The organism is Homoserinimonas flava (assembly GCF_054969005.1).
Genome location: NZ_JBUEQS010000001.1, coordinates 284,520 through 340,335 on the forward strand (window position 1 = coordinate 284,520; position 55,816 = coordinate 340,335).

Annotated in this window: 60 protein-coding genes and 3 tRNA genes (2 of these 63 only partly in view); 42 read left to right on the plus strand and 21 right to left on the minus strand. The window is 66.2% G+C overall.

Translation table 11 applies throughout. The features are described 5' to 3' along the window. On the plus strand, positions 1-217 hold the 3' end of the coding sequence (locus ACY48M_RS01310) for an AAA family ATPase (RefSeq protein ID WP_462818437.1). Its footprint begins 1,049 nt before the window's first position; only the last 217 of its 1,266 coding nucleotides appear in the window; its start codon lies beyond the left edge, outside the window; it ends in the stop codon at positions 215-217. Positions 218-244: 27 nt separating this feature from the next. Here ACY48M_RS01310 and ACY48M_RS01315 read toward each other — a convergent pair whose 3' ends face one another. Then, on the minus strand, positions 245-1,879 hold the full coding sequence (locus ACY48M_RS01315) for a DUF5671 domain-containing protein (protein WP_462818438.1): 1,635 nt from the start codon (positions 1,877-1,879) through the stop codon (positions 245-247). Further along, the gene (locus ACY48M_RS01320) at positions 1,876-2,340 is read right to left on the minus strand and encodes a hypothetical protein (RefSeq protein ID WP_462818439.1); all 465 of its coding nucleotides are present in this window, start codon (positions 2,338-2,340) and stop codon (positions 1,876-1,878) included. The genes ACY48M_RS01315 and ACY48M_RS01320 overlap by 4 nt, the downstream gene beginning before the upstream one ends. Positions 2,341-2,466: 126 nt before the next feature. Between ACY48M_RS01320 and ACY48M_RS01325 the strand changes: the two genes are divergently transcribed. From ACY48M_RS01325 to ACY48M_RS01340, 4 genes are read left to right on the plus strand one after another with little or no spacing between them, the layout of a single operon-like run. After that, positions 2,467-3,681, plus strand: a complete 1,215-nt coding sequence (locus ACY48M_RS01325; protein WP_462818440.1) for a cytidylyltransferase domain-containing protein — start codon at positions 2,467-2,469, stop codon at positions 3,679-3,681. Continuing rightward, complete coding sequence (locus ACY48M_RS01330) at positions 3,678-4,574, plus strand: N-acetylneuraminate synthase family protein (RefSeq protein WP_462818441.1); 897 nt, start codon at positions 3,678-3,680, stop codon at positions 4,572-4,574. The genes ACY48M_RS01325 and ACY48M_RS01330 overlap by 4 nt, the downstream gene beginning before the upstream one ends. Before the next feature lie 11 nt (positions 4,575-4,585). Further along, positions 4,586-5,878, plus strand: coding sequence for a DUF6716 putative glycosyltransferase (locus tag ACY48M_RS01335; protein WP_462819233.1), 1,293 nt, complete (start codon positions 4,586-4,588; stop codon positions 5,876-5,878). Between the two features lie 4 nt (positions 5,879-5,882). Next, positions 5,883-7,376: a sensor histidine kinase gene (locus ACY48M_RS01340; protein WP_462818442.1), complete on the plus strand. Its 1,494-nt coding sequence runs from the start codon at positions 5,883-5,885 to the stop codon at positions 7,374-7,376. Between the two features lie 79 nt (positions 7,377-7,455). Here the strand turns inward: ACY48M_RS01340 and ACY48M_RS01345 are convergent, their stop codons facing one another. Then, a complete protein-coding gene (locus ACY48M_RS01345) occupies positions 7,456-7,704 on the minus strand; it encodes a WhiB family transcriptional regulator (RefSeq protein ID WP_462818443.1) in 249 nt (82 codons plus the stop codon). A gap of 188 nt (positions 7,705-7,892) precedes the next feature. Between ACY48M_RS01345 and ACY48M_RS01350 the strand changes: the two genes are divergently transcribed. Further along, a complete protein-coding gene (locus ACY48M_RS01350) occupies positions 7,893-8,330 on the plus strand; it encodes a hypothetical protein (RefSeq protein ID WP_462818444.1) in 438 nt (145 codons plus the stop codon). A 19-nt stretch (positions 8,331-8,349) separates the two neighbouring features. Here the strand turns inward: ACY48M_RS01350 and bcp are convergent, their stop codons facing one another. Further along, complete coding sequence (bcp, locus tag ACY48M_RS01355) at positions 8,350-8,808, minus strand: thioredoxin-dependent thiol peroxidase (RefSeq protein WP_462819234.1); 459 nt, start codon at positions 8,806-8,808, stop codon at positions 8,350-8,352. A 115-nt stretch (positions 8,809-8,923) separates the two neighbouring features. Between bcp and ACY48M_RS01360 the strand changes: the two genes are divergently transcribed. Then, positions 8,924-8,999: transfer RNA gene (locus ACY48M_RS01360), tRNA-Lys, on the plus strand. A gap of 207 nt (positions 9,000-9,206) precedes the next feature. Beyond that, the gene (locus ACY48M_RS01365; protein WP_462818445.1) at positions 9,207-9,578 is read left to right on the plus strand and encodes a hypothetical protein; all 372 of its coding nucleotides are present in this window, start codon (positions 9,207-9,209) and stop codon (positions 9,576-9,578) included. A gap of 28 nt (positions 9,579-9,606) precedes the next feature. Here the strand turns inward: ACY48M_RS01365 and ACY48M_RS01370 are convergent, their stop codons facing one another. From ACY48M_RS01370 to ACY48M_RS01390, 5 genes are all read right to left on the minus strand, one after another. Then, the gene (locus ACY48M_RS01370; protein ID WP_462818446.1) at positions 9,607-10,509 is read right to left on the minus strand and encodes a TerC family protein; all 903 of its coding nucleotides are present in this window, start codon (positions 10,507-10,509) and stop codon (positions 9,607-9,609) included. A 39-nt stretch (positions 10,510-10,548) separates the two neighbouring features. Next, the gene (locus ACY48M_RS01375; protein ID WP_462818447.1) at positions 10,549-11,130 is read right to left on the minus strand and encodes a flavin reductase family protein; all 582 of its coding nucleotides are present in this window, start codon (positions 11,128-11,130) and stop codon (positions 10,549-10,551) included. 94 nt (positions 11,131-11,224) lie between these two features. After that, positions 11,225-12,214 carry an aldo/keto reductase gene (locus ACY48M_RS01380; protein WP_462818448.1) on the minus strand — a complete coding sequence of 330 codons (990 nt, stop codon included), beginning with the start codon at positions 12,212-12,214 and terminating at the stop codon, positions 11,225-11,227. After that, the gene (locus ACY48M_RS01385; protein WP_462818449.1) at positions 12,211-12,600 is read right to left on the minus strand and encodes a hypothetical protein; all 390 of its coding nucleotides are present in this window, start codon (positions 12,598-12,600) and stop codon (positions 12,211-12,213) included. The genes ACY48M_RS01380 and ACY48M_RS01385 overlap by 4 nt, the downstream gene beginning before the upstream one ends. 2 nt (positions 12,601-12,602) lie before the next feature. Beyond that, the gene (locus ACY48M_RS01390) at positions 12,603-12,791 is read right to left on the minus strand and encodes a hypothetical protein (protein WP_462818450.1); all 189 of its coding nucleotides are present in this window, start codon (positions 12,789-12,791) and stop codon (positions 12,603-12,605) included. Positions 12,792-12,987: 196 nt separating this feature from the next. Here ACY48M_RS01390 and ACY48M_RS01395 point away from each other — a divergent pair, with 196 nt between their 5' ends. The 15 genes from ACY48M_RS01395 (at position 12,988) to ACY48M_RS01465 (ending at position 32,242) form a co-directional block, all read left to right on the plus strand. Beyond that, positions 12,988-14,490, plus strand: a complete 1,503-nt coding sequence (locus ACY48M_RS01395) for an alpha,alpha-trehalose-phosphate synthase (UDP-forming) (protein WP_462818451.1) — start codon at positions 12,988-12,990, stop codon at positions 14,488-14,490. Beyond that, positions 14,487-15,278, plus strand: coding sequence for a trehalose-phosphatase (gene otsB / locus ACY48M_RS01400; protein ID WP_462818452.1), 792 nt, complete (start codon positions 14,487-14,489; stop codon positions 15,276-15,278). Before ACY48M_RS01395 ends, otsB begins: the two co-directional genes overlap by 4 nt. A 103-nt stretch (positions 15,279-15,381) precedes the next feature. After that, entirely contained in the window at positions 15,382-18,309 is a 2,928-nt protein-coding gene (locus ACY48M_RS01405; protein WP_462818453.1) for a Na+/H+ antiporter subunit A, read from the plus strand. Next, positions 18,306-18,776, plus strand: coding sequence for a Na(+)/H(+) antiporter subunit C (locus ACY48M_RS01410; protein ID WP_462818454.1), 471 nt, complete (start codon positions 18,306-18,308; stop codon positions 18,774-18,776). Before ACY48M_RS01405 ends, ACY48M_RS01410 begins: the two co-directional genes overlap by 4 nt. Further along, a complete protein-coding gene (locus ACY48M_RS01415) occupies positions 18,773-20,371 on the plus strand; it encodes a Na+/H+ antiporter subunit D (protein ID WP_462818455.1) in 1,599 nt (532 codons plus the stop codon). Before ACY48M_RS01410 ends, ACY48M_RS01415 begins: the two co-directional genes overlap by 4 nt. Beyond that, complete coding sequence (locus ACY48M_RS01420; RefSeq protein WP_462818456.1) at positions 20,371-20,937, plus strand: Na+/H+ antiporter subunit E; 567 nt, start codon at positions 20,371-20,373, stop codon at positions 20,935-20,937. Before ACY48M_RS01415 ends, ACY48M_RS01420 begins: the two co-directional genes overlap by 1 nt. Then, the gene (locus ACY48M_RS01425; RefSeq protein WP_462818457.1) at positions 20,934-21,245 is read left to right on the plus strand and encodes a monovalent cation/H+ antiporter complex subunit F; all 312 of its coding nucleotides are present in this window, start codon (positions 20,934-20,936) and stop codon (positions 21,243-21,245) included. The genes ACY48M_RS01420 and ACY48M_RS01425 overlap by 4 nt, the downstream gene beginning before the upstream one ends. Further along, positions 21,242-21,625: a monovalent cation/H(+) antiporter subunit G gene (gene mnhG / locus ACY48M_RS01430; protein ID WP_462818458.1), complete on the plus strand. Its 384-nt coding sequence runs from the start codon at positions 21,242-21,244 to the stop codon at positions 21,623-21,625. The genes ACY48M_RS01425 and mnhG overlap by 4 nt, the downstream gene beginning before the upstream one ends. A 23-nt stretch (positions 21,626-21,648) precedes the next feature. After that, positions 21,649-23,343, plus strand: coding sequence for a dihydroxy-acid dehydratase (gene ilvD / locus ACY48M_RS01435; RefSeq protein WP_462818459.1), 1,695 nt, complete (start codon positions 21,649-21,651; stop codon positions 23,341-23,343). Positions 23,344-23,411: 68 nt separating this feature from the next. Then, the gene (locus tag ACY48M_RS01440) at positions 23,412-25,202 is read left to right on the plus strand and encodes an acetolactate synthase large subunit (protein ID WP_462818460.1); all 1,791 of its coding nucleotides are present in this window, start codon (positions 23,412-23,414) and stop codon (positions 25,200-25,202) included. A 4-nt stretch (positions 25,203-25,206) separates the two neighbouring features. Beyond that, positions 25,207-25,713 (plus strand): acetolactate synthase small subunit, encoded by a 507-nt coding sequence (ilvN, locus tag ACY48M_RS01445; RefSeq protein WP_462818461.1) that lies wholly within the window; start codon positions 25,207-25,209, stop codon positions 25,711-25,713. 25 nt (positions 25,714-25,738) lie between these two features. Next, positions 25,739-26,764, plus strand: coding sequence for a ketol-acid reductoisomerase (gene ilvC / locus ACY48M_RS01450; protein WP_462818462.1), 1,026 nt, complete (start codon positions 25,739-25,741; stop codon positions 26,762-26,764). Between the two features lie 259 nt (positions 26,765-27,023). After that, the gene (locus tag ACY48M_RS01455) at positions 27,024-28,445 is read left to right on the plus strand and encodes an MFS transporter (protein ID WP_462818463.1); all 1,422 of its coding nucleotides are present in this window, start codon (positions 27,024-27,026) and stop codon (positions 28,443-28,445) included. A 37-nt stretch (positions 28,446-28,482) separates the two neighbouring features. Continuing rightward, entirely contained in the window at positions 28,483-30,594 is a 2,112-nt protein-coding gene (locus ACY48M_RS01460) for a molybdopterin oxidoreductase family protein (protein ID WP_462818464.1), read from the plus strand. Then, positions 30,587-32,242 (plus strand): FAD-dependent oxidoreductase, encoded by a 1,656-nt coding sequence (locus ACY48M_RS01465; RefSeq protein WP_462818465.1) that lies wholly within the window; start codon positions 30,587-30,589, stop codon positions 32,240-32,242. The genes ACY48M_RS01460 and ACY48M_RS01465 overlap by 8 nt, the downstream gene beginning before the upstream one ends. Here ACY48M_RS01465 and ACY48M_RS01470 read toward each other — a convergent pair. The 3 genes from ACY48M_RS01470 to mobA form a co-directional block, all read right to left on the minus strand. Next, the gene (locus ACY48M_RS01470; protein ID WP_462818466.1) at positions 32,239-33,366 is read right to left on the minus strand and encodes a molybdopterin molybdotransferase MoeA; all 1,128 of its coding nucleotides are present in this window, start codon (positions 33,364-33,366) and stop codon (positions 32,239-32,241) included. The two genes, ACY48M_RS01465 and ACY48M_RS01470, sit on opposite strands and share 4 nt — an antisense overlap. 77 nt (positions 33,367-33,443) lie before the next feature. Then, positions 33,444-33,761, minus strand: a complete 318-nt coding sequence (locus ACY48M_RS01475; RefSeq protein ID WP_462818467.1) for a DUF6457 domain-containing protein — start codon at positions 33,759-33,761, stop codon at positions 33,444-33,446. Between the two features lie 65 nt (positions 33,762-33,826). Further along, positions 33,827-34,462 (minus strand): molybdenum cofactor guanylyltransferase, encoded by a 636-nt coding sequence (mobA, locus tag ACY48M_RS01480; RefSeq protein WP_462818468.1) that lies wholly within the window; start codon positions 34,460-34,462, stop codon positions 33,827-33,829. A gap of 134 nt (positions 34,463-34,596) precedes the next feature. Between mobA and moaA the strand changes: the two genes are divergently transcribed. Together moaA and ACY48M_RS01490 are read left to right on the plus strand one after the other, a co-directional pair. Continuing rightward, the gene (moaA, locus tag ACY48M_RS01485; RefSeq protein WP_462818469.1) at positions 34,597-35,664 is read left to right on the plus strand and encodes a GTP 3',8-cyclase MoaA; all 1,068 of its coding nucleotides are present in this window, start codon (positions 34,597-34,599) and stop codon (positions 35,662-35,664) included. Then, positions 35,657-35,899: a MoaD/ThiS family protein gene (locus tag ACY48M_RS01490; protein WP_462818470.1), complete on the plus strand. Its 243-nt coding sequence runs from the start codon at positions 35,657-35,659 to the stop codon at positions 35,897-35,899. The genes moaA and ACY48M_RS01490 overlap by 8 nt, the downstream gene beginning before the upstream one ends. A gap of 38 nt (positions 35,900-35,937) precedes the next feature. Here the strand turns inward: ACY48M_RS01490 and ACY48M_RS01495 are convergent, their stop codons facing one another. Genes ACY48M_RS01495 through ACY48M_RS01510 form a run of 4 tightly spaced genes read right to left on the minus strand, consistent with a single transcriptional unit; the run spans position 35,938 to position 39,727 of the window. Continuing rightward, complete coding sequence (locus tag ACY48M_RS01495; RefSeq protein WP_462818471.1) at positions 35,938-36,351, minus strand: molybdenum cofactor biosynthesis protein MoaE; 414 nt, start codon at positions 36,349-36,351, stop codon at positions 35,938-35,940. After that, entirely contained in the window at positions 36,344-37,363 is a 1,020-nt protein-coding gene (gene moaCB, locus ACY48M_RS01500; RefSeq protein ID WP_462818472.1) for a bifunctional molybdenum cofactor biosynthesis protein MoaC/MoaB, read from the minus strand. Before moaCB ends, ACY48M_RS01495 begins: the two co-directional genes overlap by 8 nt. After that, a complete protein-coding gene (locus ACY48M_RS01505; RefSeq protein WP_462818473.1) occupies positions 37,351-38,622 on the minus strand; it encodes a molybdopterin molybdotransferase MoeA in 1,272 nt (423 codons plus the stop codon). Before ACY48M_RS01505 ends, moaCB begins: the two co-directional genes overlap by 13 nt. Next, positions 38,579-39,727: a ThiF family adenylyltransferase gene (locus ACY48M_RS01510; RefSeq protein WP_462818474.1), complete on the minus strand. Its 1,149-nt coding sequence runs from the start codon at positions 39,725-39,727 to the stop codon at positions 38,579-38,581. Before ACY48M_RS01510 ends, ACY48M_RS01505 begins: the two co-directional genes overlap by 44 nt. 122 nt (positions 39,728-39,849) lie before the next feature. Here ACY48M_RS01510 and modA point away from each other — a divergent pair, with 122 nt between their 5' ends. From modA to ACY48M_RS01525, 3 genes are read left to right on the plus strand one after another with little or no spacing between them, the layout of a single operon-like run. Next, positions 39,850-40,608, plus strand: coding sequence for a molybdate ABC transporter substrate-binding protein (modA, locus tag ACY48M_RS01515; RefSeq protein ID WP_462818475.1), 759 nt, complete (start codon positions 39,850-39,852; stop codon positions 40,606-40,608). Further along, positions 40,598-41,434, plus strand: a complete 837-nt coding sequence (gene modB, locus ACY48M_RS01520; protein ID WP_462818476.1) for a molybdate ABC transporter permease subunit — start codon at positions 40,598-40,600, stop codon at positions 41,432-41,434. Before modA ends, modB begins: the two co-directional genes overlap by 11 nt. Next, positions 41,434-42,177: an ABC transporter ATP-binding protein gene (locus ACY48M_RS01525; protein WP_462818477.1), complete on the plus strand. Its 744-nt coding sequence runs from the start codon at positions 41,434-41,436 to the stop codon at positions 42,175-42,177. Before modB ends, ACY48M_RS01525 begins: the two co-directional genes overlap by 1 nt. 31 nt (positions 42,178-42,208) lie before the next feature. Here the strand turns inward: ACY48M_RS01525 and ACY48M_RS01530 are convergent, their stop codons facing one another. Next, positions 42,209-42,703 (minus strand): nucleoside deaminase, encoded by a 495-nt coding sequence (locus ACY48M_RS01530; protein WP_462818478.1) that lies wholly within the window; start codon positions 42,701-42,703, stop codon positions 42,209-42,211. 59 nt (positions 42,704-42,762) lie between these two features. Between ACY48M_RS01530 and ACY48M_RS01535 the strand changes: the two genes are divergently transcribed. The 3 genes from ACY48M_RS01535 to serA all read left to right on the plus strand — a co-directional run bounded on the left by ACY48M_RS01535 (position 42,763) and on the right by serA (position 45,269). Further along, the gene (locus ACY48M_RS01535) at positions 42,763-43,167 is read left to right on the plus strand and encodes a hypothetical protein (protein WP_462818479.1); all 405 of its coding nucleotides are present in this window, start codon (positions 42,763-42,765) and stop codon (positions 43,165-43,167) included. After that, positions 43,164-43,535, plus strand: coding sequence for a hypothetical protein (locus ACY48M_RS01540; protein WP_462818480.1), 372 nt, complete (start codon positions 43,164-43,166; stop codon positions 43,533-43,535). The genes ACY48M_RS01535 and ACY48M_RS01540 overlap by 4 nt, the downstream gene beginning before the upstream one ends. A gap of 141 nt (positions 43,536-43,676) precedes the next feature. Continuing rightward, positions 43,677-45,269, plus strand: coding sequence for a phosphoglycerate dehydrogenase (gene serA / locus ACY48M_RS01545; RefSeq protein WP_462818481.1), 1,593 nt, complete (start codon positions 43,677-43,679; stop codon positions 45,267-45,269). Between the two features lie 127 nt (positions 45,270-45,396). On the opposite strand, the gene ACY48M_RS01550 is transcribed toward serA, so the two are convergent. Both ACY48M_RS01550 and ACY48M_RS01555 read right to left on the minus strand, forming a co-directional pair. Next, entirely contained in the window at positions 45,397-45,759 is a 363-nt protein-coding gene (locus ACY48M_RS01550) for a hypothetical protein (protein ID WP_462818482.1), read from the minus strand. Positions 45,760-45,833: 74 nt separating this feature from the next. Then, positions 45,834-46,094, minus strand: coding sequence for a DUF6458 family protein (locus tag ACY48M_RS01555; protein WP_462818483.1), 261 nt, complete (start codon positions 46,092-46,094; stop codon positions 45,834-45,836). Between the two features lie 186 nt (positions 46,095-46,280). Between ACY48M_RS01555 and ACY48M_RS01560 the strand changes: the two genes are divergently transcribed. From ACY48M_RS01560 to ACY48M_RS01600, 9 genes are all read left to right on the plus strand, one after another. Further along, positions 46,281-47,333: a 3-isopropylmalate dehydrogenase gene (locus tag ACY48M_RS01560; protein ID WP_462818484.1), complete on the plus strand. Its 1,053-nt coding sequence runs from the start codon at positions 46,281-46,283 to the stop codon at positions 47,331-47,333. A 23-nt stretch (positions 47,334-47,356) separates the two neighbouring features. Next, positions 47,357-48,463: a branched-chain amino acid aminotransferase gene (locus ACY48M_RS01565; protein ID WP_462818485.1), complete on the plus strand. Its 1,107-nt coding sequence runs from the start codon at positions 47,357-47,359 to the stop codon at positions 48,461-48,463. 61 nt (positions 48,464-48,524) lie between these two features. Further along, on the plus strand, positions 48,525-49,301 hold the full coding sequence (locus ACY48M_RS01570) for a fumarylacetoacetate hydrolase family protein (RefSeq protein WP_462818486.1): 777 nt from the start codon (positions 48,525-48,527) through the stop codon (positions 49,299-49,301). 127 nt (positions 49,302-49,428) lie between these two features. Continuing rightward, positions 49,429-49,761: a PadR family transcriptional regulator gene (locus ACY48M_RS01575; RefSeq protein WP_462818487.1), complete on the plus strand. Its 333-nt coding sequence runs from the start codon at positions 49,429-49,431 to the stop codon at positions 49,759-49,761. After that, positions 49,758-50,297, plus strand: coding sequence for a hypothetical protein (locus ACY48M_RS01580; RefSeq protein WP_462818488.1), 540 nt, complete (start codon positions 49,758-49,760; stop codon positions 50,295-50,297). The genes ACY48M_RS01575 and ACY48M_RS01580 overlap by 4 nt, the downstream gene beginning before the upstream one ends. Positions 50,298-50,373: 76 nt before the next feature. Further along, positions 50,374-51,849 (plus strand): glutamate--tRNA ligase, encoded by a 1,476-nt coding sequence (gltX, locus tag ACY48M_RS01585; protein ID WP_462818489.1) that lies wholly within the window; start codon positions 50,374-50,376, stop codon positions 51,847-51,849. Beyond that, complete coding sequence (locus ACY48M_RS01590; RefSeq protein ID WP_462818490.1) at positions 51,846-52,850, plus strand: NAD(P)/FAD-dependent oxidoreductase; 1,005 nt, start codon at positions 51,846-51,848, stop codon at positions 52,848-52,850. Before gltX ends, ACY48M_RS01590 begins: the two co-directional genes overlap by 4 nt. A 104-nt stretch (positions 52,851-52,954) precedes the next feature. Beyond that, a tRNA-Gln gene (locus ACY48M_RS01595) sits at positions 52,955-53,026 on the plus strand. A gap of 182 nt (positions 53,027-53,208) precedes the next feature. Beyond that, positions 53,209-53,439: a DUF2795 domain-containing protein gene (locus ACY48M_RS01600; protein ID WP_462818491.1), complete on the plus strand. Its 231-nt coding sequence runs from the start codon at positions 53,209-53,211 to the stop codon at positions 53,437-53,439. Positions 53,440-53,468: 29 nt separating this feature from the next. On the opposite strand, the gene ACY48M_RS01605 is transcribed toward ACY48M_RS01600, so the two are convergent. Further along, positions 53,469-54,104 carry an MBL fold metallo-hydrolase gene (locus tag ACY48M_RS01605; protein ID WP_462818492.1) on the minus strand — a complete coding sequence of 212 codons (636 nt, stop codon included), beginning with the start codon at positions 54,102-54,104 and terminating at the stop codon, positions 53,469-53,471. A 107-nt stretch (positions 54,105-54,211) separates the two neighbouring features. Here ACY48M_RS01605 and ACY48M_RS01610 point away from each other — a divergent pair, with 107 nt between their 5' ends. Continuing rightward, positions 54,212-55,129, plus strand: coding sequence for a diacylglycerol kinase family protein (locus tag ACY48M_RS01610; RefSeq protein WP_462818493.1), 918 nt, complete (start codon positions 54,212-54,214; stop codon positions 55,127-55,129). Positions 55,130-55,214: 85 nt separating this feature from the next. Then, positions 55,215-55,290: transfer RNA gene (locus ACY48M_RS01615), tRNA-Glu, on the plus strand. A gap of 66 nt (positions 55,291-55,356) precedes the next feature. On the opposite strand, the gene ACY48M_RS01620 is transcribed toward ACY48M_RS01615, so the two are convergent. Next, positions 55,357-55,816 carry the 3' portion of a TIGR00645 family protein gene (locus ACY48M_RS01620; protein ID WP_462818494.1) on the minus strand. The gene runs 236 nt beyond the window's last position, so the window shows 460 of its 696 coding nt (coding positions 237-696); the start codon falls outside the window, past its right edge; its stop codon occupies positions 55,357-55,359.

Sequence of the window (55,816 nt, forward strand, 5' to 3'; positions counted from 1 at the left end):
GGTTCCGCACGACCAGGCAGCGTTCGATGCCGCCCTCCTTGAGGGGGCCACCCTGTGCGACGCCGCGCCGAAGTCGCCCGCCCGCCTTGCCATCAGCGCACTGGTGCGCGATCGCATCTTGCCGCCGACCCCGAAGCGGCGCACCCAGCGACGTGCGCGGCGCGAGCGCGGCGGGCTGCTTCGACGCGTCGCCGGCCTAAGGTCAGATCCGGCCTGAGGTCGAATCCGGCCGGGCTGGGTCCCGTCAGTCAGAGTGCGCCGCGAGCGGGATCACCTCAATCGCGGCCCCGCGCGCGATGACGAGCACGTGAGCGCCAGCAACGGGGGCGAGACGTTCGACGACGGCTGCGGCATCCGGTGCCGCCTGGGACTCGCCAGAAGGCTCGGTGTTCCACACCGTGACCCGAGCCCCGGTCGCGTCGCGCACGGCGGCTGCGAGCACCTCGTTGGCTGCACTTGTGACGAGCGTGATGCGGCCGATGCGGGGAGCCGCCGGTGCGACGGGGCGATCGCGGCGCCAGACGGCGAAGTGATACACGGCGACGAGCACCGTCGCGGTGAGGAGCCCCAAGGGCGCCCGCACCGCCTCGATGAATGATCCGCCGCCCTCGCCGATGGCGAATTCGACGACGCTGAACGTGACGATGAGGAGCGTGACAAGAGCCACGAGGGCGCTCACCCCGAACACCACTACGAGGTACACGCGCCGGCCGCTGAAGGTCGACCAGGCGGCATCCGTTTCACCGAGTGGGCGCCACAGGAGCCACCAGGCCACACCCCCGACGAGGAGGGCCGAGAGACCGCCGAAGAGGAGCGACCTCGCCCCCGACTCGACGATGGGGTCATTGAGCGCTGCGAGGAGGGCATTGACGACAACCCCGAAGCCGGAGGCTCCCGTGATGAGGGCGACTCCGGATGCCACGAGTCGGGTGGAGCGCCGCACGATCTCACTCGAGCCGGCAACGACGCCGCGGTGGTACGCCCAGAGGGCGCCGCCGACGAGCCCCATGGCGGTGCCGTCGCCGAGACGTTCGATGCGATCCGCGACCACGTCGCCCGCCCAGTCGGGCGCCGGTACGTCGAAGGCGAATCCGAATGCGACATACAGCACGACAGCCGCGCCACCGAGCGTGAGCCCGACCGACGCGAACCCTGTCACCGCGACGAGCACGAAGTGGGCGAACCCGGCGGCCGAACGGCGGATGCCACCACGCGTCCAATGCCACCACCAGATGAGGGCGCCACCGGCCGTCCAGATGAGGCTCCGCAGCACGGGCTCCCACCACGCGCCGCCGAGGATGGGGTCGTCGACGGCAGCATCGAACAGCTCAGTGAGGGTCGCGATGCCTCCCGTGATGCCGATGGTGAGCCCCACGACGACACTGAGTGCGGGAGCGACGTCGGGCAGGCGGCTGGGCCGGTGGCTTGGCGACACCCACATCCACCGGTGCCACGCCCAAACAACGAGCCACACGCCGCCGGTCGTGAGGCCGTCGGTGTCGACGTCACCGCGGGGGAGACCGGAGAGCATGCCGAGCAGCGCGCTCGCGCCGACCGTGAGGGCGATGGTCGTCATAATCGCGAGGTAGATGGGCCACAGCACCGAGTGGCGGTCGCCGAAGGTCGTAAGCCAGCGCCGGACGAGCCAGTAGACGAGACCCCCGAACGGTGCCGCGATGAGCGTGAACGAGAGGGCCTGCGCGAGCCCGTTCGACCCGAAGGTGAGGTCTCGCTCGCGGTCGAGCGCAAGCGAGAGAAGGCCGGAGACACCGATCGCGGTGATCGTGACGAGCACGGAGAGCAAGAAGAGCAGGATGACTCGGCGCAGCGTGTGTACCGCCCCGGTCTCGAGCGTTCCGTGCGCCGCCATGCCGCTCATCGCAGCCCCTCGAGGGTGCAGACGTCGAACTGCCATGGCGCCTGCATGACGCGCCACCCGTCGCCCTCGGCGGCGAGCCGGAAGGATTCGTCGCTCGAATACCCGGAGCTGCCGAACGGGCCGGAGTCGTAGCTCGTATGCATCGTGACTCTGACGACCGCGATGGTGTCGTTCACTGTCGTTGACTCGAGGGTGATGCGGATGTCGCCGTCGATGTCGGAGACATACGATCCGGTGCAGTCGTCCAGGGTAGCCTCATCGACGAGTTCACGGGCGGCCTCGAGGTCACCCTCGATGAGCGCGGTCGTGTATGCCTGCACAGTCCCCTCGGGTGTCGAGGGGTCGAGCGACTCCGGCTCACCCCGGGTGAGCACGACGACGAGTGATACGACGACGAGCAGTGCGATCACTCCAAGGATTGTGAGGAGCACAGGATCGCGGCGCCGCGGATTCGATTCCATGGGCTCATCATGGCGCACAGTAGGGCATCCTGTCTGCCTCCCGTTGGTCGGCTCCCGTTCACATGTCGTCAACCGTCGCGTCGCCAACGCTGCATACCGTGCACACATGATGCAAGGAGTCGAGCCGTGAGCGTGGTCGTGGTGATTCCGGCACGCGGCGGCTCGAAGGGGATTCCGGGCAAGAATCTGCGCAAGGTCGGCGGTGTGCCCCTCGTCGCCCGCGCCGTGCTTGCCGCGAGGGCCGCCGAACGCGTCGACCGTGTCATCGTCACGACCGACGATGACGAGATTGACCGGGTTGCCTGCGCCGCGGGTGCCGAAGTCATCGACCGACCAGCCGCCATCGCCGGCGACACGGCGAGCTCCGAATCGGCCCTACTGCACGTCATCGATGGGCTCGATGAGGTCCCCGACATTGTCGTGATGATTCAGGCCACCTCGCCCTTCATCGACCCGTCCGACCTTGATGCTGCGATCGCCGAAGTGCAGGGCGGTGTGCGGGATTCCGTGTTTTCGGCGGTCGAGTCGCACGCCTTCATGTGGCGGCTCGACAACGGCATCGCCGCTGGCGTCAACCACGAGGCATCCGCTCGCCTGCGTCGGCAGGATCGGGCACCCGAGTTCCGCGAGACCGGCGCGTTCTACGTCATGCGCGGCGAAGGCTTCGTGGCGGCGCGCCATCGCTTCTTCGGTCGCATTGGACTGCTGCCGGTCGACCAGCGCGGCGCCATCGAAATCGATACGCCCGAAGACCTCGAGCTCGCCTGCGCCATCGCGCCGGTGTGGGAGGCCCACCCACAGCTCCCCGTCGATGTCGACGCCGTTGTGACCGACTTCGACGGTGTGCACACCGACGACAGCGTCACCATTTCAGCCGATGGCACCGAGCGGGTCACCGTCACGCGCACCGACGGCATGGGGGTCGAGCTGCTGCGTCGCGCCGGGGTTCCCGTGCTCATCCTTTCGACCGAACGCAACCCCGTCGTCACGGCGCGGGCCAACAAGCTTCGGGTTGACGTCGTGCAGGGCTCCGACGACAAAGCCGTCGCCCTCTACGCCTGGCTCGCCGAGCGGGGCATCGACCCCGCGCGCGTCGCCTACCTGGGCAACGACGTCAACGACCTCGGATGCCTCGTCTCGGTCGGGTGGCCCATCGCCGTCGCCGACGCTCACCCCGACGTGCTTGCCGCAGCACGGCTCGTGCTCACCGCGCGCGGTGGCCACGGTGCCGTGCGTGAGCTCGCCGACCTCGTTGTGCTCGCGGCGGAGCGCCGTGAGACTCGCCTGCCGCCGGGCACCGTTCGCTCCGCGGCATCTGTTGCACTACTGGAGGCACCATGACCGTCACGATCGCCGAAGCATCCATCGGGGGCGGCGCTCCCGTCTACGTCATCGCAGAGATCGGGTTGAACCACAACGGCGATGTCGAGCTCGCGAAGCGGCTCATCGATGTGGCGGCAGATGCTGGCGCGCAGGCCGTGAAGTTTCAGAAGCGCACGCCCGAGATTTCGACCCCGGAGCACATGAAGTCGATGCCGAGGGAGACGCCATGGGGCACCATGACCTACCTCGAATATCGCTACCGGGTCGAGTTTGACCGTGAGCAGTATGTCGAGCTCGGCGACTATGCGACGATGCGTGGACTGCACTGGTTCGCTTCGCCGTGGGATGTTCCCTCGGTCGCCTTTCTCGAAGACCTCGGGGTCGTCGCACACAAGGTTGCGTCGGCGTCGGTGACCGACCACGAACTCCTCGCTGCACTTGCCGTGACCGGCAAGCCGATCATCCTCTCGACCGGCATGTCGACGATCGACGAGATCGACGACGCCGTCTCGCACTTCGATCGTGAGCGACTCATCATGCTGCACGCGACGTCGACCTACCCGCTGCCGCCCGAGGAGGCGAATCTCCGCACCATCGAGACGCTCCGTGGCCGCTACCCCGGCGTGCCGATCGGCTACTCGGGTCATGAGCGCGGACTCCAGATTTCGCTCGCGGCCGTGGCGCTCGGTGCGACCGTCGTCGAACGCCACATCACGCTTGACCGCACGATGTGGGGGAGCGACCACGCAGCCTCGCTTGAACCGCAGGGCTTTGAGCACCTTGTTCGGGACATCCGTGTCATCGAGCAGGCAATGGGTGACGGCGTGAAGCGGGTCTTTGCTGGCGAGCTCGCGCCGCTCGCCAAGCTTCGCCGCGTCGGGGCACCGGCTGCTCCCGTCGCGATCGGATAACCCGCGTGCGGATGCTGGTCGTCGGCGACTCCGATTCATACGTGAAGTGGGGTGCCGCGCTGGCGACACAATTGCCGGAGGCGTGGGAGCGCGACCTCGTGGTGCTCCGTTCGCCCGTGCGTCCGAGTGAACACCAGCTCGCGTCGGCCCTTGCCGGCACAGCATTCAGCCCCGCGGAGACGCTCGTTGCAGCGCTCGAAGATCTCCCCGAGCTGATTGCCGAGCGTCGCCCAGATGTCGTGCTGGCGGCCGTGCGCGGGCCCGTCGTGCGGGTCGTCGCAAGGGCTGTTCGCCGTGTGCAGGGATGGCGGCCGGTGCTCGCGACCGGGCTCCCGGGCATCACAATCCCGGCCGCGCGCAAGGCCATCGTCTATCGCGCGCTCGCGGACGTTGTCATCCTCCACAGCCACCGCGAGGTGCGCGATTTCACTGCGCTCGCCGCGGAGATGGGTGCCGACCAGCAGTTCGCCCTCGCGACCCTCCCCTTCGTGCCCGACATCGCCACCCGGTTGCGCAGCGGCGGCGACGGCGGCGACATCATCTTCGCCGCCCAGGCGATCGTGCCACGAGCCCTCGACGACCGGATGCTGCTGCTCGGGTGGCTCGCAGAGTGCGCGCGCCAGCATCCACACCGCCGCGTGGTCATCAAGGTGCGGGCGAGCCCTGGGGAGCCGCAGACGCACGCCGAGGAGCACGACTTCGCCTCGCTCATCGCGCACCTCTCGCCGCCAGCTCCCGCGAATCTTGTGGTGGAGGGCGGGCCGATGGCGGTGCATCTGGCACGCGCCGGTGCGGTCGTCACCGTGAGTTCGACCGCGGCCATTGAGGCGGTCGCGGCGGGCATTCCCACACTGATCATTGACGACTTCGGGGTGTCGCCCGCGCTCATCAATACGGTGTTCGAGGCCAGCGACTTGCTCGCTTCGAGCGAGGACCTCATCGCTGCTCGGTTTCGGCGGGCCAGCGAGGCCTGGACCCACGAGAACTACTTGCACGGCCGCGGCGAAGACAACTGGGTTCCGGCGCTCGCCGAACTCATCGCACAGCGCGACAGGGGGGCCCTGCCGTGGCGAAACCCCGCCGATCGCGTTCTCGGTGGTTCGCTCCGGCACGCCTGGGACCGCCGTCGAGCCCTCGGGAGCTTTGACCGCACCGTCTCGGGGGCGGTCGCGGTCGCGATCGGCACCCCGGCCAGATGGGCGGTGCGGCGGGTGCGGCGCACGGTCGGCTGGTTGCGCAAGCGAAGGGCGCCTGCCGCGCTCGGCGCTGAGGTACGGCGCGAAGCCGTGCGCGGGCTACCCTAAGAGAGTGTCGACGCTCTCCGATCTCGTCAGTGCCCAAGGCCGCTTCAGCGACGCGGACATCGAATGGCTTCACCTCCTCGTCGGGGACTGGCAACTTCTCGCCGATCTTGCATTCGCCGACATCGTGCTCTGGGTGCCATCGGCCGACGGCGGTTTTGTTGCGGTCTCGCACGCCCGACCGTCGAGTTCTGCAACGCTCTTCTACCGTGACTTTGTGGGCCAGGGCATCAAGCCCGAGTGGAAGAAGCAGGTGACGGATGCGTTCGAGAGCGGCCAGATCATCGACTCCTCCGCGCCGGACTGGTACGAGGAGACCCCGACGCGGGTGCGGGCGGTGCCGGTATTTCGGCGACTGTCGGCCAGCGCGCCAGAGACGACAGAGCATCCGATTGCCGTCATCACAAAACACACGAACCTGAGCGAGGCGCGCACCCCGAGCCGCCAGGAGCTCACGTTTAACGAGTGTGCAAACGAGCTCTTCCGCATGATTGCGGGCGGTGACTTCCCTGACCTCGCCGCCCCGGCCGGCCCGCGCCGCGGTGCCCCACGCGCCTCCGATGGCCTCGTTCGACTCGACGTCGACGGCGGTGTCACCTTTGCGAGCCCGAACGGACTCTCCGCCTTCAACCGCATGGGGTTCTCTGGCGAGCTCGAAGGCGAGTCGCTCGCGGAGGTCACCACTCAGCTGCTTTCGGGCAAGCTCGTTGTCGACGAATCACTGCCGCTCGTGGTGACGGGCCGAGCACCATGGCGCACCGACATTGAGGCGAGGGGCGTGACGGTCACACTCCGGGCTATCCCGATTCGGGAGCGGGGGGAGCGCATCGGCGCGATCGTGCTCTGCCGCGATGTCACGGAGTTGCGGCATCAGGAGCGCGAGCTCATCACCAAGGATGCGACGATTCGGGAGATCCACCACCGGGTCAAGAACAACCTGCAGACGGTGGCGTCACTCCTTCGCATTCAGGCACGCCGCTCGCACAGCGAGGAAGCGCGCGAGTCGTTGAGCCAGGCGATGCGCCGGGTTGAAGCGATCGCGGTCGTGCACGACACCCTTAGTGAGGGTCTCGCCCAAAGCGTGAACTTCGACGTGGTGTTCGAGCGAGTCTTGCGGCTCATCGCCGAGGTGGCGTCAAATCATGGCACCAAGGCGACGGCCAAGTTCACCGGCAGCTTTGGCGAGTTGCCGAGTGCATACGCGACTCCGCTCGCGCTTGCGCTCACCGAACTTGTGACGAATGCGGTCGAGCATGGACTCGCTGACCGCGAGGGCACGGTAGACATTCTCGTCGAGCGCACGAGCGAGGTGTTGCGCGTGCAGGTGCGCGATAACGGCACCGGGCTGCCGGAGGGTCGTGTCGGTGCGGGGCTCGGCACACAGATCGTGCGCACTCTGATTCAGGGCGAACTGAGCGGCACAATCGACTGGCACACACTGATGGGCAGCGGCACCGAGGTGACCATCGAGATCCCTCTTGGCTGGATCGACCGCGACTAGCATCACCCTGCCGCAAGTGCCCGGAGACGACACAGCACCGGTCGGCCCCGATGGGCCGCCGGTGCTGGGGTGCCGAATGCTAGGAGGCGCGGCGGGCGCGAGCGGCGCGGCGCTTGAGGGCGCGGCGCTCATCTTCGCTCAGGCCGCCCCAAACTCCAGAATCCTGGTTGGTCTCGAGGGCGTACTGAAGGCACATCTCGGTGACACTGCAGCGACCGCACACCGACTTTGCCTTTTCGATCTGGTCTACGGCAGGTCCGGTATTGCCGACAGGAAAAAAGAGTTCCGGGTCAGCCGTGAGACATGCGGCGTTATCGCGCCAATCCATGGATAGTGCTCCTTAGGTGAGCGCGCGGCCATCACGGACCGCGCAGGGTGCAGAGAACCTCTGGTGAATAGAGAGTGAAATTGAGGTTCGTCGGGATCTGCTCACGGCTCTGTGAGGGCTCAATCGACCTCCAATAGACTCTCATATCGGTTGTGGCAAATCAACGATTTTTTCGCTAGGGAAACGCTGTGAATACAAATGGGTACCCAAACGGGGCACAAGATGACGATCGTGTTAACTCTCGGGGCCGCCCGAAGCAGCTCGTCGCTCTCGCCGGAATCGTGGGACTTGAGTTTTTGTTGATCGCTGCTGCGGCCGTCTACCTGATAATCGAGCTGATTATCGATGTCCCGCTGTCATACGGTTCGGCGATTGCGCTGCTCGCGCTCGCGCTCCTCGCCGCGGTGTGGCTTGCCGTCCTTGCGGTGCAGACTCTCCGGGGTGCGTCGTGGGTGCGCGCGGGCATCATCGTGTGGCAGCTGCTGCAGATCGCTGTTGCGGTGGGCCTGTTTCAGGGCGACGAATTCGCCAGACCCGACCTCGCGTGGATGCTGCTCATCCCGTCGCTCGTGGCACTCGTTCTCGTCTTCAGCCGTCCGGTGACGGCGGCGACACGACGGGAGTAACGCTCGCGCGGGTGGCGCGCTACAGGCCGAGCGCCGTGCGCAGGCGCCGCACGTGCCCGGTTGCCTTCACGTTGTACAGCGCGTGGAGGATTGTGCCGTCCTCGTCGATCACGAAGGTGGAGCGTTTGGTGCCCTGGATGGTCTTGCCGTAGTTCTGCTTCTCACCCCAGGCGCCGTAGGCCTGGTGCGCCTCAAGACTCGGGTCGCTGAGCAGCGGGAACGTGAGGCCCTCCTCGTCACGGAACTTCTTCAGCTTCGCAACCTCGTCTTTCGACACCCCGAGCACGACGTAGCCGGCGGATGCGAGCGAGCCGAGGCTGTCACGGAAGTCACACGCCTGCGTGGTGCATCCCGGCGTGCTGGCTGCGGGGTAAAAGTAGGCGATCACCTTGCGCCCGCGATAGTCAGAGAGCGACACGGTGCTGCCGTCCTGGTCGACGAGCGTGAAGTCGGGCGCGGGGGTTCCTGCGGTGAGCATGGTCTCGGACACGGGGCTCCTCAGTGAATTGCCGGAGGGGGAAGGCGCGTTTCGGAGGCGCGCGTTACCCATGCTAATCTTGTTCCTCGGCGCTCCGGTTCGTCCGAGTCGCTTCGCACCTCTAGCTCAATTGGCAGAGCAACTGACTCTTAATCAGTGGGTTCCGGGTTCAAGTCCCGGGGGGTGTACCAAATACAAGGCTTCGAGCATGAGTCCTGCACCATTTCCCCCAACTGGGGTCTAGGCAGACGGATGTGTACACCGACATAGTCGGAACTAATCGAGTTCTCACTCGCACCAATGCCACCGCGTCAATCTGGTAGCTGTTGTCCACGTTGGACGGTCTTCGAGACGGTCCTTCTGCGCGGCATCGAAGATGGCAGAAAGCGAGACATCGCATGAGTGTGACCCCCCGTTTCACACAAACACGCTCCGAAACCCCGGAGCCGACATCCGACCCGAAAACGGTGGGTCCCACCGTCGCCGGCCTTCTCGTGCTTGCTCGCATCGAACGATGGGGGCTTCAGGTGTGGCGTGCCAGGGACGGCAAGCGGCCGGCCCTCGCCCTGCTTGCAGATGCCACGGGCTCGTCGCTCCACCCGCGCGTGGTCACGCTTCTGCTGGAGTCAGGGTTCCTCGTCGAGACAGGTTCCACACTTGATCTCACCGAGGCCGGCCGTCAGGCCCTGCTCAACCGACCCGAATTCGAACGACACGCGCAGTCGGTGCCCCTCAATGATCGGCGCCGCAGGGCGGCACCGAAACGGTAGACCAGGCGGCCGAGGAGCGGAACGTGCGCTAGCCGAGCCCGCCGGTGTCGCGCGCTGCAGCATCCGTTGTCGCCGTGCCGCTGATGGGGCGCTTCGAGAGGCCGACCGCGCCCGCATCCTTTGTGCGGGTCGTTGCGGCGCTGATCGCATCAGTCGGATCGGCCTTCGAGTAGCTGTGGCGCAGGTGCACGGGCTCCGGAGTCTCTCCAGCGAGCTTCGCCTGGCGGCGGCGGTAGAGCAGGTTGAGCGTTTCGACGCCGATCGCGAAGGCCATGGGGCCGTAGATGAGGGCCTTGTCGATGTGGACGTCGAATCCGTCGGCGATGAGGAACGCACCGATGAGGATGAGGAACGACAGCGCAAGCATCTTCACCGTCGGGTGATTGTTGACGAAGGTGAAGATGAACTTCGCGGCAAACAGCATGATGCCAAACGAGAGCACGACGGCGGCGATGATGACGATCATGTTGTCGACCATGCCGACAGCGGTGATGACCGAGTCGAACGAGAAGACAATATCGAGCAACAGGATCTGGGTGAGCACGGCGCCAAAGGTGACGGCCTTGACACGGCCTGTGCCGTGCGATTCGCCACCCTCGAGCTTCTCGTGAATTTCGGTCACCGCCTTGTAGACAAGGAAGAGCCCACCGAGGATGAGCACGAGGTCACGCCCGGAGAAGCCGTTGCCCAGGACGACGAAGAGGTCGTCGGTGAGCGAGATGATCCAGGTGGCACCGAACAGCAGACCGATGCGCATCACCATCGCGAGGGTGAGGCCGAGATTTCTCGCTTTCGCCTGCTGTTCGACCGGCAGCTTGCTCGCCAGAATCGAGATGAAGATCACATTGTCGACGCCGAGCACAATCTCCAGCACGAAGAGGGTGAGAAAGGCGATGAGGAGGTCGGGGGTAAATTCGAAGGAGAAGTCCACACCGAGATGTTACTGGGCCCTATACCCGGCCCACAGGGGTCAGACTGTCGAGTGGTCTCCGAGTGCGTGCCAGGTGCGGCTGTGGTAGACGAGCGGTGCCGATGGCGTTTCGCTGATGTGCGACTGGAGCGCGTGCACCGCCACGACGGTGGACTTGCCAGCCTCCATGGTCTGCACCACGCGACCGCGGATCCACCCGTCGGCAGCGGGAAAGTACGGCTCGCCCGTGATGAGACGATCCCAGATGCTGGTGTCGGCGAAGCGGTCGATGCCGCTCGTCGCGCAAAGCGTGGCGATGTCGAGCTGTGCGGCGCCGAGCAGGTGCACCACGACCGTGTCGGATTCGAGGATGGTGGGGGCGCTCGACGACTCCGATGACACCGAGAACACGAGCAGGGGTGGTTCGGCACTCACCGAGAAGACGGATGTCGCGGTGAGCCCCACCGGCCCGTGACCCGAGTCGGCGGTGATGACGGCGACGCCTGCCGGGTGGTTGCGGAATGCCGCCTTGAACTCATCGGCGGTCAATCCGTCGAACGTGCCCAAATCGGCAGCACCGTCAGCAGGCGCGTGCCTCGCTTCGCTGATGCGAGAAACGGGGTGGTGTGCATTGTTCGTCATGTCGGGACTCCGGGTTCGTGTGGTGCCGTTGCCTCAAGTCTGCTCCCGATTGCGGTGCAGACGGCACCGTGTTGCGCTCTGTGACGGCACAGCGTCAGAGTAGCCCTTCACGCCCGCCAGAGATCCAGGCGGTCGATGCCGACCGTGCGCCCTGCACGCGTGCCGCTATCCCGTCGAGTGCGACGAGGTCTTCGTCGTCGAGCTGGAGGTCACCTGCGCGAAGGTTGGTGGCGAAGTGTTCGAGCGAACGGGTACCAGGGATCACCGAGGTGACGACCCCGAAGCGTCGGCCCTGCTCGAGCAGCCACGCGATCGCGACCTCCTCGGTGGCGCGGCCGTGCTTTCGGGCGACCGTCCGCACTTCGCCGGCGAGTTCGACATTGGCGTCGATGTTGTTGGCGGAGAATCGCGGGAACGACCTGCGCATATCGGTGGCCGCAGCATCCCGATCGAAGCTATCGGTGAGCAGGCCGCGTGAGACGGGGGAGTACGGCACGACGGCAACGCCGAGCTCGGCGGCGGCCGACACGACGTAGGACTCGACGTCGCGGCTCACGATGCTCCACTCGGACTGCACCGCCGCGATCGGGTGCACAGCGTGTGCGCGTCGAAGCTCGTCACCGGTCGCTTCTGAGAGCCCGATGCTGCGGATCTTGCCGGCCTGCACGAGTTCGGCGAACGCCGCGACGGTCTCCTCGATGGGGACGTTCGGGTCGATGCGGTGCTGGTAATAGAGATCGAGGTGGTCGGTGCCGAGACGCCGCAGGGAATCATCGATGTTGGCGTGAATGCTCGCGCGATCGCCACTGATGGTGCGGGTGCCGACACCAGCCCCCATCGATAGTCCCGTCTTCGATGCAAGGAATACGGAGTCGCGTGGCCGGCCCCGCAGCACGCGGCCGATGATCTGCTCACTCACTCCATCGCCGTAGATGTTGGCGGTGTCGATGTGGGTAACCCCGGCATCGAGCACTCCGTCAAGCACTGCGCAGGCGGATGCTTCGTCGATCGGTCCATACGCGCCGGAGAGCGACATCGCCCCATAGCCGACAGCGTCGAGTGTCAGCGTGGAGGGCGGCGTCATGCCGGTGGCTTCTTGCTGGTGCGTGGCTTGCTCGCCTTGGCCAGTGGTTCCGTGGGTGTTGATGCCGGTGGGAATGGTGCCGTGGCCGTTGGTGCCGGGGGCGTTGATTCCGTGGTCGTTGATGCCGACGGCGTCGATGCCGACGGCGCCGATTCTGCTGGCGATTCTGCTGGCGCTGCTGGTGCCGGCGGCTCTGAGCCGTAGCCGCTCTTCTGGCGCGGCTGAGGGTCGTGACGGTCAACGTAAAGCTGCGCGGCGCGGGTCGCGACAAGAAGAAAGCGCACAAGCACAAAGACGAGCGCCACGAAGACGGTGAACGCGACGAGGGCGACGAAGAACTGCGCGATACCGGCGAGGTAGTGGCCGGCGTTCCATCCGAATCCCATGATCAATCCTCCAGTTCGCCCGTTTGGTTGTTTTTGATGACCGTGCCGACCGCGATGCCGACGGCACACGCCCAACTGACCCACATGAGGGCCAGACGCCAGTCGCGCGGGCCGCTCATGCTCGTGCGCACGGCACCCAAGCCGCCGAAGATGGCAGAGAGCACGCTCCCGCTGAAGATGAATTTGCGCATTGATAACTCCCGTTCTGGTCGTTTCTCCACGCTACCCCGCCTCTGCGATGGTGCCCAGTTCGCTGTGCAAACTCTGAGGGGGAGCCGTGTGGAAGGGGTCCCCGTCGCTCGATGAGCGGGGTACGCTGGCTGCACGACCCGCCCACCATCCCACCGTGCGAGGGCCGCACAGCGACAGACACGGAGCATGCCGTCTATGACCGCCCAAGCTCACGCCACAGCTCAAACGCAGAGCTCAAGCGAGCGTCACAATTTCGTCGTCGTCTCAAATCGACTTCCCGTCGACCGCGTCATCGAACCAGACGGTTCGGCGCGGTGGCAACATTCGCCAGGGGGACTCGTCACGGCACTTGAGCCCGTCATGCAACGCAACGATGGAGCCTGGGTCGGGTGGGCGGGGCAGCCCGACCTTGAGATTGAGCCATTCGAGAGTGATGGCATCCATATCGTTGCTGTGCCGCTGAGCCACGAAGACGTGCGCTTCTACTACGAGGGCTTCTCCAACGACACGCTCTGGCCGCTCTACCACGACGTCATCGCCCACCCGCAGTACCACCGCGAGTGGTGGGACAGCTATGTGCGTGTCAACCGGCGCTTTGCCGAGGCGACCGCCGCCACGAGCGAACAGGGCGCCGTCGTGTGGGTGCAGGACTACCAACTGCAGCTCGTGCCAAAAATGCTGCGCGAGACCAGGCCCGACCTGACGATCGGCTTCTTCAACCACATTCCGTTCCCGCCCTACGGCATCTATTCACAGTTGCCGTGGCGCACCCAGATCATCGAGGGGCTCCTGGGGGCGGATGTCATCGGGTTTCAGCGTCTCGCCGATGCGAACAATTTTTCGCGCGCCGTGCGGAGGCTCAAGGGGTTCCCCACGCGCGGGTCGACGATCGACGTGCCCCTTATCGATGAGTCGGCCGGCGTGCGCGCCCACGGGCCGATTCCGGAGGGCAAGCCCTATCGCACCGTGATCGCGCGGCAGTTCCCCATCTCGATCGACGCTCGCGGCTTCGAAGATCTGGCCCGTGACCCCGCAATCCAGGAGCGTGCACGCCAGATCCGCGCCGAGCTCGGCAACCCGAAAAAGATCATCCTTGGCGTTGACCGCCTCGACTACACGAAGGGCATCGGCCACAGGCTCAAAGCCTTCGGCGAGCTCCTTGCCCAGCGTGATGTCGCGGTCGAAGATGTGACGCTCGTGCAGGTCGCGAGCCCGAGCCGCGAGCGGGTCGAGGCCTACCGCCAGTTGCGCGATGAGATCGAGCTCATGGTCGGTCGCATCAACGGTGACTACGGCACGATCGCGCACGCCCCCATCAGCTACCACCACACGAGCTACAGCCGCGACGAGATGATCGCGCTCTACCTCGCCGCCGATGTCATGCTCGTCACGGCGCTCCGCGACGGCATGAACCTCGTGGCAAAGGAGTACGCGGCAACTCGTGTCGATGACGACGGCGTGCTCATCCTCAGCGAGTTCGCCGGGGCATCCGATGAGCTCAAGCGGGCCCTGCTCATCAACCCCCATGACATTGAGGGTCTCAAGCAGTCCATCGTGCGCGCCCTCGACATGCCCAAGGCGGAGCGTCGTACGCGGATGCGATCGATGCGCAAGCGGGTCTTCGAGCATGATGTCGCGGCGTGGTCGTCGGCGTTCCTCGATGTGCTGGTCGCGAACGGACGCAAGGCGGCAAAGTGACGCCGCCCGCATCAGACGCTGACGCCGAGCTCACGGCTGCGCTTCAGCGCCTCGCCGCGACCGATTCGCTGCTCGTGGCGCTCGACTTCGACGGCACGCTTGCCCCGCTCGTAGATCGGCCAGAAGATGCGCGCGCGATTCCCGAGGCGCAGCGCGCGATCGATCGGCTCATTGCGCTGCCGTCGACGCGGGTGGCATATATCTCCGGCCGAGCCATGGCGAGCCTCCTCGAGGTCGCCGACCCACCGGATTCGGTGCTGCTGAGCGGGTCACACGGTGTCGAGACACGCCTCGACGGGCCACCCGAGCTCGCGTTGAGTGACGCGGAGGCCGACGCAGTGGCGCGACTCCGCAGCATCCTCGAATCGGTCGCCGAGATGAACGAGGGCACCTGGGTCGAAGTGAAGCCGGCCGGGTTCGCCCTGCACAGCAGGGCGGCGACGGCCAAGGTGGCGAAGGCCGCCGAAGTGCAGGCGCACGACTCCGTGCTTGCCGAGCTGCCAGAGGTGACCGAGCGCCGGGGGCGCGACGTGCTCGAGTTCTCTGTGCGGTCGACAACCAAGGGCGACGCCGTGCGCATGCTGCGCGAGTATTGCGGCGCGACCGCCGTGCTCTTCGCTGGCGACGATGTGACCGATGAGGACGGGTTTCGAGTGCTCGGCTCGGGCGACCTCTCGCTCAAGTGCGGTGAGGGCAGCACCGCCGCGCGATTCCGAGTTGCCGACCCTCTCCAAGTCGCCGGTGTGCTCGACCGTCTCGCCGAATTCCGGTCACACGAATATGCCTGATCGGGAATCCTGCTGTAACACGCGCGGTTAGAATAAGGAGCAATCGCTGCTCGCAACGTTCCAACGCGTACGCGCGCCGCCCGCCCATAGAGACGGAGGTCACGTGCTGATTTCACTGGCCTTCTTCGCGCTCGCCGGGCTGCTCGCTCCGCTGCTCACTCGCGCGCTCGGGCCACGCGTCTTCTGGGTGCTCGCGCTCGTGCCTCTTGGTGCGCTCGCGTACTCGCTCTCGCTCTCCCCGCGCATCCTCAATGGCGATCTCGTCACGGAGTCGATCTCGTGGATCCCCGAACTCGACTTGTCGCTGGGGTTCCGACTCGACACCCTCTCCTGGGTCATGACGCTCATCGTCCTCGGCGTCGGCGCGCTCGTGCTCGTCTACTGCGAGCGCTACTTCGCGGCGGATGAACCGGGCCTCGGCCGGTTCGCAGGCTTCTTCGTCGCCTTCAGCGGCAGCATGTACGGCCTCGTCATCTCAGAAGACGTCTTCTTGCTCTTCATGTTCTGGGAGGCGACCACCGTCTTCTCCTACCTCCTCATCGGGCACTACACCGATCGCAAGGCGAGCCGCGGTGCTGCACTCCAGGCCCTGCTCGTGACGACGGCTGGCGGCCTCACGATGTTTGTGGGGCTCATCCTGCTCGCGGTCGCAGCCGGGTCGACGAGCCTGGTGGAGATCCTCGCCGACCCACCGGCGACGACCGCGGCGGTCGTCGGTCTCTTCCTCGTCATCGTCGGGGCGCTCTCGAAGTCGGCTCTCATCCCGTTCCACTTCTGGCTGCCGGCGGCGATGGCCGCGCCGACACCCGTCAGCGCCTACCTCCATGCCGCGGCGATGGTCAAGGCTGGTATTTACCTCATCGCTGCGCTCGCCCCCGCGTTCTCCGATGTGCCGGGGTGGCGTGAGGTGCTCGTCAGCTTCGGTGTTGCGACGATGCTCGTTGGCGGCTGGCGGGCCCTCCGACAGACAGACATCAAGCTGCTCCTGGCCTACGGCACCGTGAGCCAGCTGGGGTTTCTCACGGTCATCGCCGGGTTCGGCTCCCGCACGGCGGCCCTCGCGGCGCTCGCCCTTCTGCTTGCTCACGCCCTCTTCAAATCCGCACTCTTTCTCACCGTCGGGCTCATCGACCATTCGACCGGCACCCGCGACCTTCGCAAGCTGAGTGGTCTCGGTCGCTCGCGTCCAGTGCTCGCGGTCATCGCCACCGTCGCGGCGGCCTCCATGGTCGGCCTGCCCCCCATGTTCGGTTTCGTCGCAAAAGAGGCGGTGTTCACGGCTCTGCTCGACGGCTCCGTCCTCGGCGTCGTGGCACTCGTCGGCGTCGCCACCGGATCGGTGCTCACGGTCGCCTACAGCGCACGGTTCCTCTGGGGCGCCTTTGCCCGCAAGCCTGGTGTCGACGACATCGAGGTGCACGCCGATCGGCCCGATGCGCTCGCCTCGCCGCTGCTGCTCGCACTCGGCGGACTCGTACTCGGGCTTCTCGCATCGCTCGTCGACCCATGGCTCCGCGGGTATTCGCTCGAATTCGCCGCGGTCGGCGACCACGACTACCACCTCGCGCTCTGGCACGGGCTCGAGCTTGCGCTCCTTATCTCGGCCATCACCCTCGGGCTTGGCTTGCTGCTCTTCTGGCAGCGGGAGCGCGTCTCCTCGCTGCAAGGCCGGATGCCCGCGCTCGTCAACGCTGCCGACGGTTACTGGAAGGTGCTGCGGTTCATCGACCGCACGGCAGCGCGCGTCACGTCGACGACGCAGCGAGGTTCACTGCCCTTCTACCTCGGCACCATCCTGATCGTCTTCATCATCTCTGCCGCGATCGCCCTCGCTCTGAACTCGACCTGGCCCACCGAAGTCCGGCTGTGGGATCATCCAGCACAGGCCGCGATTGGGCTCATCATGATCATCGCCGCGGTCGCGGCAGTCCGTGCCGAGAAGCGATTCACCGCCGTTGTGCTCGTCGGGGTGACCGGCTACGGCCTCGCAACGCTGTTCGCCCTGCACGGCGCCCCCGATCTCGCCTTCACCCAGTTGCTCGTCGAGACGGTGACCCTCGTCGCATTCGTCTTGGTGCTGCGTCGACTTCCCGCCCGCATCGGCGTCGCCCACGGGCGCCCGAGGCACAGGCTTGTCAGGGCCATGATCGCCATCGCAGTCGGGCTCACGATGGCGGTCGTCGCGGTTCTCGCGCTCGGCTCTCGCATCGCCGAGCCGATCTTTCCTGAGTTCGCCGATCTCGCCCAGGCGGGTGGACACGGTGCCAATGTCGTCAATGTCGCGCTCGTCGACGTGCGCGCGTGGGACACCATGGGTGAGCTCTCCGTCGTCATCGTGGCGGCGACGGGTGTCGCGAGTCTCGTGTTCCTCGACCGGCGCACCGACGACCTCGATCGTCCGAAGCTGGCCCGCGGTCGGCGCGGCTTCTTGCTCCGCCAGCGGCCTGTCACCGAGCCGTCGCGACCGGCTGGCCGTGACCGGAGCGAGGCCGATACGGGAGAGACACGGCTCGCCTGGCTGCTCGCCGGGCGCACGCTCGCGCCGGAGAACCGCTCGATCTTGCTCGAGATGACGGTGCGTCTCGCGTTCCACTCCATCATGGTCGTTTCGCTGTTCGTGCTCTTCAGCGGCCACAATGCCCCGGGCGGTGGCTTCGCCGCCGGGCTCGTCGCGGGGATGGCGCTCGTCGCGCGCTACCTCGCCGGCGGTCGCTACGAACTCGGGGCAGCAGTGACGATTGATGCAGGCAAGCTGCTCGGCACCGGTCTTCTCCTCGCGGTGGGCACGGCAGTCGTGCCGATTTTCCTCGGCGCCGACGTGCTCACCTCGACCTGGTTCGAGGGTGAAGTCGCCATCTTCGGTCACGTCGAGTTCGTGACATCCACCGTCTTCGATGTCGGCGTGTATCTCGTGGTCATCGGCCTCGTGCTCGATGTGCTGCGAAGCCTCGGCGGTGAGGTCGACCGCCAGCAAGAAGAAGAAGATCCCAACACGCCCCACGAACGACTTGAGGAGCGTGTGCGCCCGTGACCGCCTCACTGACCCTCATCGTGATTATGGCGGTGCTCTACGCCACCGGTGTCTATCTCATGCTTGAGCGCAGCCTCACCCGTGTGCTCCTCGGGTTCCTCCTCGTCGCCAACGGCACGAGCTTGCTCGTGCTCACCATGGGAGGTTCCGTCGGGGTCGCACCGATCCTCAACGACGGCACGACGTCGAGCGACATCACCGACCCGCTGCCGCAGGCGTTCGTGCTGACGGCAATCGTCATCACCTTCGGTGTCTCGGCCTTCCTCATGGCGCTGATCTACCGCTCGTGGCGGCTGTCGCAGGCTGACGAGGTCGTTGACGACGCCGAAGACCTCGCGATCGCCCAACGTGACGCCGATCTCGACGTCGAGCTCCTCGATCCGGATCACCAGGATCAGGAGGTCGACCACCTCGATGAGCTGACGGCGGCCCACGACCTGGCCGAGACAGGGGAGGAGTCCAAGTGAGCGCGCTGGTCCCTCTCGTCGTTATCCTGCCGTTGCTCGGTGCGGCGGGTGCGCTCATCGCCGGGCGACGCAAGCGACTTCAAGTGATCACGACGATCACAGCGCTCGTCGCCGTGCTCATCGTCAGCATCGTGTTGCTCATTGAGGTCGACACGCAGGGTGCCCTCGTCGTGGCTGTCGGCGGGTGGGACGCGCCGTTCGGCATCTCGCTCGTCGTCGACCGACTCTCGGCGCTCATGCTCGTCATCTCGGCGATCGTGCTGCTCGCCGTGCTCGTCTTCTCGGTCGGCCAGGGCATGGCTGACGGCGACGACGAGACACCGGTCTCCATCTATCACCCGACATACATGGTGCTCGCGGCCGGCGTCTTCAACGCCTTCATCGCTGGTGATCTCTTCAACCTCTATGTCGGCTTCGAGATCCTCCTCGTCGCGAGCTATGTGCTCATCACGCTCGGGGGTACCGGGTCGCGGATCCGGGCTGGCGTGACCTACATCATCGTGAGTCTCGTCTCCTCGCTGCTCTTCCTTGCCGCGATAGGGCTCATCTATGGCGCCCTCGGCACCGTGAATATCGCCCACATCTCGCTTCGGATGGCGGAACTTTCGCCGGACATCCAGCTCGTGCTGCACGTCATGCTGATTATTGCGTTCGGCATCAAGGCCGCCGTGTTCCCGCTGTCGTTTTGGCTCCCGGATTCGTACCCGACCGCGCCGGCACCGGTCACCGCGGTATTCGCTGGCCTGCTGACGAAGGTCGGCGTCTATGCGATCATCCGCACCGAGACGATCATCTTCGCCGACAGCGACATCAATGAAGCGCTCATGGTGGTCGCGCTCCTGACGATGGTTGTCGGGATTCTCGGCGCGGTCGCACAGGCCGACATCAAACGACTGCTCTCCTTCACGCTCGTGAGTCACATCGGCTACATGATTTTCGGCATCGCCCTCGGCACAGTCGCCGGACTCGGCGCCACGATTTTTTACATCGTGCATCACATCACGGTGCAGACCACCTTGTTTCTTGCGACCGGCCTGGTTGAACGCAAGGGCGGGTCGACCTCGATCAATCGTCTCGGCGGACTGCTCAAAGCCTCGCCGGTCATCGCGATCCTGTTCTTCATTCCGGCGCTGAATCTCGGCGGAATCCCTCCTTTCTCGGGCTTCATCGGCAAATTGGCGCTCTTTACCGCGGGCGCGGAAGACCCGGACTGGCTGGTGTATGTGCTCATCGGGGCAGGCACGGCGACCTCGCTCCTCACGCTGTACGCACTCGCGCGCGTATGGAACATGGCGTTCTGGCGGCCGGAGTCAGAGGTCGAACACTACGAATCGGTGCTTCTTGAAGGCCTGAGCGAGGCCCCGGATGCTGGCAAGCAGCAGCAGACGAAGAGCTCGCCGGTGCTGATGACAGGGGCGACGGCAGGCATGGTTGCCGTCTCGGTTGCCCTCACCGTGTTCGCAGGCCCGCTCTACGGGATCGCCTCGCGAGCCGGTGAGAATCTCGGCGACCCGAACACGTACACGAGTCTCGTTTTTCCCGGCGTTGTCGATGAAGACCAGATCGATGTCGGACGCGACGGAGGGGACCCCTGATGCCCCAGTACACGACAAAGCGGCTCCGGCAGAACTTCTTCAATCAGCTCCCGCTGCTGGTCTGGCTTGTCGTGCTGTGGATGCTGCTGTGGGGCTCGCTCTCCTGGCTCAATGTCGTCACCGGCATCCTCGTCGCACTCCTGGTGACGCGGGTGTTCTATCTGCCTCCCGTCGAGCTCTCCGGTCGATTCAACCTCTGGTGGGCCCTCGTATTCATCGTGACGTTCGTCTGGGACGTCGTGAAGGGCTCGTTCCACGTAGCGTGGATTGCGATCGACCCGCGCGAGATTCCCCACAGTTCGGTCATCGCTGTGCCCTTGCACAGCAAGTCCGACCTCATCATGCTGCTCGTCTCGCTCAACATCTCGCTTGTGCCGGGATCCCTCGTCGTCGAGGCCGATCGCTATGCAACGGTGTTGTACGTGCACGCCCTCGATGCCCACGACGAGAAGTCCATCGAGCACGCGCGTCTCATCGTGCATCGTGCCGAGCGTCGCATTGTTCGCGTGATTGGGTCACGCGACGACGTGCGCCGATGCGATGCCGCGTGGAAGGAAGCAGCATGAGCAGCCTCGTCTTCATCATCATTGGAAGCCTCTTCGCGATCGCAGCGCTCGCGTCGCTGTATCGCATCGTTCGCGGGCCGGCGATCCTCGATCGCATGATCGCATCCGACATGCTCGTCACGACGATCATCTGCGTGCTCGGCGCTGACATGGTCTATAACAACCACACCCGTTCCGTGCCCATCATGGTGGTGCTCGCCCTGATCGCGGTCTTTGCGAGCATGACGGTTGCGCGGTACGTCTCGAAGCAGTCTGCAGAACGGCGACCGGCAGATCGCAGTCCGGTGCGACGGGGGAGGAGCTCATGACGTTCGATGGCGTTCTCGACTCCCTCGCGGCGGTCTGTCTCGTCTTGAGTGCGCTCTTCTCTGTCGCGGCCGGCGTCGGTCTCGTGCGCTTCCCCGATGCCCTCGCCCGGATGCACGCCGCCACGAAGCCGCAGGTGTTCGGCCTCATGCTCGTGCTCGCGGCCCTCGCCCTTTCCGAGCGAAGCTGGGCCACGCTCCTCACGCTCACCCCCATCCTCCTGTTCCAGATGCTGACGGCACCGATCTCGGCGCACATGATCGGCCGAGCCGGCTATCGGGCGGGCAATGTGAGCGAAGAGCACCTCCACGCCGACGAGCTCGACGAGGCCATCGATCGCGCGCAGGCCGATCGCGCCCGCGAAGAGTCGAAGGGCGACTGAGCCGAGGGCACTAAACTTGGCCCATGCCTGAGAAAGACATGAAGCCGCGCAGCCGCGTCGTCACCGACGGAATCGAAGCGACCACGTCGCGAGGGATGCTGCGGGCGGTGGGCATGGGTGACGCCGACTGGGACAAGCCCCAGATCGGCATTGCGAGCTCGTGGAACGAGATCACCCCCTGCAACCTGAGCCTCGGCCGTCTCGCCCAGGCGGCGAAGGAGGGCGTGCACTCCGGCGGTGGGTATCCGCTTCAGTTCGGCACCGTCTCCGTCTCGGACGGCATTTCTATGGGGCACGAGGGCATGCACTTCTCGCTCGTTTCCCGAGAGGTCATCGCCGACTCGGTCGAGACCGTCATGATGGCGGAACGACTCGATGGCTCCGTTGTGCTCGCTGGCTGTGACAAGTCGATTCCCGGCATGCTCATGGCAGCGGCGCGCCTCGACCTCGCGTCGGTGTTTCTTTACGCCGGATCGATCGCCCCCGGCTGGGTCAAGCTCAGCGACGGCACCGAAAAGGACATCACAATCATCGACTCGTTCGAGGCCGTCGGTGCGGTCAAGGCCGGCAAGATGTCCGAGGCGGATGCAAAGCGCATCGAGTGTGCCTTCGCCCCGGGCGAGGGCGCCTGCGGCGGCATGTACACGGCCAACACCATGGCGAGCGTCGCCGAAGCGCTCGGCATGAGCCTGCCAGGCTCGGCGTCACCCGCCGCCGCCGACCGGCGCCGCGATTACTATGCGCACCGCAGTGGCGAGGCGGTCGTGAACATGCTGCGTCTCGGCATCACGACGGGCGACATCCTCACCAAGAAGGCCTTCGAGAACGCGATTGCGGTCGGCATGGCCCTCGGCGGCTCGACAAACATCATCTTGCACCTGCTCGCGATCGCGAACGAGGCGGGCGTCGACCTCACGCTCGATGATTTCAACCGCATCGGCGACAAGGTCCCACACGTGGGTGACCTCAAGCCATTCGGCAAGTACGTCATGAACGATGTCGATCGCCACGGCGGGCTGCCGGTGCTCATGAAGGCCCTCGTCGATGCCGGCCTCATGCACGGCGATGCCCTCACCGTGACGGGCAAGACGCTCGCAGAAAACCTCGCTGAGCTCGATATCGATCCGCTCGACGGCGAAGTTCTTCGCACGCTCGACAACCCCATCCACGCGACGGGCGGCCTCGCTGTGCTCCACGGCAGCTTCGCCCCGGAGGGCGCCGTCGTGAAGACGGCGGGCTTCGACGCCACCGTGTTCGAGGGCCCCGCACGGGTGTTCGAACGCGAGCGGGCGGCGATGGATGCGCTGACTGACGGAGCAATTTCTGCCGGGGACATCGTCGTTATCCGCTACGAAGGCCCGAAGGGTGGTCCGGGCATGCGCGAGATGCTCGCGATCACGGCAGCCATCAAGGGCGCTGGGCTCGGAAAAGATGTACTACTCTTGACAGACGGACGATTCTCAGGCGGCACAACCGGCCTGTGTATCGGCCACATAGCACCCGAAGCAGTCGACGCAGGTCCGATTGCCTTCGTGCGCGATGGTGATCTGATTCGGGTCGATATCGCAGCTCGGTCGCTCGACCTACTCGTCGATGAGACTGAGCTGGCAGCCCGCCGTGAAGGCTGGGCTCCACTTCCTCCGCGCTATACCCGTGGCGTTCTCGCGAAATACTCCAAGCTCGTGCACTCCGCCTCGGAGGGTGCGATCACGGGATAGTCGCGAAACCCGGCGCAGCCCGATGCTCCGATTCGACCATTCGCGTTCACGATGCAAGGATTCCAGTGATGTCAGCGGATACACCGCCAACGCCAAGCAATACGTCTTCAGTGCCCGAAATCCTCACGGGGTCCGGCGCCATTCTTCGCTCGCTCGAGCACCTCGGCGTCAAAGACGTCTTCGGGCTTCCCGGCGGCGCCATCATGCCGTTCTACGACGAGCTCATGTCGTCAAAGACGATCCGCCACATCCTCGTGCGCCACGAGCAGGGTGCCGGTCACGCCGCCGAAGGATACGCGTCGTCGAGCGGCAAGGTCGGCGTGGCCATCGCAACCTCCGGCCCCGGTGCCACGAACCTCGTGACGGCCATCGCCGACGCATACATGGATTCGGTGCCCCTTCTCGCGATCACCGGTCAGGTCTTCTCGACCTCGATGGGCACTGACGCGTTCCAGGAGGTCGACATCGTGGGCATCACGATGCCGATCACAAAGCACTCGTTCCTTGTGACGAAGGCAGAAGACATTCCCAAGACGCTCGCCGCGGCCTACCAGATCGCGTCGACGGGTCGTCCGGGCCCCGTGCTCGTTGACGTGACGAAGGATGCGCAGCAGGCGAGCGCGCCGTTCGTCTGGCCGACCTCGGTCGACCTCCCCGGCTACCGTCCCGTCGTCAAGGCACACGGCAAGCAGATTCAGGCGGCGGCCCAGCTGCTCGCTGACGCAAAGCGCCCCGTCTTCTATGTCGGTGGCGGTGTGGTGCGCGCCGGCGCGTCTGCCGAACTGCTCGCGCTCGCTGAGACGGTGGGTGCGCCTGTCGTCACAACCCTCATGGCGCGCGGTGCCTTCCCCGACTCTCACACGCAGCACCTCGGTATGCCGGGCATGCACGGCACCGTGCCCGCCGTGCTCGCGATCCAGGAGTCAGACCTCCTCGTGTCGCTCGGTGCGCGTTTCGACGACCGCGTCACGGGCAAAGCGAGCGAGTTCGCGCCCGATGCGAAGGTCGTACATGTCGACATCGACCCTGCCGAGATCTCGAAGATTCGCACGGCCGATGTCCCAATCGTCGGAGATGCCAAAGATGTCATCTCCGATCTCACTTCTGCCTTCATGATCGCGATCGGGCAGGGCAAGCCCGACATCGATGACTGGTGGGCGAGGCTCGATGCGCTGCGTCGGCAATATCCGCTCGGCTATGACGAACCCGATGACGGCTTGCTCTCGCCGCAGTACGTCATCGAGCGCATCGGTGCGATCACTGGTCCGGAGGGTGTCTACGCCGCTGGCGTCGGCCAGCACCAGATGTGGGCGGCCCAGTTCATCAAGTACGAGCGCCCCAATGCGTGGCTCAACTCCGGTGGCGCCGGCACGATGGGCTACAGCGTGCCCGCCGCGATGGGTGCCAAGGTGGCGAACCCCGACCGCACTGTGTGGGCGATCGATGGTGACGGATGCTTCCAGATGACCAATCAGGAGCTCGCGACGTGCACGATCAATGAGATCCCCATCAAGGTTGCGATCATCAACAATTCGTCCCTCGGCATGGTGCGCCAGTGGCAGACGCTCTTCTACGACGGTCGACACTCATTCACCGATCTCAATACAGGGCATGACACCGTCATGGTGCCCGACTTCGTGAAGCTCGCTGAAGCCTACGGTGCCCTTGCGATCCGCGTCACTAAGAAAGAAGAGGTCGACGCAGCGATCCGGCTCGCCAACGAGACCAACGATCGTCCCGTCGTGATCGACTTCATCGTGAGCCGCGACGCCATGGTGTGGCCGATGGTGCCGCAGGGTGTCGGCAACTCGTCGGTACAGTACGCGAGAGAACATGCCCCCGAGTGGGAAGAGGAGTAGCGCCATGAGTCATGTCCTGTCGCTCCTTGTCGAAGACAAACCAGGCTTGCTGACGCGTGTCGCTGGGCTGTTTGCTCGACGCGGCTTCAATATCGAGAGCCTTGCGGTCGGCAAGAGCGAGATCCCCGGGCTTTCGCGCATCACAGTTGTGGTGGATGTCGAGGAGCTTCCGCTCGAGCAGGTCACGAAACAGCTCAACAAACTTATCAACGTGATCAAGGTTGTCGAACTCGACCCGGCGCAGACCGTGCAGCGTGAGCACATGCTCATTAAGGTCCGCGTCGACAACTCCACCCGCAGCCAGATCCTCGAAGCCGCTACGCTGTTCCGGGCCCGCATCGTCGACGTCTCCACAGACGCCGTCGTGATCGAGGTCACCGGCGACACCGCCAAGACGCAGGCGCTGTTGCGGGTGCTCGAGCCGTACGGGATCAAGGAGATTGCGCAGTCAGGGCTGCTCGCGATCGGGCGTGGGTCGAAGAGCATTACTGAGCGCGTTTTCAAGAACTAGCGAACAACACAAGGAGAAAAACACAGTGACCGAGATCTTCTACGACAACGACGCCGACCTTTCGCTCATCCAGGGCAAGAAGGTGGCCATCGTCGGCTACGGCTCGCAGGGCCACGCCCACGCCCAGAACCTGCGCGACTCCGGCGTTGAGGTTGTCATCGCGCTCAAGGACGGCTCGAAGTCGACCGCGAAGGCCCAGGAGCAGGGCTTCGAGGTGAAGAGTGTCGCCGATGCTGCAGAGTGGGCCGACGTCATCATGATCCTCGCGCCTGACCAGCACCAGCGCACGATTTTCAACGAGCAGATCAAAGACAAGCTCACGCCGGGCAAGACGCTCGCGTTCGCTCACGGTTTCAACATCCGCTTTGGCTACATCGAAGCCCCTGAGGGCGTCGATGTGGTGCTCATCGCGCCGAAGGCCCCCGGCCACACGGTGCGTCGCGAGTTCGTCGCGGGCCGCGGCATCCCAGACATCATCGCGGTCGAGCGTGACACCAGCGGCAAGGCCTGGGATCTCGCACTCTCCTACGCGAAGGCGATCGGTGGCACCCGCGCCGGTGTCATCAAGACGACCTTCACTGAAGAAACCGAGACCGACCTGTTCGGCGAGCAGGCTGTGCTCTGCGGTGGAACGTCGCAACTCGTGCAGTACGGCTTCGAGGTGCTCACCGAGGCGGGCTACCAGCCGGAGATCGCCTACTTTGAGGTGCTGCACGAGCTCAAGCTCATCGTCGACCTCATGTGGGAGGGCGGCATTGCCAAGCAGCGCTGGAGCGTCTCCGACACCGCCGAGTACGGCGACTATGTCTCCGGCCCGCGCGTCATCACCCCTGAGGTGAAAGAGAACATGAAGGCGGTGCTCGCGGACATCCAGTCGGGCGCCTTTGCTGACCGTTTCATCACGGACCAGGATGCCGGCGCTCCCGAATTCCTCGCGCTCCGCGACAAGGGTGCCCAGCACCCCATCGAGGTGACCGGCAAGGAGCTCCGCGCCCTCTTCGCCTGGAAGCAGCAGGACGAGGACTACGTCGAGGGCAGCGCCGCGCGCTGATTGAACCCGCCGCGAATTCACGGCGAGCACGGGCCGGTACCCCACAAGGGTGCCGGCCCTTCGTTGTGTCACGCCGGATGCTCGGGGGTGCGCGCGCCGAAGATGTGACGTGGATGTAACAGCGACCTATCATTCGGGACATGTCGGTGTGATGAATTGGTGACACGACCGTATCGGGCGCCACGATCAGGGGAAACAGCGCGTCACTACCTTCGGAGGCAGAACATCCCACACCCCTCGACCGCTTCTGGAGCATCCCATGACATCGAGCGCCACCGTTCAGCCCCCAGCGTCGCCGCCGATCGCCCCACCCACCAGCGTCACGCCGCCGCTCGTACACCGCCCAGGGCGGTGGATCGACAACTGGAACCCCGAAGATGACGCGCAATGGAACGGCGGTGGCAAAGCCATTGCGGCACGAAATCTCAAGTGGTCGATCTTCGCCGAGTTTCTCGGTTTTGTGGTGTGGCAGTTGTGGAGCATCGTGGTCGTGCAGCTCCCTGCGGCCGGCTTCAACTTCGACACCGGCCAGATCTTCTGGCTCATCTCGATGCCAAGCCTCGTCGGGGCGACCCTGCGGTTCCCATACACGTTCATGGTGCCGAAGTTCGGGGGCCGCAACTGGACGTTCATTTCGGCGGCATTGCTCCTGATCCCGGCCACAGCGCTCGGGTTCTGCGTATCGAACCCCGAGACCCCGTTCTGGGTCATGCTGTTGGTCGCGGGGCTGGCCGGCTTCGGTGGCGGCAACTTTGCGAGCTCGATGTCGAACATCACGTTCTTCTATCCGCAGCGAGAGAAGGGCTGGGCGCTCGGACTGAACGCGGCCGGCGGCAACCTCGGTGTCTCGGTCGCCCAGGTCGCGGTGCCGCTCGTCATCACGTTGGGCGCCATCGGCACTCTCAACCTGCACCTCGCGGGATGGATGTGGATTCCCTTCATCGTGCTCGCCATGTGGGGCTCGCTGAAGTTCATGAATAACCTCTCGAGCGCCAAGGCAGACTTCTCGGCATCGATCGCCGCGGTCAAGGAGCCACATCTCTGGATCATGGCCATGCTCTACATCGGCACCTTCGGCTCATTCATCGGGTTCGCCAGCGTCTTCCCCAAGCTCATCGCCGACCAGTTTCCGGAGTTCTCGTCGTTCCAACTCGGCGCAGCGTCACTCTCACTCGCCTTCCTCGGGGCTCTCGTCGGATCACTCGCCCGACCGTACGGGGGCAAGCTCGCCGACCGCTTCGGCGGCTCGCTCATCACGGTAATCGCATTCGCCGTCATGGCCGTCGGTGCGATCGGCGTCATCTGGATTCTGCCGATGCAGAACTTCTGGGCGTTCCTCGCAATGTTCATGGTCATCTTCATCGCAACGGGTGTGGGCAACGGCTCGACCTACCGAATGATTCCGAGCGTGTTCGCGGCGAAGAGCGGGGTCAAAGACGCGCACCGGGAGTCGGGCGACGTCGGAACGCAGCGCAAGACGGCGGCAGCCCTCGGCATCATCTCGGCCATCGGTGCCTACGGCGGCTTCATCATTCCTCAGGTGCTCAGCTACTCCAAGACCTCGACCGGGGAGTACACAAGTGCCATCGTCGGCTTCGTCGTCGCCTATGTCGTGATGATGGCGATCACCGCATTCTTCTATCTGCGCAGGGGCAACTCCGTCGCCGGACAGCGCATCTAATGAGCACCATCACACCGACAGCAATGGATATCACAGCGTGACCACAGCATCCGCCGACTTCGAGACCGCGTCGCACTGCCCGTACTGCGCCCTGCAGTGCGCCATGACGCTATCGACGTCGGCGGATGGTCGGCTGTCGCTGCGGGGCCGGGAGTTCCCGACGAACCGTGGCGGGCTGTGCAAGAAGGGGTGGACGGCGGCCGAGCTCATCGCATCGCCTGATCGCATCACCGAACCCATGGCGAGGCAGGCCGACGGCACCTACGCGGCGGTCTCGTGGGGCACGGCGCTCGACGCCATCACGCAGCGGGTGACGGAACTGCAGGCTCGACACGGTGCGGATGCCATCGGCGTCTTCGGCGGCGGCGGGCTCACTAACGAAAAGGCTTACCAGCTTGGCAAGTTCGCGCGGATCGCCCTCGGCACCTCGAGAATCGACTACAACGGACGCTTCTGCATGTCTTCGGCGGCTGCGGCCGGGAATCGGGCGTTCGGCCTCGATCGAGGGCTGCCGTTCCCGCTCGAGGATCTCGATGCGGCCGACACGATCCTGATGCTCGGCTCGAACGTCGCCGAGACCATGCCGCCCTTCATCGGGCATCTCGACGGTGCCCGCGCGGCCGGCGGCCTCATCGTCGTCGACCCGCGTCGCACGGCGACCGCGCGGTTGACCGACGACGGTGCCGGAGAGCACGTGCAGGCAGCAGCCGGCAGCGACCTTATCCTCTTGCTCGGCCTCACCCACATTGTCATCGCGGAGAAGCTCGTTGATGTCGACTACGTCGAGCGACGAACGGCCGGCTTCGCGGCACTGCGCAGGAGTGTGGCGCAGTGGTGGCCCGAGCGGGTGCAAGAGCATACGGGCGTGCCGGCGCGGCAGTTGCGCACCCTCGCCAGACGTCTCGCCGCCGGCCGTGGTACCTACGTGCTCACGGGCCGCGGCGTGGAGCAGCATGCCGACGGCACCGACACCGCAACCGCCGCCATCAACCTCAGCCTCGTGCTCGGCCTTGTCGGCACCAAGCATTCCGGCTACGGCACCCTCACCGGCCAAGGCAACGGCCAGGGCGGCCGTGAACACGGGCAGAAATGCGACCAACTCCCCGGCTATCGCAAGATCACTGATCCTGCCGCCCGGGCACATGTTGCCCGCGTGTGGGGCGTCGATGCAGACGCGATCCCCGGCGCCGGCGTGCCTGCAGTCGAGTTGCTCACCACCCTCGGGCAGGCCGGCGGCGTGCGGGCGCTCCTCGTCCACGGTTCGAACGTCGTGGTCTCTGCTCCGAATGCCGACCGTGTGCGGACAGGCCTCAAGGGGCTCGACCTCCTTGTCGTCTGCGACTTCTTCTTCTCTGAGACTGCGGCGCTCGCCGACTTCGTGCTGCCGACGACCCAGTGGGCGGAGGAGGAGGGCACCATGACCTCACTCGAGGGCCGTGTTATCCGTCGTCGACAAGCGATCGAAGCGCCCGACGGCGTGCGGTCTGAGCTGTGGATCCTCGCGGAGCTCGCTCGTCGGCTCGGCGCGCCCGGCACGTACAGCACCGATGCTGGCGAAGTCTTCGACGAACTCGCTCGAGCGTCAGAGGGTGGCATCGCCGACTATTCGGGAATCGACTACGCGCGCCTCGACGCAGGGGAGGCCCTTCACTGGCCGTGCCCCGTTGGCTCCGATGGAACCCCGCGGTTGTTTCTCGAGCGCTTCGCCCACGACGACGGCCGTGCGCGCATCGTCGCGGTCCGCGCGCAGCACCGTGACGCCCCAGCGCAACTCGACGGCATGCTCACGCTCATCACTGGTCGACTTCTCGAGCACTATCAGTCGGGGGCACAGACCCGGCGCGTGCCAGAGCTCGCCTCTGCGAGGCCAGAGGCGCTGGCCCAGATTCACCCGGCGACGGCGGCCGGTCTCGGCATCGTCGATGGTGAAATGGTCGAGCTGTCAAACGCGAGAGGCATCGTGCGGTGTCGTGCAGAACTCACGACCTCGATCCGACACGACACGGTCTTTCTCCCGTTCCATTTCACGGGTGACCAGCGAGCGAACATCCTCACGGATGACACGACTGATCCCATTTCGGGAATGCCGGAGTTCAAACGAACGAGCGTGCGCGTGCGAGTGATTGAGGGAGCGATGGCGAATGTCTGAACGCATTGTTCTTGTCGGCTACGGCACGGTCGGGGCCCGCTTTGTCGAGGGGCTTGTTCCTTCGGTGCGCGCTGGCACTGTGCACCTCACTGTCGTGGGGGCCGAGACGGATGCGGCGTACAATCGCGTGCTCCTCGCCGACTACGCCGTTGGGCACGTTGATCGTGACGCCCTCGAATTCACTGAACACGAGGAGGCCGTCGGTGCGGGCGTGCGTATCGTCACTGGAACGACGGTCGTGTCACTCAATCGCACGCGTCACACGGTCACGCTCGGTTCGGGCGAGGAGGTGCCATACGACCGCCTTGTCCTCGCGACAGGTGCGCGCGCAAACGTGCCAACGCTCGGCGGCATCGCGCGCGTTCGACGAGGCCATCTGCGACCACCCTTCGATGCCGCGGTCCTCGACTCGGCCGAAGCGCCCCTACCGCGCGGCGTCACCGCGCTGCGCGACCTTGCCGACGCCCGCACGGTGCTGACGGCCGTCGAGGCGGGGCAGCGCATCGTCGTGCTCGGCGCTGGGGTGCTCGGCATGGAGATTGCGCTCGCGGCTGCGCGCTCCGGCAGCGACGTGTGTGTGGTCTATCACGGCGATGTGCCCATGGAGCGCAATCTTGATCGCGGCGGTGGTGCAGTGCTCACTCGAAGCGCCCGGCGCGCTGGCGTATCGATGGTGCGGCACACCCGTGCGGAGGCGGTGATGTTCCGTGATGATGATGACGGGGTCCCGCGGTTCGATGCGCTGTTGTGTGCAGATGGTAAGCAGATCGAGGGCGACCTCTTGTTGCTGTCGTGTGGCGTTGGTGCTCGGTCTGAGCTCGCGGAGCTCAGTGGTCTCGCGGTGACGACCGGTGTGCTCGTCGATGAGCGTCTCCAAAGTTGGAGTGACGCAGACGTCTATGCGATCGGCGACTGTGCGCACGTCGCCACGCGATCGCTCGACGAGTCGGGCCGCCCACTCGATGATCGGCCGGCGGGCGCACCACAGGGGCTCGTCGGGCCCGGCTGGCGGCAGGCCGATTGGCTCGCCCGTCTCTTCGCGGCCGAGGCGGACACGATCGCAGCGGCCTCCGCAGCCCCCTCGGAGCCGTTCATCGAATCCGTCGGCTCGGTCGTCATGCTCAAAGCGGAGGGCGTCGATGTGGTCGCGGCGGGCGACATCCACGCTGAACCCTGGGATGCGGAGCTCGACGAGCCCCACGAACATTCCGAGGCGTGCGCCGCGGCCCCCCAGCGTGTCTCGCAGTGGGCCGACCCGGAGCACGGACGCTACGTGAAGATGGTGACGCGCGCGGGCATCCTTGAGGGGTTCGTGTGCGTCGGGATGCCGCGGACGGGTGCCGAACTCACCCTCTTGTTCGAGCGGGGCAGCGAGCTGCCGGCTGATCGCTCGGTGCTCCTCCGCTTCGATGGCCCGGATTTTGACGCGGCAGCGGATGGTGCCTCGCTCGCCCCCGACGCGACGGTCTGTTGGTGCAACGGCGTGTCGGTGGGGCAGATCACCGCATCGGCCCTGGAAGGCAACACGACGGTCGCGTGCATCAGCGCGGCAACCCGCGCGGGAACGGGGTGCGGTGGGTGCAAGGGCCGCATCGGCGAGGTCCTCGAGTGGGCACAGACCCCCGAGCAGCCCGAGGTCAGCGTCTAGGCCTGCCAGGGGAGCTGCAGCGTCTCCACGGTTGTGCCGGCGCGCACTCCGCTGGCCGGTACGACGATCACGCTATCGGCGTCGGCGAGCCCGCGCAGCATCCCCGAGCCCTGATGCATGACCGGGGCGAGACCCGCTGGGGTCAGGTGTGCGGCGACGAGCGTCGTCGTTGCACGCCCCGACGTGATGTCGATGGCTGCGATCGCCGTGCGGAGGGGTGCGAGCGGTCGCCCGAGCAGCCCGTCGATGACGGCAGCGCCGATGCCAACGAGCCCCATCATGGCCGCCAACGGGTTGCCGGGAAGACAGAGCAGCAGCCGACCATCCGGGTGCCGGGCAAGCATGAGCGGGTGCCCTGGCCGCACGTCGATGCCGTCGATGAGGGTGTCTGCCCCACACCGTGCGAGTGCCGCCCGCACGTGATCTGCCGGACCATGCGCCGTACCGCCTGTCGTGATGACGAGGGGTGCATCGGCGGCGCGCAGTGCGGCGACCGTCGCGGCCTCGTCGTCCGCGAGGTGCCGGATCCGGGCTCGCCGGGCTCCGAGACTGCGAAGCAGCGGCGCGAGGTGCGGTCCGAACGCGTCGCGCACGCGGCCGCCGCTGGGCACGCCGGAGGTCACGATCTCGCTCCCGAGGAGCACGACTTCGATGGCAGGAGCCATCGTCACCGGTAGGGTGTCGTGGCCGCTCACCGCGGCCAAGCCAACCCTGGGCGGTGTGAGCACCGAGCCTGCGGCGAGCAGGAGCTCGCCGAGCGCGGCCTCCTCACCGGCACGCCTCACATGCTCGCCCGCGTGCGGCTCATCGTCGCGGGCTTTCGGCCCGGGCAGGAGGGTGCCGCCCTGGTCGAACCCGTGCTCGGTCCGCAACACCCCGAGGGTGCCGGAGGGCACGGGTGAGCCGGTGGCGATGGCACGCGCTGTGCCTGGCCCAAGCGGGTCAAGTGTGGGTGGGTCACCGGCCACGATGGCAGCGTCGAGCTGCCACGGGGGGTTGCCAGCAACCGCCCAACCGTCCATGGCCGATGCGGCGTGTGCCGGCAAGGGTGTTAGGGCGTGAAGGTCGCGAGCGAGGGTGCGGCCTGTAGCATCCGATATCGGCACCGTCTCGATATCGCCCACAGCTGCTGCTCCCAGGCGGTGTGCGAGGGCGCGGGCGTCGTGCCAGTTCGTGGAGGCGCGGTGCACAGGCTGGGTGACTACGGCTTTGGGGTTGCCGTGCCAGGGGCGGCCGAGCCTGTCGCGGCGGACTCGATCGCCCGGCTGGCGTCAGCGACGGCGCGCTCGAGATCGTCGCGAGTGCCGCCAGCGAGTCCGGCGGCAAACCCGACGAGAAAGGTCGTCACAGGTGCGGCTGGGCGAGCCACGGCGTGCGCTGCATCTCTCGCGAGGTCAAGGATGAGGGGCACGTCGACCTGCGTAGCAGGCGGCACGCCGAGTTCTGTCACGAGCGCTGCCGCCCACTCCTCCAGTGTCGTGTCGGCCGACGGTTCGCCGTCGGCAGGGAATTCGGTCACATGATCCTCCACTCGTCGTGCCGCCACTGTACAAGGTGGTGCCCGGCGAGGGTCGCGTCGGCCACTCAGGCGACAGATGCTGCGGCGCGCGGCAGGCGGATGCCGAGCCGCGCGGCATCCGCGGGTGTGTCGATGTCGGCACACAGGGCTGCGGGAAGCGGGAGTTCGGTCACGGTGAGGTCGCGGATGATCGCCATGACCGGGAGGCCGGCGAGCGTTGGCCGTGCCGCCACTGCACGCCGGAGCGCTGTCGTGCGGTAGAGGGCGAGGAGGGGCTGACGCCGACCGTCCGGGTCTACGGCGATGAGGGCGTCGGATGCCATAGTCGCGTCCGGGCCGCCATGCCCGAGCCCCGCGATGAGGCGGGCGAGGGCCTCCCCGACGTGGGGGAGGTCGCCGGCGATGACGGCCGTGTACTCGGAGTCGCTCTCGCGCAGGTAGGTGAGGCCGGCGCCGATTGCTGCGGCCGGGCCGCCGAAGCGTGGTGTTTCCGCTCCGCGACGCACTCCTCGGGGCGTATCGAGCTCGCCTTCGTAGCCGATGACCGCGATGTGGCGGGCGGGCCGCGCTGCGTCGAGACTTCGGAGGATGAGGGAGCGTCCCTCATAGATCAGGCCGGGTTTGTCGATGCCGCCGAGCCGTGCGGCGCGGCCACCGGCGGCGATGATCGCGTCCCAGCGGGGTGCTGCTGTTGTCGTCACTGCGGCCTCTCTCTGTCACGTTGAGACTAGGTGTCGGTGATTGCCCTGGCGTTTCGGCACCGTTTCGCTGTGTGGCGTTCTACTCACAGCTTGCCGATGGGGATGTGGGGTGGAGTCGGGCCTAGGGTGTTGACATGACTCGCCTCGCCCTCGGGATGCCGCTGATCCGGCGCGACCCCGGCGTCATGCCGTCGCTGGCGGGCCGACCGGAGTTTCCCGGTTTGATCGATCGCTTCGGGCGTGTTGCGAAGGATCTCCGTATTTCGATCACCGAGAAGTGCTCGTTGCGTTGCACCTATTGCATGCCAGCAGAGGGGCTTGCGGCGATCGCGCGCGACGACATTCTGACTCCGGCAGAGATCGCCCGGCTCGTGTCGATCGCGGTGCGCGACCTCGGTGTCACCGACATCCGGTTCACGGGCGGTGAGCCGCTCATGCGGGCGGACCTCGACGAGATCATCGGTCAGAGCGCAGCCGTTGCGCGCGGCGCATCCATCTCGATGACGACGAACGCGGTGGGGCTCGAGCATCGCATCGACGCACTCGTCGCCGCAGGACTCACGCGCATCAACGTCTCGCTTGACACGGTCGATCGAAATCATTTCGCCCGACTCACTCGGCGCGACCGTCTGCCCTCGGTGCTCGCCGGCATCGCGGCAGCGCAGCGGGCTGGGCTCGCGCCGCTGAAGATCAATGCTGTGCTCATGCGTGACACGCTCGCCGGCGCGGTCGCCCTGCTGGAGTGGTCTCTCGCGAATCAGTGCCGTCTGCGGTTCATCGAGCAGATGCCGCTCGACGCGGATGAGGCATGGGCGCGCGACGCGATGGTCGATGCCGCCGAATTGCTTGAGGTGCTCGGACGACGATTCAGTTTGACTGAGTTCGGCCGCGACGACCCGTCCGCCCCCGCGGAAGAATGGCTCGTCGATGGTGGCCCCGCTACGGTCGGCATCATCGCGTCGGTCTCGCGGTCGTTCTGCGACGAATGCGATCGCACGAGGATCACCGCGGAGGGCACGGTGCGTTCGTGCCTGTTCGGCGATGATGAGACCGATCTGCGTTCACTCCTGCGCGGCGACGCGAGCGATGAGGATGTCGCCGAGTGGTGGCGCGCGGCGATGTGGGGCAAACAGGCGGGTCACGGCATCGATTCGCTCGGGTTCGTGCGCCCGGCACGGAGCATGGGAGCGATCGGTGGCTGAGGTGCTCGTGCGGTACTTTGCGGCAGCTGCCGAGGCGGCTGGCTGCGAGGAAGAACGACTGTCGGGGGTCGCCACGATCGGCGACGTTCGACGCGTGCTCGTCGACCGCTACGGCGCGTCCATGGAGCGGGTGCTCGCCTCTGGCTCATTCCTCATCGACGGGGTGGTGCGGCGTGAGCTCGCGACGCCGGTCGGCACGCGCATCGACGTGCTGCCGCCGTTCGCGGGCGGGTGACCCCACCCTCGTGCCGATGCGCCGTCAGCTGAGGTTCGTCAGAGCCCGACCCACTCCGTCGCACCATCGCTGCGGTGCTGTCGCTTCCAGATAGGCACCCCGGCCTTAATCGCCTCCACGAGCTGCTCGCACGCCGCAAACGCCTCAGCCCGGTGTGGGGCGGCGACGGCAGCGACGAGTGCGGTGTCGCCGATCGCGAGTTGGCCGACACGGTGTGCCGCCGCGACCCGGAGCCCCGTCGTGAGCGCGACAGACTTGCAACACGCTTCGAGAAAGGCCGCGGCATCCGGATGCGCCTCATAGTCGAGCGCCGTCACTGGGGAGCCGCCGTCGTGGTTGCGCACGACCCCTCGGAACGTCACGAGTGCGCCATTCTCGGCCGTCATAACAAAGCGCTCGATCACGGCAGCGTCGATGGGGGTCGCCGACACGCTCGCGAACACCTCACTCATGGCGCGCCTCACCCGCGATCTGGGCGACCAGGTGCTTGAGGATGTCGTCGAGCACGGCGAGGCCGTCGCGCACCCCGCCAGGGGAGCCTGGCAGGTTGACGATGACAGTGCCGGATGCGACCCCGGCGAGTCCCCGCGAGAGCACCGCGGTCGGCGTTGCCGCAACCCCGCGAGCTCGGATCGCCTCGGCCACCCCAGGAAGTTGGCGGTCGAGGAGCCGGGCGGTCGCCTCGGGGGTCGCGTCGGTGGGGCTCACGCCGGTGCCGCCTGTTGTGATGATGACGGCGGGTGCCGTCGCCACGACACGGGCAAGACCGTCCGCGATGTCGGCATCGGGAATGACCTCCACCCCGTCGACCGCGAAGCCGTGCGAGGCGAGCCATTCGGCGATGAGCGGCCCCGTCGTATCGGCGCGCGTGCCGGCCGCCGCGCCCGTCGACGCGACGACAACCGATGCCGTGCCCGCGCGCGCGTGCACACGAGCGGTGTCGGCCCGGATCTGGCCGACCGCCGCATCGGGTGCCTGCTCAGCGGCACCCCGAATCCAGTGGCCGCGTTTGCCGCCCGTCTTCTCGTGCAGCGCGATGTCGGTGAGGCAGGCCTCTGGGTCGATCGCCTTCACCATGTCGTGGAGGGTGAGCCCGGCGACGGCCACAGCGGTGAGCGCCTCCATCTCGACGCCCGTTTGCCCCGTCGTGGCGGCGGTCGCCGTGATCTCGATCACGGAGCCCTCCAACGCGAAGTCGACTCGCACTGAGGTGAGGGGGAGCGGGTGGCAGAGCGGGATGAGATCACTCGTGCGCTTCGCCCCGGCGATGCCGGCGATGCGCGCCGTCGCGAGCACGTCAGCCTTCGGCAGCCCATCGGCCCGGACGAGCGCGACGACGTCTTCAGTGGTCACAAGACGTCCGCGCGCTGTCGCTGTGCGACGCGTGATCGGCTTCGCCCCGACGTCGACCATGCGTGCCCGACCGTCGGCATCGAGGTGGCTCAGCCCGTTCACAGCACCCACGTCTCCACCATGTCACCTTCTGCCAGCGTTGTCGTCTCAAGCGGCACATCGAGCAGAACTTGGGATGCCGCGAGTGCGGCGACGAGGTGCGACCCCGGCCCTGAGACGGGTTCCACTCTGCCATCTCCCGTGATGCGGGCGCGCACGAACTGGCGTTTGCCTGCGATCGATTTGAGCTCGCGGGCGAGTGGCCTTGGTGCCGGCAGACGCGGCGGAAGCCCCGCGGCGTCGCGCAGCATTGGGGCGAGGAGGACCGTGAATGAGACGTGGGTGCTCACCGGGTTGCCGGGAAACCCGACAATTGGAACATCGTCGATCACGCCGAGCGCCTGGGGTCCACCGGGCTGCATGGCGATGTGGCCGACCCATGCGCCCGATCCCGCAAGGGTGAGGCGCACGACCTCAAAGTCGCCCATGGAGATGCCGCCCGAGGTGATGATGAGTTCTGCACCGGCGGCCACCGACCCCCGGAGTGCCGTTGTGAACGCCGCGGTGTCGTCGCTCACGCGAGCGGTGAAACACACCTCGGCGCCGCACTCCGCGATGAGCGTCGCGATCGCGACCGTATTCGAGTCGAATACTTGGCCGCCCGTCGCGATCGATCCTGGGGCGACGAGTTCGGCCCCCGTCGTGATGATGGCCACCCGGATGCGCGAGCGCACCGCCACGGCGGAGCCTCCCGCAGCGGCGACCGCCGCGAGATGGCGCGGCGCCAGCACGACACCACGATCGATGAGTCGATCGCCCGACCGGATGTCGCTCCCGCGCTCACGCACATATGCGCCGGCCTGCGGCGCGACGTCGAAGTGCACGGTCGCATCAGCGGCTTTCGCGTGTTCGACGGGCACGACGGCATCGGCACCCTCCGGCAGCGGCGCCCCTGTCATGATGCGCACTGCGGTGTGTGGCGCGAGTGGTGCGGGGGTTGCCGGGCCGGCGGCGACCGTGCCGACGATGGGGAGCACTGCGGGGAGCTCGGCGGCGCGCACTGCGAATCCGTCCATCTGCGAGTTCGTGAACATCGGCAGGTCCGTGGTCGACACGATTGGCTCAAACGTGACGCGGTGGAGAGCACTGGCGAGACCAACCGTCTCCGCATCGCGCTGCAGCAGGCCGCCGAACAATTCCCGCATCTTCAGGACGTGTTCTTCGACGCTCCTCGTCGTTGCACCGTGCATCGTCAGGCACTCCCCTCGCGACGGGTCCCGGCCACCATCAGTACCGCGCCACGCCGGTGTCGACGTTGGTGGACCAGGCATCGATGCCGCCTTCAAGGCGCCGCGCCGTCGTGAAGCCATGCGAGCGGAGGGTCTGAAGCGCGGTCTCCGAGCGTACGCCGTGATGGCAGTACACGACAATCGCGCGATCGCGATCGCGGTCGAGGCCGCCAGCGCCACCGCTGAGCGCCTCATTGAGCTGACCAAGCGGGATCAGTGTGGCGCCAGGCAGGCGAGCGAGTTCGAACTCCCACGGTTCGCGCACATCGACGAGCATCGGCGGGATGGCGCTGTCGAACTCTGCACGCAGAGTCGGGGCGGTCACGACCCCGCCGCTGTCGGGGCCAGTGCTCGCGGCATCCGTCACGGGAACCACCCCGCAGAAGTCCTCGTAGTCGATCAAGTCGGTGATCTGCGCCGCGTCAGGGCTGTGAGTGAACTCGAGCTCGCGAAAGCGGCCGGTGAGGGCGTCATACGTCGTCACCCGTCCCGTGAGGGCGGCGCCGATGCCCGTGATGCACTTGATCGTCTCGGTCGCAACGATGGAACCGATGACGCCGCACACGGTCGGCAGCACGCCGCCATCAGCGCACGACGGCACGGTGCCGGGTGGTGGTGGGCTGGGAAAGAGATCGCGATAGTTCGGTCCAGTGGCGGCATCGACGACGCCAGCTTGGCCGCCGTACTGCGAGACTGCGCCCCACACGAGTGGGATGCCAGAGAGCGCGGCGGCATCATTGGCGAGGTATCGGGTGGCGAAATTGTCGCTGCCATCAAGCACGATGTCGTAGTCGGCGAAGAGCTCGCGCGCGTTGGCCGCCGTGAGACGCACGGCGTGCGCCACGACGATGGTTCCGGCCCCGATGGCCGCGACGGTGTCGGCGGCCGAGGCCACCTTGGGGCGTCCGACGTCGGCGACCCCGTGAATGAGCTGGCGGTGCAGGTTGCTCGATTCGACGTCGTCGTCGTCGATGATGCCGATCGTGCCGACCCCCGCCGCCGCGAGCGCCGGAATCGTTGCGCTGCCGAGGCCCCCAGCTCCGATCACGAGCACACGAGCGGTCGCAAGTGACTGCTGGGCCGCGACCCCGAAGCCAGGCAGTGCGAGTTGGCGTGAGTAGCGCTCGGCCATCCCTTCGTCGATCATGCCGCCATTCTCGCAGGGTGATGCGGCAGCTCCCTGCGCCGGGCGCAGTGACCCCGCCGGTAGACTCACGCTCTGCCTACACCCGCCGCCTCGAAGAGGTGCTGACAGCGTCAAGGAGAGCGATGCGATCGAAGATCGGCAATCGTCGCCTCCCCGCCGCGGTCGGCGGTGCTGTCGCGATCATCGCCTCGCTCGCCGGGTGCGGGGCGTCCGACTCGCGCGACACAACAGCGACCGTCGTGGTGTTCGCCGCGTCGTCGCTCGGCGTCGCGATGGAGCGCCTCGAGCAACGCTTCGAGCGCGAGTATCCGGATGTCGACATCGTCGTGAATCTCGGTGGCAGCACCGCGTTGGCGTTTCAGTTGACCGAGGGAGCCCCCGCCGATGTCTTCGTGTCAGCTGACGATCGCACCATGAGTCGCGCGAGAGAGGCTGGGGTAGTCGGGCCCGCCGAGATCATCGCGAGCAATTCCCTCGTGCTCGCCGTGCCGCTCGGCAACCCGGGAGGGATCGACGCGCTCAGTGACCTGGCGAGAGCTGAGCTGCGGGTCGCACTCTGCGCACCGACGGTGCCGTGCGGTGCCCTCGCGGAGATCGCCCTCGACGCGGCCGGTGTCGACGCCGCACCCGATTCGCTCGAAGAAAGTGCGCTCGGTGTTGTGAATCGTCTCGAACTCGGTCAGGTTGACGTTGGTCTCATCTATGCAAGCGATGCGGCGACGGGCAGGGTCGAGGTTGTCGAACACATCGACGGGGTGCGAAGTGAGGTCTTCATCGCGGCGACACCGCAGGCTGGCGATGCCGCCAACGACTTCATCGACCTCGTGCGTTCGGCAGAGGGCGCCACCATCCTCAAGGAGGCCGGCTTTGGTGCGCCCTGATTCTTCGCCCGCGACGGTGACCCCCTCGACGCCGGTTCGTGTGCCTCGGGTCCTCTGGATCCCGGCGGTCATCGCCATGGCGCTGCTTGTCTTGCCGCTGGTCGCACTCGTGCTGCGGGCGCCCTGGTCAGAGCTCGGAGACCTGCTTGCGAGGCCTGCCGTGCTCAGCGCTCTGACGCTTTCGATCGGCACGGCGACGGCCGCGACCGTCGCGAGTCTCGTGCTCGGCATCCCCCTCGCGGTCGTGCTCGCGCGTTCAGCGGCGTGGCCCGCAGCGCCCCGCCGTCTGCTTCGCGCGCTCGTTACCGTGCCCCTCGTGCTGCCGCCGGTCGTCGGCGGTGTCGCCCTCGTGCTGTTGCTCGGCCGCAACGGCCTCATCGGCGCGTGGCTGTACGAGTGGTGGGATGTCACCATTCCGTTCACACCGGCGGCGGTCGTCATCGCCCAGGTCTTTGTGGCGATGCCGTTCCTCGTGCTTGCGGTCGAGGGTGCCCTCGCCGGGGCCGACCGTCGAATAGAACTCGTTGCGGCAACTCTCGGTGCGTCCCGCTTCACCGTCTTTCGTCGAGTGACAGTGCCCAGCGTCGCTCCCGGCATCGCGGCGGGTGCACTCCTCTGCTTCACGAGAGCACTCGGGGAGTTCGGTGCGACCATCACTTTCGCGGGGAGTTTTCCTGGCACAACGCAGACGCTGCCGATCGCCACGTACCTCGAACTCCAACGCGATCCCGACACGGCAATCGCCCTTGCCCTCGTGCTCATGCTCGTCGCCGTTGCCGTGCTCTTGCTGCTGCGCGACCGGTGGACCCCTGGGCTCACGCGATGATGACCGGGCGGTCTGACGGCAGACTCGACATCGACCTGCGGGTGCACCGGCCCGCCCTGGCCATCACCGTCGCAATGCATATCGAGGCCGGCGAGACCGTCGCCCTCCTCGGGCCGAATGGTTCTGGCAAGTCAAGCATCGTTGCTGCGACGGCCGGCGTGCTCGATGCTGCCGGCACGGTGCTCCTCGGCGACCGCACACTGCTCGACTCGCAGTCAGGCATCCGGCTCGCGCCGGAACAGCGGGGCTTCGGAGTCATGCTGCAACACCCGCTCCTCATGCCTCATCTCAGCGTGCTTGAGAACGTCGCCTTCGGTGCACGGGCCCGAGGGGGCCGGCGAGCCGTAGCGCGTGCCGAGGCCCTCGAATGGCTGGATCGGCTCGATGTCGGTGCTCTCGCCCGGCAACGGCCCCGCGACCTCTCAGGCGGTCAGGCCCAGCGCGTTGCCCTCGCCCGTGCTCTTGCGTCTCGACCGAGGGCACTCCTCCTCGACGAGCCGCTCTCCGCGCTCGACGCCGAGGTGCGCGCCCACGTGCGGAGTGACCTCGCCGCCCATCTCGCGGATGCCGGGGTGCCGACGCTCCTTGTCACCCACAGTTTCGCCGACGCGACAGCGCTCGCGGACCGTGTGGTCGTGCTCGAGCAGGGTGTGGTCACGCATACGGGCACCCCCGCGTCGCTCGCCGCGGCGCTTCCATCGAGCTTCATCCGGAGCCTGCTCAACGACAGCGATTCGACCTAGCTACGACACCTCACGACTGCACTACAGGCTGTCAGTAGTCGATGCGACCGTTGCTAGAGCGCCACGCCTCGAATGGTGCTGCCGCGTCTGGCGTCCTCATTTCGGTGACCGTCATGCCCCAGGTCGAGCGGTCGCGCGCGAGCGTGGCATAGAACTCGTCATCGTCGAAGCCGGCGCTCGCGGCATCCGTGCGGTCGGCCGAGTAGACGACGCGATCGACCCTGGCCCACAGCGCCGCCGAGATGCAGAGGGGGCACGGTTCGCACGAGGTGTAGAGCACGCAACCGGCGAGGGAAAAGTCGCCAATGCTGGCGCAGGCGGCGCGGATCGCGACAACTTCGGCGTGAGCTGTGGGGTCAATGTCGCGCGTCACGCGGTTCTGGCCGGTGCCAATCGCCACGCCGTCGCGCACGATGACGGCACCGAAGGGGCCACCACCATCCGAAACGTTTTTCACGGCGAGGCTGACGGCGTGGGCGAGCCACTCGGTGTCGGTAGTGGGGTGGTCGTGGCGTCGTCGCTCCATCAGAGAAGTCAACCGCATCCCACAAGCATCACGGTCGCGGCACGCGTTAGAGTCGGTGCATGATCGCGGACCCCGACGACGACGCCCTGCGCTGGGGAGACGAAGATCCAAGCCATGTTGCCGGTCCGGCGACACCTCGCGGCACAGAGCCTCCGATTCCAGAGGCGGCGACCTCCACCGGGTCTGCCGTGCTCGTGAGTTATGGCATCACGGCCGGCATCTTCTTGCTCTATTCGGTCGGATGGTTCATCGCCGTGCGGCGGGACACGTTCACGCAACCGAGCCTCTTCGCCGAGATCATGTACCAGCTGGGGGAGTTCTTGGCGATCGCGTCGCCCATCATCTGGTTTGGCGCTGTGCTGCTGCTGACGAGCGCTGACAAGCCCGCCCGGCGTCTCGCGTGGTTGGGTGCTGGAGTGCTGCTGCTCGCGCCGTGGCCGTTCATCCTTGGAGGATCAGCATGAGCGCTCGCGCCGCTGCCGCCAGTTCCAGCCCTCCCTCTGCCGATCGGAGCGGGCCGAAATGGCTCGTCGCGACCGTTGCAATCCTCTTTGGGCTGCTGTTCGCCTACGACCTCATCGAGGCGATCACCAACCTCGTCGGCGTGCCGGCTGAGCTCTCGTCACGCAATGAGTTCCGCACTGAGAATGACCTCGCCGCAATCGCCGTGCCGTGGACACTGCTCTGGGCAAACGTCGCCCTGCCGGTCGTCGCGTTTGTCGTCGCCTGGTGGGCCGGTCGTCGTCGCCGTCCCGGCGCGCAGGCCGTCATCTACCTCGTCGGGCTCGCGGTGGTCGCCGCCTTCACCCTGACGTTCACGGCCCTCATCTGAGCGACCCGCCCCAGTGATGGCGCCGGGGTGTGCCCGCCCGTCAGCATCCCCGGGCGGGAATGTGAGGTGCACTAAACTGACCGAGTCGCGGACCCTTGCATCGCGGCGACACCCCCTCCCTTACGACGAATGGAACCTTTCGTGGCAAAGCCGATCGTGCTGATCGCTGAAGAACTGTCGCCCGCTACCGTCGAGGCCCTTGGCCCCGATTTCGACGTCCGCACCGTGGACGGCACCGACCGCCCGGCGCTGCTGGCGGCGCTTGCCGAAGCATCCGCCGTGCTGGTGCGTTCGGCGACCAAGATGGATGCCGAGGCGATCGCCGCGGGCAAGCAGCTTAAGGTCATCGCCCGCGCTGGCGTCGGCCTCGACAACGTCGACATCAAGTCGGCCACGTCGGCCGGGGTCATGGTCGTCAATGCGCCGACCTCGAACGTCATTTCGGCGGCAGAGCTTGCGGTCGGCCACATCCTCAGCCTTGCGCGCTTCATTCCGGATGCGAACCAGTCGATGAAGGCGGGGGAGTGGAAGCGCTCCAAGTACACGGGCATCGAGCTCTTTGAAAAGACCATCGGCATCGTCGGCCTCGGGCGCATCGGCACGCTGGTCGCGCAGCGGCTCGCCGGGTTCGGTGCCAATCTCATCGCCTATGACCCCTATGTGACGCCGGTCCGCGCCCAGCAGCTCGGGGTCACGGTAGTGACGCTCGATGAGCTCATCGAGCAGTCGGATTTCATCACCATCCACATTCCCAAGACTCCGGAAACCACCGGTCTTTTCGGTGCGGCAGAATTCGCCAAGGCGAAGCCAGAGCTGCGCATCGTCAACTGCAGCCGCGGCGGCATCATCGACGAGGAGGCACTCTTCGAAGCGCTCTCGACGAAGCGCATCGCAGGCGCCGGCCTCGACGTGTTCGTGAGCGAACCGCCCAAGGACTCGCCGTTCGCCACGCTCGACAACGTGGTGCTCACCCCGCACCTCGGTGCTTCGACGGATGAGGCGCAGGAGAAAGCTGGCGTTTCGGTGGCCAAGTCGGTGCGCCTCGCGCTCGACGGCGAACTGGTGCCCGACGCCGTCAACGTGGCCGGTGGGGTCATTGCCGAATCGGTGCGCCCCGGCATTGCGCTCATGGAGAAGCTCGGCCAGGTCTTCAGCGGCATCGCCCACGGGCCGGTGAGCAGTGTCGACATCGAGGTGCGCGGCGAGATCGCCGACCTCGACGTGAGCGTGCTCAAGCTCGCGGCCCTGAAGGGAATCTTCACGAACGTCGTGAGCGAGACGGTTTCATATGTCAACGCGCCACTCCTCGCGGAGCAGCGCGGCATTGAGGTCCGGCTCATCACCGACGCAGTGAGCGACGAGTACCGCAATCTCCTCACCATCCGCGGCGGCCTCACCGACGGCACGCAGGTCTCCGTTTCGGGCACCCTCACGGGGTCGAAGCAGATCGAGAAGCTCGTCGAGGTCAACGGGCACGATGTCGAGGTGCCCATTGCGAAGCACCACATCGTCATGCTCTACACCGACCGCCCCGGCATCGTCGCGGTCTACGGCAAAGAGTTCGGCGATGCCGGCATCAACATCGCAGGCATGCAGATCAGTCGTCGCGAAGCCGGCGGTCAGGCGCTCAGCGTGCTCACGATCGACTCACCGGCACCCGACAGCCTGCTCGACGCAGTCCGCATCGCGATCGATGCAGACGTGATGCAGGAGATTGATATCACCGAGGCGTAGCCGACCGATATGCCCGAGGCGTAGCCGACTGGGATGCGCGAGGCGTAGCCGACGCGTTCGAACGACGAATGCCCCCGCCGGATCGGCGGGGGCATTCGTCGTGCAGGCAGGGGTCAGCAGGCGAGGGTCAGGCGACGCCGGGGACGACCACCGCGACGACGATGTTCGCGATGGTGAGCGCGCCGATGAGGCCGAAGACGGGGGTCGAGACGGGCTTCTTCTTGCGATTGACGAGGGCGAGCACCGTAATGATGAGTGCGATGCCGAGCTTGATTCCGACTTTCACGTGGTTCAGGTCTGCGTCGCCCGCCTCTGCCAGACCGACGAGCAGCAGGCCGGTGACGAGCTGCGTGAGCGCACCGTGGATGATGGCGGGATTGATGACGACCGATCGGGTCTTGATGGACTTCATCTGCACGAGGAACCCGCCGAGAAGTGAGGCGAGACCGATGAAATGCAGGATAACGAGGATGTTGTGCAGGATTTCCATGGCCGCAAGTCTAGTGAGGGCGTGACGAAGGGCCCGGCAACTGCTCGCCGGGCCCTTCGTTGTGCGGTGTGTGCTTAGGCGACCGGGTCGATGGGGTCGCTGCGGGTCTCGCGCTGCGTGACACGCTCACCCGTGCCGTCGACCTGACGCACGGTCGACACCGACGAGCGCTTGCGCGTCGCCATTACGAGTGAGACGAGGAACACGACCAGTCCGGCACCCATGAGGAGGTAGCCGATGAGGTCGAGGTTCACGACACCGCCGAGGTCGACGTTCACCGCGAAGGCGAGGATTGCCCCGAGGACGAAGAGAAAGATTCCTGAACCGATACCCATGTGCTGAGTCCTTTCGTTCATGTTCATGACATCGACCGGCCGGTGGCCGGATGGTCGGGTCGACCTGAAGTCCGATGTCTGATGTGAAAGGTAGTCCGACTTTCGGGGTTTCGGGGGAAATTTCTTCGGCACCGACGCCGCTACGCTGGATCACGACAACGTCCCGTGTCGACCGAGGAGTGCCGAATGCCCCGTAATCTCAAGCTCGCCGTCATCGCCGGTGATGGAATCGGGCCGGAGGTCACGGCCGAGGCTGTGAAAGTGCTGAATGCTGCGCTCGGCGACGACGCGGAGCTCGAAACGGTCGATTTTCCGTTCGGAGCCACTCACTTTCTCGAAACCGGTCGCATCCTCGATCAGGCCGACCTCGACGCGCTCGCGGAGCACGACGCAATCCTCCTCGGCGCGGTCGGTGGCGACCCGCGCGACCCCCGCCTCGCCGGTGGCATCATCGAACGCGGCATGCTCCTCAAGCTTCGCTTCGCCTTCGATCACTACGTCAACCTTCGTCCCACCACGCTCTACCCTTCGGTCACCTCACCGCTCGCGAACCCAGGAGAGGTCGACTTCGTTGTCGTGCGGGAGGGCACCGAGGGTCCGTATGTGGGCAATGGCGGCAGCATCCGCACCGGCACGCCGCATGAGATCGCCAATGAAGTGAGCGTTAACACTGCGTTCGGGGTTGAGCGGCTCGTGCGGTTCGGCTTCGAGACGGCACAGTCGCGCGCGGCGAAGAAGCTCACGCTCGTGCACAAGACGAACGTGCTCGTGCACGCCGGGGGTCTCTGGCAGCGCACGGTCGACGCCGTCGCATCCGAGTATCCGGAGGTCGCGGTCGACTACCAGCACATCGACGCTGCGACCATCCACATGGTGGCCGATCCGGCAAGGTTCGATACGATCGTCACCGACAACCTTTTCGGTGACATCATCACCGATCTGGCCGCCGCGATTTGCGGTGGAATCGGGTTGGCCGCCTCGGGCAACATCAATCCGGATGGCGCCTTCCCCAGCATGTTCGAGCCGGTCCACGGGTCGGCCCCCGACATCGCTGGCAAGCAGCTGGCCGATCCCACCGCGGCAATCCTGTCTGCCGCCCTGATGCTCGACCATCTGAAGTTCACGGATGCTTCGGCCCGCATCGTCGCGGCCGTCGAATCAGATCTCGGCTCCCGCGGATCGGTGAAGCGCAGCACCGCCCAGGTCGGCGACGCCATCGCCGCCGAACTCGCCCGCTAGCACCACGACACAGAAGGACCGTCATGACCGACACCACTAACCACACCGGTCTCGCCTTCGACGTGCAGCGCAGCACCACCGCGCACAGCACCGCTGAGCGCGAGCAGGTGCTCGCGAGCCCAGGGTTCGGCAAGCACTTCACCGACCACATGGTCGACATCACGTGGACGATCGGCGACGGGTGGCACGACGCGCACGTGCGCCCCTACGGGCCCATCAGCATGGACCCCGCCTCGGCGGTGCTGCACTACGGCCAGGAGATCTTTGAGGGCATGAAGGCGTACCGTCACGCTGACGGCACGATCTGGACTTTCCGCCCCGACGCGAATGCGCGTCGACTCCAGCGATCCGCACGGCGCCTTGCGCTCCCTGAGCTGCCGACCGAGCTGTTTGTGGAGTCCCTCCGTCAGCTCGTCACGATCGATGCCGACTGGGTGCCGACGGCCGACGAGACGTCGCTCTACCTGCGCCCGTTCATGTATGCGAGCGAAAAGTTTCTCGGGGTCAGGCCCGCGCATCGCGTCACCTATTCCGTCATCGCGAGCCCCGCTGGCGCCTACTTCCACGGTGGGGTCGCGCCCATCAGCATCTGGCTGTCGAGTGACTACACGCGGGCGGGCCGCGGCGGCACCGGTGCGGCAAAGACGGGCGGCAACTATGCCGCATCGCTGCTGGCGCAGGCGCAGGCCTACGAGCAGGGCTGCGACCAGGTGCTCTTCCTCGACTCCGTCGAAGGCAAGTACATCGAAGAGCTCGGTGGCATGAACGTTGTGCTCGTCTACCGTGACGGCACGATCGTCACCCCAGACTCCGACAGCATCCTTGAGGGCATCACACGCGACAGCATCCTGCAGCTTGCGGCAGACCGCGGGCACACCGTCGAGCGGCGACACGTGAGCATCGACGAATGGCGCGAGGGGGCGGCATCCGGCGACATCGTCGAGGCGTTCGCCTGTGGCACCGCCGCCGTCGTCACCCCGATCGGGCTCGTCAAGGCGCAGGGCTTCGAGATCGGTTCGGCGGATGCTGTCGCGGGCGAGCTGACGATGTCGCTGCGCGCAGAGCTCACCGACATCCAGTACGGCCGGGTCGCCGATCGGCATGGTTGGCTGACACGGCTCGACGCCTGAGCTGGCGTGTGGTCGCTGGGGCCGTCAGGCCCCCCGCTGTGAGGAGCGGTAGACTCAAGCGGTGAAGATCGCGCGTTTCAGCTCTGCCGGCAATGACCCCCGCTACGGAATTCTCGACGACGACGAACTCGTCGTCCTTGCGGGCGACCCCATGTTCTCCGGCTACGAGACGACTGGTGAACGCGTCGCGCTCGCCGACGTGCGGCTGCTTGCCCCCGTGATCCCGCGCTCCAAGGTCGTGTGTGTCGGCCTCAACTACGCGGAGCACAAAGCGGAGATGGACAGGATCACGGCGCCCAGCAACAACCCGCTCATCTTCCTCAAGCCGAACACCTCCGTGATCGGCCCAGGCGAGACGATCCAGATTCCGCCCGTCGAAGGTCGCATCGTGCACGAGGGCGAACTCGCGATCGTGATCGGCAAGATCGCGAAGCGGGTCAAGGCGGCCGACGCGGCCGACTACGTTTTCGGCTACACGATCGCCAACGATGTGTCGGCGCGCGACCAGATGTTCGCCGACGGCCAGTGGGCTCGTGCAAAGGGCTATGACACGTTTTGCCCGACCGGCCCGGTCATTGAAACCGAACTCGACCCGTCCAACCTTGAGATTTCGACCTTCGTCGATGGTGAACCACGTCGCAGCGGCAACACCCGCGACCTGCTGCACGGTGTCCCCGAGCTGATCGAATATATTTCGGATGTCTGGACCCTCCTGCCGGGAGACCTCATCCTCACCGGAACGCCCGCAGGGCTCGGTGGTTTCGTCGACGGCCAGACGGTCGACATCACGATCGAGGGCATCGGCACCCTGAGCAACCCGGCGCGCACCCGCATCTAGCACTCGAGGGTGCTCCTCGTGTGAGAGGTCAAACAGTGTGCTTCTCGACACGAGGAAGCGCGTTTTCTGACCGCTCACGACGGTGGCGCGGTTGCGGTAGCTTGCCATGCAAGCTAACTTGTGATGCATGACAGTGGATGTTGGGGCGCAACTCCGCAAGGGAGTTGTCGAGTCGTGCATCCTCGGCCAGCTAGCACGCGAGCCCATGTACGGCTGGCAGCTGTCGGAAACGCTCATCGAGCACGGCATGATCGCGAGCATCGGCACCCTCTATCCGGTGCTGAGCCGCCTGCGAAGCCAGGGTCTCGTCACCACGTTCGACGAGTCATCCGAGACCGGACCGGTGCGCAGGTACTACCGCCTCAGCGACGCCGGAGTGGCTCAGCTCGAGGCGTTCCGCGAGCAGTGGGGGCCGTTCACCCGCACCGTGCAGCAGTTCATCGGAGAGGATTGCCAATGACCGAGACATCCGCACCCCAGGTCGTGCGAAGCTACCTCGCGGCGCTCGACGCTGAACTCGGCAGCGTGGAGCCGCTGGTTGCCCGCGATATTCGCGCAGGGGTTGCGGAGGAGCTCGAAGGGTTGGATGCCGCGGCCGCAGCCCAGCGCATCGAGCGACTCGGCGACCCAGCGTTTATCGCGGCGGAGGCGCGCTCAGGTTCCGGGGGCCCGAGCGTCGAGGTCGACAATTCGGCGGTCACGGCACCCACCTGGTACATCGTGCTGACGGCGCTTCTTGTTGCGCTGGTGCCCGTCGTCGGGTGGGTCGGTGGAATCATCCTGATGTGGATCTCGCAAGCCTGGCGCACGTGGGAGAAGGCGATGGTGACGGCGATTCCGGTGCTTGTCGTGCTGGCGCTGCTTCCCGCGTGGGCTTTCACAGGGAGGGGTATGGCCATCGCGGCGATTGTGCTTCCCGTGGTGTTCCTGCTCGCAGGGCTATGGCTCCTTGTCCGCGGCCTTCGAGCACGTGACTCGCGCGAAAGCGCCCTGTAGCAGGCACTGGGAGGGCCATTCGGCGCGAGTCAGTGCGACCGCCGGGCAGTGAGCCCGCCGCCGTAGGATAGGAGCAATGTCTGCTCTCTTCTCCACCGCATCCGGCGCCGATGTGCGCGTCCGCTTCTGCCCTTCGCCGACCGGCACTCCGCACGTCGGGCTCATCCGTACGGCGCTCTTCAACTGGGCGTTCGCCCGCCACCACGGTGGCAAGCTCGTCTTCCGCATTGAAGACACGGATGCCGCGCGCGACAGCGAAGAAAGCTACCTGCAACTGCTTGAGGCGCTGAAGTGGCTCAACCTCGACTGGGATGAGGGAATCGACGTCGGTGGGCCGCACGAACCCTACCGCCAGTCGCAGCGCAGCGGCATCTATCAGGGCATCATCGATCAGCTGGTTGACGCCGGTCACCTCTACGAGTCATTTGCCACGGGGGAGGAGATCGAGGCGCGCAACATTGCGAACGGTCGCGACCCGAAGCAGGGGTACGACAATTTCGAGCGCCACCTCACGGAGGAGCAGCGCGCCGCATACAGGGCGGAGGGTCGTCAGCCGGCCCTGCGGCTGAGGGTTCCAGACCACGATCTTGGGTTCCACGACCTGGTGCGCGGCGACATCACGTTCCCGGCTGGCAGCTTCACCGACTTTGTGGTGGTTCGGCCCAACGGAATCCCGCTCTACACCTTCGTGAATCCGGTCGATGATGCGCTCATGGGCATCACGCATGTGCTCCGCGGCGAAGACCTGCTCTCGAGCACCCCGCGGCAGATCGCGCTCTATACGGCGCTCATCGAGATCGGCGTGGCATCCGCGATCCCGCAGTTCGGTCACCTGCCCTACGTGATGGGCGACGCGAACAAGAAGCTGTCGAAGCGCGACCCCGAGTCGAACCTCTTCAACCACCGCGATCGTGGCTTCGTGCCGGAGGGGCTCATCAACTATCTGGCCCTGCTCGGCTGGTCGCTGTCGCACGACCGCGACGTGTTCACGATCGATGAGATGGTGGCGGCATTCGAGGTCACCGATGTGAACCCCAACCCGGCACGCTTCGACCAGAAGAAGGCCGAGTCGATCAACGGCGATCACATCCGGATGCTGGAGCCGCACGATTTCGCCGAGCGCCTGCTGCCATACCTCACCGATCTGGTGACGAGTGGCGAAGACCGGGTGCGCCTGTCGAAGGCGGCCCCGCTCGTGCAGGAGCGCATGCAGTTGCTCGGCGAGGCGCGCGGCCTGCTCGCGTTCCTCTTTACGGCCGATGATGCGATCCAGTACGACGCGAACGCCCTGCCGGGCGACGAGGGCACTGCGGTGCTCGCGGCGAGCATCGAGGCGCTCACGGCGTTGGAGGAGTGGAAGCACGACACGATCGAGGCGGCCCTCCGCGAGGCCCTCATCGATGGGCTCGGGCTCAAGCCGCGCACCGCATTCGGCGCGCTCCGCACTGCGATCTCTGGCCGTCGCATCAGCCCGCCGCTGTTTGAGTCGATGGAGCTCCTCGGCCGGTCGAGCACCCTCGCGCGCCTGCAAAGGCTCGCCGACCGACTGTGAACGCCGTGTTCGAGCGTGAGCCGGGCGATTATGACGTCGTCGTGGTGGGTGCTGGGCCGGCCGGTCTGAGCGCCGCCCTCAACCTGGTACGTGCCCGCCGGCGCGTGCTCGTGCTCGACAGCAATCGTCCGCGGCATTCTGCGACCCTCATTTCCCACGGCTTTCTCACCCGCGACAACACGCCGCCGCACGAACTGCGCAGGCTCGGCCGAGAGGAATACCTCTCTTACCAAGAGGCGGAGCATCAGCTCGCGCGCGTGACCGGCATCACGGCGCTCGCTGAGCCGGGGGAGTACGTCTACAGCACTGAGACCCACACGACCGGTGCGACTGGCTTGTTCGAGGTCACGGCGAAGGGCATCAACGGGGCTCCTGACCGCACAGTGCGCACCGGCACCGTGCTGCTCGCGACGGGGCTGCGCGAGGAGCTTCCGGCGCTGCCGAGCATCCGCTCGTTCTATGGCATGGGCCTGTTCAGCTGTGTTGCGTGCGATGGCTATGAATACAGCGACCGCCCGATCGCCCTCATCGGCGAGACTTCGGATGTCGCGTGGCGGGCCATGCTCATCGCGCAGTGGAGCGACCACCTCACCGTGTTCACGAATGGCTCGGATGCCGTCACCCCCGGTCAGCAAGATCTGCTCGGCGACCGCGGGGTGCGGGTGGAGCGCCGAGCGATTGCGGACATCGAGGGCGGTCGTGAGGGCGTCACGGGAGTGCGGCTCACCGATGGCGAGGTCGTCGCGGTCTCTGGCGGCTTTGTGCGCCCGCGGTGGCACGCGCAACTCGAGTTTGCGGAGTCGCTCCACCTCGACGCCGACGGCTGGGGGCTGCTGACGGTCGATCGCGACGGACGCACGAGCCACGCTGGCGTGTATGCCGCCGGCGACATCACGTCGCCCGGCCCGCAGCAGCTCATCGTCGCGGCGGGCGCCGGTGGGCGTGTGGCGGCGACCATCAACCGCGATCTGATCGGTGTTCCGACGGCGCACCGACGCTAGCTGCCCGCCGATTGCAGAGGGGCGCCAGCGCCACATCAGCGGTTCGAATCATCGTGCCGCGTAGGGTAAAGTGGACTCTTGGTGCCGATCACGGTCGGAGCCATTGGGGTATGGTGTAATTGGCAACACGGCGGTTTCTGGTACCGTTGTTCTTGGTTCGAGTCCAGGTACCCCAGCAGGATTTTCGCTAGTTTCGCCCCCGCATTCCGGTTACACCGGGCGGGGGTTTTTGCGTGTGTGGGTGGGCCGCTCGGCATCGCGCAGTGCCGCCGAAAACTCGGGGGTTCACGAATCCACGAAACGTGCCTATCTTGCTCAGTACGGGCACTCGTCCAGCCCGGCCATCGAGAAAGGCAGGATGATGAACTCGATTCACACGCTGACCGGGGTGCTCTCGGTGCTCGATTTTCCGGCGACGCGCGATGACATCATGCGCCTCGCCCACACCGACTTCGTTGATCGCCGGCTCGCGCGCTGGTTGGAGACGCTGCCGGAGGGCTCGTACGACGGAGCCTGGCAGGTCTGCCAGACCCTCGCGTCAGCATCCGGCCACGCTGCACCGACGTCGACGAGTCTCGTCGGCGCGTAAGACATAGCGCGGCGAGAGTCGGCCGGCACTCACACGTCGAGCGTGTCGCCAACTTCGAGCACGTGATAGGTGCCGCCACCGGCCTCGGTCACGCCACTGAGCCGCTGATTCGCCATGCCCAGACCGATCGGTGAGAGCGGCACCTGGTGGGTGGGGAACGCGTGCTTCGGCGCAACCTCGGCGACGAAGTCCATGGCTTCACCGATCTTGAGCCAGGGCGCACCGGCCGGCGCCGCGAGCACGGTGACCGGGACGGGCGGCACCGTGTACGAGTCGCCGCCGTAGTAGAGGGTGCCATCGACGAGCACACCGACGTTGTCGATGATCGGAATGCTGCGGTGGATGACCGCGTGCTCGCGACCGTAGAAGGCCAAGGCGAAGCCGCCGGCGGTGACCTCGTCGCCTTCAGCGACAACAGTGATGTCGAATGCGGATGCCGCTGCCGCGACCCCGGCCGGGCCGTAGATGGGCACCGCCGGGTTGAGGGCGCGGAGTCGCTCGAGGTGCTCGGGGGTCCAGTGGTCGGGATGCTCGTGCGTAATCACGACGCCGGCGAGCGAATCGATCGCTTCGAGCGGGGCGGTGAAGGCGCCAGGGTCGATGACGAGCTGCTCGCCCTGCTTTTCGACGACGAGGCAGGCATGTTCACGCTTCGTTATTCGCATGCTCTGAGCCTAAGCCGTTGAGGCGCACACCGTCATGATCGGTGAGGCCAGCACGCGCGCTTCGCGCGTCGTCGTGCAGCGGGTCATCGCGCCGCCATAATCGAGGCATGCTGTCGACCGCGCCCAAGAGGATCGTTGTCGCCGCGAATCCGAGCGCGGCGTTCGGGCTCGGGGCCGACGGACTGCCCGCGGTCGTCGCCGGACTCGCGGGCGCGGGACACACGGGGGTGCCGTTCGTCGCCGATTCATTCGAAGAGCTCCGCACCGCCGTCGGGGACGAGCTCGCGCGTGGCGCTGATGCGCTCGTCGTGGTTGGTGGTGATGGCATGGTGAGTCTCGGGGTGAATCTCATCGCAGGCACCCTCACCCCGCTCGGCATTATCCCTTCTGGTTCTGGCAATGATTCTGCCCGGGGGCTCGGCATTCCCCTTGGCAATGTGGAGGCTGCGACGCGGTTGCTCGTCGCGGCGCTCGAGTTCGAGCCCCGCGTCATCGATGCTGGCCGTGTGACGACCTCGGATGGTCGGGTGCGATGGTTTGCCGGTGTGCTGTCTGCTGGCTTTGATGCGATCGTCAACGAGCGCGCGAACCGCATGGGGTGGCCGAGGGGGCCGCTGCGATACACCCTGGCGATGGTGTGGGAGCTGCTCTGGTTTCGGCCGATCAGCTATCGGATGCTGCTCGATGGGGTGCCTTCGGAGCGGCGGGCCATGCTCGCGGCGGTTGCCAACGGCACCTCGTTCGGCGGCGGGATGCTCATCACCCCGGGTGCTCGCTACGACGACGGCGAGCTCGATGTCTTTCTTGTCGCCCCCATGTCGAAGTGGCGATTCATCCGCCTGTTTCCGAGCGTATTCACCGGCGAGCATGTGACAAATCCGGCCGTCACCATCGTGCGTGCTCGGCACATTCGTCTCGAGGCTGAAACCGCTGTCGCCTACGCCGATGGGGAGCGGGTCGGCCTGCTGCCGCTGGACGTCGAGGTCGTCGAGGGGGCGGTCAGGGTGTACGCGCCAATCCTGTGAAGCTGATGCCGGCTCGGTTTGGAGAGGGCTCCGGCATATGTCATACTCTTTGAGTTGCCCGGCCAGTGATGGACGGAACGATGACGGCCCCATCGTATAGCGGCCTAGTACGCCGCCCTCTCACGGCGGTAACACCGGTTCGAATCCGGTTGGGGTCACCACACAAAGAAAACCCGCTCGTTTCCGAGCGGGTTTTTCTTGTATTTGGGGCGACGGGTGCCGCGGTTTCAGCTGCTGCGAAGCTCTCGAGCGAGCCGCTCGTAGTGCGCGGCCTGCGCCTCGCGGCCTTCAGGCATCGTCGGGCCTACCGCGACGGCGCTGACTGCGCCCTGGTCGGAGGGCTTGAAGTGCGAGTGGGAGATCTTGTCGATCCAGGCGAGCGCGACGGCCGAGACGATGAAGACCATGTGGATGACGACCTGCCAGAGCACACCGACCTCGGTGTACGTGTTGCCGGTGACGTTCTCGTCGCGGGAATCGCCGAGATCTCCGACCTCGATGAAGGTCTTCAACAGGTGGATCGAGGAGATGCCGATGATCGCCATCGCGAGCTTCACCTTGAGCACGTTCGCGTTGACGTGCGAGAGCCATTCGGGCTGGTCCGGGTGCCCGTCGAGCTTGATGCGCGAGACGAAGGTCTCGTAGCCACCGATGATCACCATGATGAGGAGGTTCGCGATCATGACG

Coding starts and splice junctions, on each gene's coding strand:
- ACY48M_RS01330 (WP_462818441.1), top strand. CDS start 3,678: ATGACCGTCACGATCGCCGAAGCATCCATCGGGGGCGGCGCTCCCGTC.
- ACY48M_RS01505 (WP_462818473.1), bottom strand. CDS start 38,622: ATGCCTGGTCCACCAACGTCGACACCGGCGTGGCGCGGTACTGATGGT.
- ilvN (WP_462818461.1), top strand. CDS start 25,207: ATGAGTCATGTCCTGTCGCTCCTTGTCGAAGACAAACCAGGCTTGCTG.
- ACY48M_RS01345 (WP_462818443.1), bottom strand. CDS start 7,704: ATGGATTGGCGCGATAACGCCGCATGTCTCACGGCTGACCCGGAACTC.
- gltX (WP_462818489.1), top strand. CDS start 50,374: ATGTCTGCTCTCTTCTCCACCGCATCCGGCGCCGATGTGCGCGTCCGC.
- ACY48M_RS01530 (WP_462818478.1), bottom strand. CDS start 42,703: ATGGAGCGACGACGCCACGACCACCCCACTACCGACACCGAGTGGCTC.
- ACY48M_RS01575 (WP_462818487.1), top strand. CDS start 49,429: ATGACAGTGGATGTTGGGGCGCAACTCCGCAAGGGAGTTGTCGAGTCG.
- ACY48M_RS01550 (WP_462818482.1), bottom strand. CDS start 45,759: ATGGAAATCCTGCACAACATCCTCGTTATCCTGCATTTCATCGGTCTC.
- ACY48M_RS01540 (WP_462818480.1), top strand. CDS start 43,164: ATGAGCGCTCGCGCCGCTGCCGCCAGTTCCAGCCCTCCCTCTGCCGAT.
- ilvD (WP_462818459.1), top strand. CDS start 21,649: ATGCCTGAGAAAGACATGAAGCCGCGCAGCCGCGTCGTCACCGACGGA.
- ACY48M_RS01420 (WP_462818456.1), top strand. CDS start 20,371: ATGCCCCAGTACACGACAAAGCGGCTCCGGCAGAACTTCTTCAATCAG.
- ACY48M_RS01565 (WP_462818485.1), top strand. CDS start 47,357: ATGACCGACACCACTAACCACACCGGTCTCGCCTTCGACGTGCAGCGC.
- ACY48M_RS01425 (WP_462818457.1), top strand. CDS start 20,934: ATGAGCAGCCTCGTCTTCATCATCATTGGAAGCCTCTTCGCGATCGCA.
- ACY48M_RS01320 (WP_462818439.1), bottom strand. CDS start 2,340: ATGGAATCGAATCCGCGGCGCCGCGATCCTGTGCTCCTCACAATCCTT.
- ACY48M_RS01390 (WP_462818450.1), bottom strand. CDS start 12,791: ATGCGCAAATTCATCTTCAGCGGGAGCGTGCTCTCTGCCATCTTCGGC.
- ACY48M_RS01315 (WP_462818438.1), bottom strand. CDS start 1,879: ATGAGCGGCATGGCGGCGCACGGAACGCTCGAGACCGGGGCGGTACAC.
- ACY48M_RS01610 (WP_462818493.1), top strand. CDS start 54,212: ATGCTGTCGACCGCGCCCAAGAGGATCGTTGTCGCCGCGAATCCGAGC.
- ACY48M_RS01605 (WP_462818492.1), bottom strand. CDS start 54,104: ATGCGAATAACGAAGCGTGAACATGCCTGCCTCGTCGTCGAAAAGCAG.
- ACY48M_RS01380 (WP_462818448.1), bottom strand. CDS start 12,214: ATGACGCCGCCCTCCACGCTGACACTCGACGCTGTCGGCTATGGGGCG.
- ACY48M_RS01600 (WP_462818491.1), top strand. CDS start 53,209: ATGATGAACTCGATTCACACGCTGACCGGGGTGCTCTCGGTGCTCGAT.
- ACY48M_RS01525 (WP_462818477.1), top strand. CDS start 41,434: ATGACCGGGCGGTCTGACGGCAGACTCGACATCGACCTGCGGGTGCAC.
- ACY48M_RS01465 (WP_462818465.1), top strand. CDS start 30,587: ATGTCTGAACGCATTGTTCTTGTCGGCTACGGCACGGTCGGGGCCCGC.
- ACY48M_RS01555 (WP_462818483.1), bottom strand. CDS start 46,094: ATGGGTATCGGTTCAGGAATCTTTCTCTTCGTCCTCGGGGCAATCCTC.
- ACY48M_RS01375 (WP_462818447.1), bottom strand. CDS start 11,130: ATGACGAACAATGCACACCACCCCGTTTCTCGCATCAGCGAAGCGAGG.
- ACY48M_RS01510 (WP_462818474.1), bottom strand. CDS start 39,727: ATGATCGACGAAGGGATGGCCGAGCGCTACTCACGCCAACTCGCACTG.
- bcp (WP_462819234.1), bottom strand. CDS start 8,808: ATGCTCACCGCAGGAACCCCCGCGCCCGACTTCACGCTCGTCGACCAG.
- ACY48M_RS01455 (WP_462818463.1), top strand. CDS start 27,024: ATGACATCGAGCGCCACCGTTCAGCCCCCAGCGTCGCCGCCGATCGCC.
- ACY48M_RS01580 (WP_462818488.1), top strand. CDS start 49,758: ATGACCGAGACATCCGCACCCCAGGTCGTGCGAAGCTACCTCGCGGCG.
- ACY48M_RS01395 (WP_462818451.1), top strand. CDS start 12,988: ATGACCGCCCAAGCTCACGCCACAGCTCAAACGCAGAGCTCAAGCGAG.
- moaA (WP_462818469.1), top strand. CDS start 34,597: ATGACTCGCCTCGCCCTCGGGATGCCGCTGATCCGGCGCGACCCCGGC.
- ACY48M_RS01335 (WP_462819233.1), top strand. CDS start 4,586: ATGCTGGTCGTCGGCGACTCCGATTCATACGTGAAGTGGGGTGCCGCG.
- modA (WP_462818475.1), top strand. CDS start 39,850: ATGCGATCGAAGATCGGCAATCGTCGCCTCCCCGCCGCGGTCGGCGGT.
- ACY48M_RS01440 (WP_462818460.1), top strand. CDS start 23,412: ATGTCAGCGGATACACCGCCAACGCCAAGCAATACGTCTTCAGTGCCC.
- ACY48M_RS01385 (WP_462818449.1), bottom strand. CDS start 12,600: ATGGGATTCGGATGGAACGCCGGCCACTACCTCGCCGGTATCGCGCAG.
- ACY48M_RS01560 (WP_462818484.1), top strand. CDS start 46,281: ATGCCCCGTAATCTCAAGCTCGCCGTCATCGCCGGTGATGGAATCGGG.
- ACY48M_RS01365 (WP_462818445.1), top strand. CDS start 9,207: ATGAGTGTGACCCCCCGTTTCACACAAACACGCTCCGAAACCCCGGAG.
- ACY48M_RS01495 (WP_462818471.1), bottom strand. CDS start 36,351: ATGAGTGAGGTGTTCGCGAGCGTGTCGGCGACCCCCATCGACGCTGCC.
- mnhG (WP_462818458.1), top strand. CDS start 21,242: ATGACGTTCGATGGCGTTCTCGACTCCCTCGCGGCGGTCTGTCTCGTC.
- ACY48M_RS01535 (WP_462818479.1), top strand. CDS start 42,763: ATGATCGCGGACCCCGACGACGACGCCCTGCGCTGGGGAGACGAAGAT.